The 57671-nt window shown below is 51.0% G+C and carries 56 protein-coding genes (2 of these 56 cut by a window edge); 27 read left to right on the forward strand and 29 right to left on the reverse strand.

What is annotated here, in order from left to right; genetic code table 11:
- Positions 1-81, reverse strand: the 5' portion of a protein-coding gene (locus tag SYK_RS09270; protein ID WP_281759977.1) for a Spy/CpxP family protein refolding chaperone. The gene continues 417 nt to the left of window position 1, outside the view; the window shows 81 of its 498 coding nt (coding positions 1-81); its start codon is at positions 79-81; the stop codon falls past the left edge of the window.
- 281 nt (positions 82-362) lie between these two features.
- Here SYK_RS09270 and SYK_RS09275 point away from each other — a divergent pair, with 281 nt between their 5' ends.
- The 9 genes from SYK_RS09275 to SYK_RS09315 all read left to right on the forward strand — a co-directional run bounded on the left by SYK_RS09275 (position 363) and on the right by SYK_RS09315 (position 6739).
- Positions 363-566 carry an FmdB family zinc ribbon protein gene (locus tag SYK_RS09275; RefSeq protein ID WP_281759978.1) on the forward strand — a complete coding sequence of 68 codons (204 nt, stop codon included), beginning with the start codon at positions 363-365 and terminating at the stop codon, positions 564-566.
- Positions 567-744: 178 nt separating this feature from the next.
- Positions 745-1203, forward strand: a complete 459-nt coding sequence (locus tag SYK_RS09280) for a deoxycytidylate deaminase (protein ID WP_281759979.1) — start codon at positions 745-747, stop codon at positions 1201-1203.
- A complete protein-coding gene (gene ribD, locus SYK_RS09285; RefSeq protein ID WP_281759980.1) occupies positions 1175-2311 on the forward strand; it encodes a bifunctional diaminohydroxyphosphoribosylaminopyrimidine deaminase/5-amino-6-(5-phosphoribosylamino)uracil reductase RibD in 1137 nt (378 codons plus the stop codon). The genes SYK_RS09280 and ribD overlap by 29 nt, the downstream gene beginning before the upstream one ends.
- A gap of 101 nt (positions 2312-2412) precedes the next feature.
- A complete protein-coding gene (locus SYK_RS09290) occupies positions 2413-2982 on the forward strand; it encodes an SAM-dependent methyltransferase (protein WP_281759981.1) in 570 nt (189 codons plus the stop codon).
- A 41-nt stretch (positions 2983-3023) separates the two neighbouring features.
- A complete protein-coding gene (locus tag SYK_RS09295; RefSeq protein ID WP_281759982.1) occupies positions 3024-3677 on the forward strand; it encodes a TetR/AcrR family transcriptional regulator in 654 nt (217 codons plus the stop codon).
- 48 nt (positions 3678-3725) lie between these two features.
- Positions 3726-4487, forward strand: a complete 762-nt coding sequence (locus SYK_RS09300; RefSeq protein WP_281759983.1) for a substrate-binding periplasmic protein — start codon at positions 3726-3728, stop codon at positions 4485-4487.
- A 62-nt stretch (positions 4488-4549) separates the two neighbouring features.
- The gene (locus SYK_RS09305) at positions 4550-5209 is read left to right on the forward strand and encodes a riboflavin synthase (protein ID WP_281759984.1); all 660 of its coding nucleotides are present in this window, start codon (positions 4550-4552) and stop codon (positions 5207-5209) included.
- Between the two features lie 70 nt (positions 5210-5279).
- Positions 5280-5819 carry a cysteine hydrolase family protein gene (locus SYK_RS09310; protein WP_281759985.1) on the forward strand — a complete coding sequence of 180 codons (540 nt, stop codon included), beginning with the start codon at positions 5280-5282 and terminating at the stop codon, positions 5817-5819.
- A 599-nt stretch (positions 5820-6418) separates the two neighbouring features.
- Positions 6419-6739: a DUF5684 domain-containing protein gene (locus SYK_RS09315; protein WP_281759986.1), complete on the forward strand. Its 321-nt coding sequence runs from the start codon at positions 6419-6421 to the stop codon at positions 6737-6739.
- Positions 6740-6816: 77 nt separating this feature from the next.
- Here SYK_RS09315 and leuS read toward each other — a convergent pair whose 3' ends face one another.
- The 6 genes from leuS to SYK_RS09345 all read right to left on the reverse strand — a co-directional run bounded on the left by leuS (position 6817) and on the right by SYK_RS09345 (position 13435).
- Positions 6817-9318: a leucine--tRNA ligase gene (leuS, locus tag SYK_RS09320; protein ID WP_281759987.1), complete on the reverse strand. Its 2502-nt coding sequence runs from the start codon at positions 9316-9318 to the stop codon at positions 6817-6819.
- A gap of 27 nt (positions 9319-9345) precedes the next feature.
- A complete protein-coding gene (gene nusB / locus SYK_RS09325) occupies positions 9346-9792 on the reverse strand; it encodes a transcription antitermination factor NusB (protein WP_281759988.1) in 447 nt (148 codons plus the stop codon).
- 3 nt (positions 9793-9795) lie between these two features.
- Complete coding sequence (gene ribH / locus SYK_RS09330; protein WP_281759989.1) at positions 9796-10263, reverse strand: 6,7-dimethyl-8-ribityllumazine synthase; 468 nt, start codon at positions 10261-10263, stop codon at positions 9796-9798.
- A gap of 77 nt (positions 10264-10340) precedes the next feature.
- The gene (locus SYK_RS09335; RefSeq protein ID WP_281759990.1) at positions 10341-11561 is read right to left on the reverse strand and encodes a bifunctional 3,4-dihydroxy-2-butanone-4-phosphate synthase/GTP cyclohydrolase II; all 1221 of its coding nucleotides are present in this window, start codon (positions 11559-11561) and stop codon (positions 10341-10343) included.
- Between the two features lie 235 nt (positions 11562-11796).
- Positions 11797-12570, reverse strand: a complete 774-nt coding sequence (locus SYK_RS09340) for a GGDEF domain-containing protein (protein ID WP_281759991.1) — start codon at positions 12568-12570, stop codon at positions 11797-11799.
- A 133-nt stretch (positions 12571-12703) separates the two neighbouring features.
- Entirely contained in the window at positions 12704-13435 is a 732-nt protein-coding gene (locus SYK_RS09345) for a glycosyltransferase (RefSeq protein ID WP_281759992.1), read from the reverse strand.
- 526 nt (positions 13436-13961) lie between these two features.
- On the opposite strand from SYK_RS09345, the gene lptE reads away from it, so the two are divergent.
- The 5 genes from lptE (at position 13962) to lon (ending at position 19051) form a co-directional block, all read left to right on the forward strand.
- Positions 13962-14459 carry an LPS assembly lipoprotein LptE gene (lptE, locus tag SYK_RS09350; RefSeq protein ID WP_281759993.1) on the forward strand — a complete coding sequence of 166 codons (498 nt, stop codon included), beginning with the start codon at positions 13962-13964 and terminating at the stop codon, positions 14457-14459.
- A gap of 7 nt (positions 14460-14466) precedes the next feature.
- Positions 14467-15462 carry a DNA polymerase III subunit delta gene (locus tag SYK_RS09355; protein WP_281759994.1) on the forward strand — a complete coding sequence of 332 codons (996 nt, stop codon included), beginning with the start codon at positions 14467-14469 and terminating at the stop codon, positions 15460-15462.
- Positions 15459-16142 carry a RadC family protein gene (gene radC / locus SYK_RS09360; protein WP_281759995.1) on the forward strand — a complete coding sequence of 228 codons (684 nt, stop codon included), beginning with the start codon at positions 15459-15461 and terminating at the stop codon, positions 16140-16142. Before SYK_RS09355 ends, radC begins: the two co-directional genes overlap by 4 nt.
- Positions 16143-16415 (forward strand): acylphosphatase, encoded by a 273-nt coding sequence (locus tag SYK_RS09365; protein WP_281759996.1) that lies wholly within the window; start codon positions 16143-16145, stop codon positions 16413-16415.
- Between the two features lie 98 nt (positions 16416-16513).
- Positions 16514-19051: an endopeptidase La gene (gene lon / locus SYK_RS09370; protein WP_281759997.1), complete on the forward strand. Its 2538-nt coding sequence runs from the start codon at positions 16514-16516 to the stop codon at positions 19049-19051.
- 88 nt (positions 19052-19139) lie between these two features.
- On the opposite strand, the gene SYK_RS09375 is transcribed toward lon, so the two are convergent.
- Together SYK_RS09375 and SYK_RS09380 are read right to left on the reverse strand one after the other, a co-directional pair.
- Positions 19140-20078, reverse strand: coding sequence for a tetratricopeptide repeat protein (locus SYK_RS09375; protein WP_281759998.1), 939 nt, complete (start codon positions 20076-20078; stop codon positions 19140-19142).
- A 306-nt stretch (positions 20079-20384) separates the two neighbouring features.
- On the reverse strand, positions 20385-21341 hold the full coding sequence (locus SYK_RS09380; RefSeq protein WP_281759999.1) for a tetratricopeptide repeat protein: 957 nt from the start codon (positions 21339-21341) through the stop codon (positions 20385-20387).
- Between the two features lie 237 nt (positions 21342-21578).
- Between SYK_RS09380 and SYK_RS09385 the strand changes: the two genes are divergently transcribed.
- The 3 genes from SYK_RS09385 to SYK_RS09395 all read left to right on the forward strand — a co-directional run bounded on the left by SYK_RS09385 (position 21579) and on the right by SYK_RS09395 (position 23184).
- Positions 21579-21836 (forward strand): FmdB family zinc ribbon protein, encoded by a 258-nt coding sequence (locus tag SYK_RS09385; RefSeq protein WP_281760000.1) that lies wholly within the window; start codon positions 21579-21581, stop codon positions 21834-21836.
- 25 nt (positions 21837-21861) lie between these two features.
- Positions 21862-22791, forward strand: coding sequence for a hydroxymethylbilane synthase (gene hemC / locus SYK_RS09390; RefSeq protein WP_281760001.1), 930 nt, complete (start codon positions 21862-21864; stop codon positions 22789-22791).
- Between the two features lie 195 nt (positions 22792-22986).
- Entirely contained in the window at positions 22987-23184 is a 198-nt protein-coding gene (locus SYK_RS09395) for a hypothetical protein (RefSeq protein ID WP_281760002.1), read from the forward strand.
- Positions 23185-23738: 554 nt separating this feature from the next.
- On the opposite strand, the gene cobT is transcribed toward SYK_RS09395, so the two are convergent.
- Positions 23739-24809: a nicotinate-nucleotide--dimethylbenzimidazole phosphoribosyltransferase gene (gene cobT / locus SYK_RS09400; protein WP_281760003.1), complete on the reverse strand. Its 1071-nt coding sequence runs from the start codon at positions 24807-24809 to the stop codon at positions 23739-23741.
- Positions 24810-24966: 157 nt separating this feature from the next.
- Here cobT and SYK_RS09405 point away from each other — a divergent pair, with 157 nt between their 5' ends.
- Together SYK_RS09405 and SYK_RS09410 are read left to right on the forward strand one after the other, a co-directional pair.
- On the forward strand, positions 24967-25797 hold the full coding sequence (locus tag SYK_RS09405) for a WcbI family polysaccharide biosynthesis putative acetyltransferase (RefSeq protein ID WP_281760004.1): 831 nt from the start codon (positions 24967-24969) through the stop codon (positions 25795-25797).
- A gap of 54 nt (positions 25798-25851) precedes the next feature.
- Complete coding sequence (locus tag SYK_RS09410) at positions 25852-26208, forward strand: hypothetical protein (protein ID WP_281760005.1); 357 nt, start codon at positions 25852-25854, stop codon at positions 26206-26208.
- A 151-nt stretch (positions 26209-26359) separates the two neighbouring features.
- Here the strand turns inward: SYK_RS09410 and SYK_RS09415 are convergent, their stop codons facing one another.
- The 3 genes from SYK_RS09415 to pyrR are packed head-to-tail and all read right to left on the reverse strand — an operon-like array spanning position 26360 to position 28040.
- Positions 26360-26962 (reverse strand): hypothetical protein, encoded by a 603-nt coding sequence (locus tag SYK_RS09415; protein WP_281760006.1) that lies wholly within the window; start codon positions 26960-26962, stop codon positions 26360-26362.
- On the reverse strand, positions 26959-27495 hold the full coding sequence (thrB, locus tag SYK_RS09420) for a homoserine kinase (protein ID WP_281760007.1): 537 nt from the start codon (positions 27493-27495) through the stop codon (positions 26959-26961). Before thrB ends, SYK_RS09415 begins: the two co-directional genes overlap by 4 nt.
- 2 nt (positions 27496-27497) lie before the next feature.
- Complete coding sequence (gene pyrR / locus SYK_RS09425; RefSeq protein ID WP_281760008.1) at positions 27498-28040, reverse strand: bifunctional pyr operon transcriptional regulator/uracil phosphoribosyltransferase PyrR; 543 nt, start codon at positions 28038-28040, stop codon at positions 27498-27500.
- 169 nt (positions 28041-28209) lie between these two features.
- On the opposite strand from pyrR, the gene SYK_RS09430 reads away from it, so the two are divergent.
- The 3 genes from SYK_RS09430 to SYK_RS09440 all read left to right on the forward strand — a co-directional run bounded on the left by SYK_RS09430 (position 28210) and on the right by SYK_RS09440 (position 30773).
- Positions 28210-28557 (forward strand): IscA/HesB family protein, encoded by a 348-nt coding sequence (locus SYK_RS09430; protein WP_281760009.1) that lies wholly within the window; start codon positions 28210-28212, stop codon positions 28555-28557.
- Between the two features lie 257 nt (positions 28558-28814).
- Positions 28815-30266 (forward strand): catalase, encoded by a 1452-nt coding sequence (locus SYK_RS09435; RefSeq protein WP_281760010.1) that lies wholly within the window; start codon positions 28815-28817, stop codon positions 30264-30266.
- A gap of 195 nt (positions 30267-30461) precedes the next feature.
- On the forward strand, positions 30462-30773 hold the full coding sequence (locus SYK_RS09440; protein ID WP_281760011.1) for an IscA/HesB family protein: 312 nt from the start codon (positions 30462-30464) through the stop codon (positions 30771-30773).
- Positions 30774-31209: 436 nt separating this feature from the next.
- On the opposite strand, the gene SYK_RS09445 is transcribed toward SYK_RS09440, so the two are convergent.
- The 14 genes from SYK_RS09445 to SYK_RS09510 form a co-directional block, all read right to left on the reverse strand.
- Positions 31210-32448 (reverse strand): phenylacetate--CoA ligase family protein, encoded by a 1239-nt coding sequence (locus SYK_RS09445; protein WP_281760012.1) that lies wholly within the window; start codon positions 32446-32448, stop codon positions 31210-31212.
- Positions 32449-32840: 392 nt separating this feature from the next.
- A complete protein-coding gene (locus tag SYK_RS09450) occupies positions 32841-33641 on the reverse strand; it encodes an ABC transporter ATP-binding protein (protein WP_281760013.1) in 801 nt (266 codons plus the stop codon).
- A gap of 186 nt (positions 33642-33827) precedes the next feature.
- Positions 33828-35042: an ABC transporter substrate-binding protein gene (locus tag SYK_RS09455; RefSeq protein ID WP_281760014.1), complete on the reverse strand. Its 1215-nt coding sequence runs from the start codon at positions 35040-35042 to the stop codon at positions 33828-33830.
- A gap of 92 nt (positions 35043-35134) precedes the next feature.
- Complete coding sequence (locus SYK_RS09460) at positions 35135-36181, reverse strand: branched-chain amino acid ABC transporter permease (RefSeq protein ID WP_281760015.1); 1047 nt, start codon at positions 36179-36181, stop codon at positions 35135-35137.
- Between the two features lie 2 nt (positions 36182-36183).
- The gene (locus tag SYK_RS09465) at positions 36184-37071 is read right to left on the reverse strand and encodes a branched-chain amino acid ABC transporter permease (protein ID WP_281760016.1); all 888 of its coding nucleotides are present in this window, start codon (positions 37069-37071) and stop codon (positions 36184-36186) included.
- A gap of 1 nt (position 37072) precedes the next feature.
- Positions 37073-38986: an AMP-binding protein gene (locus SYK_RS09470; protein WP_281760017.1), complete on the reverse strand. Its 1914-nt coding sequence runs from the start codon at positions 38984-38986 to the stop codon at positions 37073-37075.
- Positions 38987-39036: 50 nt separating this feature from the next.
- Complete coding sequence (locus SYK_RS09475) at positions 39037-39834, reverse strand: ABC transporter ATP-binding protein (RefSeq protein ID WP_281760018.1); 798 nt, start codon at positions 39832-39834, stop codon at positions 39037-39039.
- A 113-nt stretch (positions 39835-39947) separates the two neighbouring features.
- A complete protein-coding gene (locus SYK_RS09480; RefSeq protein WP_281760019.1) occupies positions 39948-40604 on the reverse strand; it encodes a CBS domain-containing protein in 657 nt (218 codons plus the stop codon).
- A gap of 299 nt (positions 40605-40903) precedes the next feature.
- On the reverse strand, positions 40904-41617 hold the full coding sequence (locus SYK_RS09485) for a pentapeptide repeat-containing protein (protein WP_281760020.1): 714 nt from the start codon (positions 41615-41617) through the stop codon (positions 40904-40906).
- Between the two features lie 153 nt (positions 41618-41770).
- Positions 41771-44452: a cobyric acid synthase gene (locus tag SYK_RS09490; RefSeq protein WP_281760021.1), complete on the reverse strand. Its 2682-nt coding sequence runs from the start codon at positions 44450-44452 to the stop codon at positions 41771-41773.
- A 156-nt stretch (positions 44453-44608) separates the two neighbouring features.
- On the reverse strand, positions 44609-45574 hold the full coding sequence (locus SYK_RS09495) for an MBL fold metallo-hydrolase (protein ID WP_281760022.1): 966 nt from the start codon (positions 45572-45574) through the stop codon (positions 44609-44611).
- Positions 45575-45752: 178 nt separating this feature from the next.
- Positions 45753-46373: a signal peptidase I gene (gene lepB / locus SYK_RS09500; protein ID WP_281760023.1), complete on the reverse strand. Its 621-nt coding sequence runs from the start codon at positions 46371-46373 to the stop codon at positions 45753-45755.
- Positions 46374-46508: 135 nt separating this feature from the next.
- On the reverse strand, positions 46509-48314 hold the full coding sequence (lepA, locus tag SYK_RS09505; protein WP_281760024.1) for a translation elongation factor 4: 1806 nt from the start codon (positions 48312-48314) through the stop codon (positions 46509-46511).
- A 454-nt stretch (positions 48315-48768) separates the two neighbouring features.
- Positions 48769-50532 (reverse strand): ATP-dependent nuclease, encoded by a 1764-nt coding sequence (locus SYK_RS09510; protein ID WP_281760025.1) that lies wholly within the window; start codon positions 50530-50532, stop codon positions 48769-48771.
- 787 nt (positions 50533-51319) lie between these two features.
- Here SYK_RS09510 and SYK_RS09515 point away from each other — a divergent pair.
- Positions 51320-51625 (forward strand): hypothetical protein, encoded by a 306-nt coding sequence (locus tag SYK_RS09515; protein WP_281760026.1) that lies wholly within the window; start codon positions 51320-51322, stop codon positions 51623-51625.
- A gap of 185 nt (positions 51626-51810) precedes the next feature.
- Here SYK_RS09515 and SYK_RS09520 read toward each other — a convergent pair whose 3' ends face one another.
- Positions 51811-52302, reverse strand: a complete 492-nt coding sequence (locus SYK_RS09520) for a PocR ligand-binding domain-containing protein (protein ID WP_281760027.1) — start codon at positions 52300-52302, stop codon at positions 51811-51813.
- Positions 52303-52462: 160 nt separating this feature from the next.
- Between SYK_RS09520 and SYK_RS09525 the strand changes: the two genes are divergently transcribed.
- From SYK_RS09525 to sppA, 4 genes are all read left to right on the forward strand, one after another.
- Positions 52463-53338 (forward strand): YitT family protein, encoded by an 876-nt coding sequence (locus SYK_RS09525; protein ID WP_281760028.1) that lies wholly within the window; start codon positions 52463-52465, stop codon positions 53336-53338.
- Positions 53339-54163, forward strand: a complete 825-nt coding sequence (locus tag SYK_RS09530; RefSeq protein WP_281760029.1) for an SAM hydrolase/SAM-dependent halogenase family protein — start codon at positions 53339-53341, stop codon at positions 54161-54163.
- Entirely contained in the window at positions 54160-54894 is a 735-nt protein-coding gene (locus SYK_RS09535; RefSeq protein ID WP_281760030.1) for an adenosylcobinamide-GDP ribazoletransferase, read from the forward strand. Before SYK_RS09530 ends, SYK_RS09535 begins: the two co-directional genes overlap by 4 nt.
- A gap of 982 nt (positions 54895-55876) precedes the next feature.
- Positions 55877-56854, forward strand: a complete 978-nt coding sequence (gene sppA / locus SYK_RS09540; RefSeq protein WP_281760031.1) for a signal peptide peptidase SppA — start codon at positions 55877-55879, stop codon at positions 56852-56854.
- Between the two features lie 73 nt (positions 56855-56927).
- Here sppA and SYK_RS09545 read toward each other — a convergent pair whose 3' ends face one another.
- Positions 56928-57671, reverse strand: partial view of an aldehyde ferredoxin oxidoreductase family protein gene (locus tag SYK_RS09545; RefSeq protein WP_281760032.1) — the 3' portion only. Its footprint extends 1227 nt past the window's final position; the window shows 744 of its 1971 coding nt (coding positions 1228-1971); its start codon lies off the right edge, out of view; the stop codon is at positions 56928-56930.

Below are 57671 nucleotides of genomic sequence, written 5' to 3' on the forward strand. Positions count from 1 at the left end.
TTGACCAGCCATTGCCATTGCGGCCATGCTCAGGACCAGGACAGCTGCCAAAGCCGTGATGGTGATGTTCTTTTTGTTCATTGTTCCTCCGAAAATATTAAAATGTTTTTTGCAATCAGGATGAAGAGAGTGTGTGTTATCTTCTGTGACTTATTAAGCACACACCGTGCCAACATTTTAACAGTTCGATTTAAAAGAATAATTCAAAAAGGTCTTCACGCTCAAAGTCTACTTTTGTGCATTTTTATGCACACACATTGCACAAATCACGTGCAATGTGCAAGCGACATTCCTTGACATCATGAACAAAAGTCTCACATTGACAGCAGGACACAACTTGAACGTCAATCCAAGGTAATGCAATGCCCATATACGAATACATCTGCAAAGAATGCGACAATGAGTTCGAAGAACTTGTCTTTTCTCAAGACGCCACTGTGGTCTGTCCAAAATGTGGCTCGGAAAAGACAGAAAAGCTCATGAGCGCCTGCGCCGTAAAGACTGACGGCGGAGGCCTCAACCTCGATGCATTGCAGGACTCCGGCTGCGGCTCCGGCGGCGGCTGAGGCATCTAGATTCCGCACCCCGGTCCGGGGGGCGATCCCTTTTTCACGATGACTGTTGACGCTCACAGTCCACTGTCACGAAGCATGGTGTACAGCCATATGCACCGTTTCCTTTCCTTGTAAGAAATGATAGATAAATCAAACCGGTTTCCACACCTTGACCGTTCGAGGAGCTTCCATGTCGAACAGATTACCTTGGCCTGAATACTTCATGCGCATTGCCCATTTGGTGGCCCAGCGCTCCACCTGCACCCGCCGCGCCGTGGGTGCCATAGCCGTACGCGACAAGCGTATCCTCGCAACCGGTTACAACGGTGTGCCCACCAACATCGCCCATTGTGAAGAGGTCGGATGTCTTCGCGACAAGCTCAACATTCCATCTGGAGAACGCCATGAGCTGTGCCGGGGGCTCCACGCCGAACAAAATGTCATCATCCAGGCAGCCACGCACCAGTTGGACCTCAAGGGATGCGACATCTACTGCACCACCAAGCCGTGTATCCTTTGCACCAAGATGCTCATCAACTGCGAAGTAGAAAATATATACTTTTCCGAAAACTACCCTGACGAGTTATCCGAAGAAATGCTCGCCGAGGCTGGAGTGAACTATGTGTTCATGGAAGGCGAATTCATCTAGAGACGAACAATTTATGGCCGAGGCCATAGACCTGGCCTATCAAGGGCGCGGCACCACTGCGCCCAATCCCTGCGTCGGAGCGGTCCTCGTGGATGGCGACCAAATCGTCGCCCGAGGGTGGCATACTCGATACGGCCAACTTCATGCGGAACGGGAATGTCTGGCCCATGCCAGTAAAAAAGGCGTCGATCCAACAGGGCTGACCATGTTCGTCACCCTTGAACCGTGTAACCACCACGGTAAAACGCCTCCCTGCACCGAAGCCATCATTGAAGCAGGCATCACCAAAGTCGTTATCGGCACTCGTGACCCCAACCCCGTTGCCGCTGGCGGCGTGGAAAAACTACAAAGCCACGGTATCGAAATCGTGGTGGGCGTCCTTGAGCAGCAATGCAAAGACCTCATTGCCGACTTTTTGCTCTGGCAGGACTCGCATTCCCCATTCAACATCATTAAAATGGCTGCGACGCTGGACGGGAAAATCGCATCCAGCGCAAAAAAACCTGAACCGGTTTCCAGCCCGGAGTCTTTTGCTCGTGTCCACGATCTGCGTGGCATGGTCGGAGCCGTTGTCGTCGGCGGCACCACTTTCTACGCCGACAACCCAAGCCTGAACTGTCGCATGGAACAGCTGCCACCAGACTTTATCCAACCTTTTGGCGTGGTCGTCACATCACGGCTCCCAGAAGATCCGGCGGCACACACCCTGCTTAGAAAACGCCCGGAACGAACTATTTTCATGACCACTGAAATAGCGGCTCACAGTGAAGCCGCTGACCGTTTGCGAAGCCGAGGCACCTCGGTCTGGCCTTTGCCGGGACATCCCGGTGGCCTGACTCTCTCCTGTGGGTTCGAACGACTCCGCTATGAAAAAGGATGTCATTACACCTTGTGCGAAGGTGGCGGAAGATTCTCCATGGCCCTCATCCAGCAGGGATTGGCCGACGAAATCGTCCACTTCGTGACCCCTCGCATACTCGGCGACAATACCGCTCCAGCGGCTTACTCTGGCCGCAAATCCATCTCCATGGCTGATTCCGTAGACTTCCGCATCATCAAAACGAAAACTACTGGATCAGATATCATGTTGACTTTACGAACAAAATAATCGCTCAACATACAAACATGAACAAAGGTTCATTTTTTATGTTGACAATATGAACCCGACCTCATATTTGTATTTTATGAACAAACGCCAAGGAGGCATTCATGAACTACGCATATAGAGAACAAGGCAACCACGTCATGTCATGGCGCACTCAATGGACCTTGGACAATCCAATACGGGGGCTCGTCCAGCCACCCAAAAAAATGTTCGGCCATATGGTTACCCCGGGCATGACGGTTATTGACACAGGATGCGGGGTCGGCTTTTTCACCATGGCGTTAGCACGCATGGTAGGAGAAACTGGCAAGGTCATTGCTGTGGACCTTCAGGCTGAAGCATTAGCCAAGCTGGAGGAAAAGGTAGAACGAGCAGGCTTACACAGACGAGTGGAAACGTGGAAATGCGATGCAAATGACATCGGAGTGCTCCCAAAAGCGGACTTCGTTCTTTCTGCATACATGGCGCACGAAGTTCCTGATATCGACATCTACTTTCACCGCATGGCGCAATGCATCAAACGCAATGGGCGCATGCTTTTTGTCGAACCGAAGTTTCACGTCTCTCCCAACAACTATCGCGAAGAAGTTGCTGCTGCCATCAAGGCGGGGTTTGAGCTGGATAGCTTGCCTTCCATATTCTTCAGTCACGCCGTCGTCCTCAGAAAGGGTTGATACCGAACCTCTTGCAGGGTACTTTCGCCTCGGAGCAAACAATGACCGAACAAAACACTATCAGGGTTCCTCAGCAGACCCGAAGTATCGAAAAAAAGAAACGGCTTATGGATGCGGCCATGGCAGAATTCGGCGCAAAGGGGTTCCATGGCACAAATGCCAAGGGAATTGCCAAAGGGGCAGGTGTTTCTGTTGGAACTTTTTACGCCTATTTCACTGATAAAAAAGCAATTCTGTTTGAAATAATCAACCAGCATCTGATCGAAATCGACCAGTCCATATTCAAGACGCTCACCCGCAAGATGGATGAGGGGGCTACGGGCAGAGAAGTGATCGGCCACATTGTCAAACTAGGACATGAAGCACACCATCATTCCCCGGAACTTTTACGGGTCATGCTTTCCATGCAATACATTGACGAAGATTTTAAAGAATATGCTGCAACAGAATTCAATGGCACAACCACAAAGCTGAGTAAATTTCTCAAAACCATGAGCGACCGTCTCCGTATCACCGACATGGAGGCGGCAGCTCAAGTAGTCGCCAACGCGTTTGAAGAAACCATGCACTCGGTGGCGACTGGTCAACCTCATGTTGAACAAGACCGCTTATATAATGCTCTGATCGACATGACTTCCATATATCTTTTCAAAGATCCGGATGCACCGCTTTCCCACCCTTCACAAGATAACTAAAAAATATAACCCCCTTGTCACAATCCCGCACACATCGTAAAGAAAGGTATGCTCAACAGACTTCGACATGTGATTGTATTCATCATCCTCGTTTGCCTACAGGTGGTCACGAGCCATGCGCAGTCAACACCTGATCCGGCAACTCGCCTCACATACCTGACTGAAGAATTCAAACCATATAACTATACAGAAAATAATAGTCAGACAGGATTGGCCGTCGACCTCCTGAAAAAAGCGTGGATGGAAATAAACGTCACCCCGCCGCCTCTTCATTTCCTTCCTTGGACTCGAGCCTACGAAATGCTTGAATCCGAAAAAAACATTGTCCTATTTTCCATGCTCAGAACACCAGAACGAGAAAATCTCTTCAAATGGGCCGGACCGATCGCTCTCTCCACAACTTTTTTTTATGCTAAAGCAGACTCTCCTATCAACATACAGTCTTTCACAGACGCTCAAGGACTGTCTGTTGGCATTGTCAAAGGCTATGCTTCGGAAGGGTTACTCGCGAAAAAAAGTCACATAGTTCGCATCAAATCTCTTAAATCCGTTCAGGCCTGCATTAATATGCTTATATCATCAAGAGTCGATCTCATTTCGTTGGAAGCGCGGACTTTCAACAAAGCTATTCGTGAGAGAGGTCTCGACCCAGACAACTTCAAAACCGTGTGGAAAGTTTCTGAAATGCGATCCTATTACGCCTTCAGCAAAGACGTTCCCGACACGCTGGTTGATCGTTTTCAAAAAGCCATTGACCGGGTCCGCAGTTCCTCTGCCTATGAGGACCTTGTCCGTCGTTATCTTCATTGATCCCGGATTTACACCCGCCCCGCACCCTGATACAAAAGCGCCAGACAACAGCGAGGATTATTATGTTCACAGGATTGGTCATGGGTATGGGCCGTATCGAAGTCGCCGAAAATCGGAGCGCTGAAACGCGATTCCGCATCAAGGCATTATTCGATCTCAACGACATCGAACTGGGGGAATCCATTGCGGTCAACGGCGTCTGCCTGACCGTGGAGACTTTCGGCGATGGCTGGTTCACCTGTTACGCCTCAAAAGAAACCACCTCTGTCACCAGCCTTGGTACATTGCGAATGGGTTCCTCCGTCAATCTGGAACGCGCCATGGCCATGGGTGACCGTTTTGGCGGGCATATCGTATCCGGTCATGTGGACTGCATGGCCGAAGTAGCCGAGATTCGTCCTTCCGGTGAATCAAAGATCTACCGCCTCACCTTTGATGCCGCACACGGCAAATACGTCATCCCCAAAGGCTCCATTACATTGGATGGAATCAGTCTCACCGTCAACGACTGCGCTCCTACGTGGCTTGAGATGAACATCATTCCCGAAACCCAAAAGGTGACAACCATCGGAGATTGGTCTCCTGGCACGACGGTTAACATGGAAACCGACATCATCGGCAAGTACGTGGAGCGCATGGTGACTCCATGGGTCGGAGACAAAGGGGCTGGCGACACCAAGCCGGACATCACCATGGATTATCTTCGGGAACACGGATTTTGATAAAGACACAAGGCACGCTGCAAAGCGTGCCTTTTTTCATACGCACAACTTACGATCAGGAGCAGAATTCATGGCCGACCAGACCGTTCTCGTTGTCATAGATGTTCAGAACATCATGTTTGAAACCCCAGACGAAATTCCCTTTGAAGGCGACCGCGTTCTCAAAACCATTGAAAGCCTTATTGCTTCGGCGCGAGAAAGGAATATTCCGGTACATTACATTCAGCACACCACCGAAGAAGCAGGGTCTGAATTTGAAAAGGACTCCCACAACTGGTTGTTCAAGCCTGAAATTGCTCCGCAGAATGGCGACCTCGTTTCCTTTAAATCTTCTTACGACGCATTCTGGGATACTGATTTTGATGCCAACCTCAAAAAGCTCGGAGCCAAAAAACTTGTCTTCTGTGGGCTTCAGACTGAATGTTGTGTGGATACCACTATTCGAAGTGCGTTGGTCCATGGATATGATAATGTTTTGATTGGTGATGCGCATACTTCATACGACAATGGGGTGCTCACGGGGGAGCAAATTGTGGGTCATCATAATCAGACCTTGAACAGGCGATTTTGTCAGGTTGTTATGGCGAGGGATTTTTGCTTCGATGAATAATTAAAGCAGTCGGGGTTTAACCCCCGACGGGAAATAAGAAATAAGGAAGGGCTGCTTTCATGCGGCCTTTTTCTTTGAAGATGCGCCTTCGGCGAGAGTCATTGTTGGGTGTTGAAGCACCCCAAGGCCCTTTATGGATAACGAAGAGCCTCAAATCAAGAATGGACACCTACACCGAGAAACATCTTAAAGCGACGGACAATTGATAGCGAACCTTAGAGCCTGTCTAGCGCGGCGAAGCGTGGCCCGACCGAGTCTGTGTCACAGACAATCCTGTCGGGCAGTAAAGCCGCGTACAGGCTCTTAGGTCCGCTATCAGGCTCACAACGAAGAAGGCGTTTTTTGCCTCCTTTTTTTCGCCTCAAAAAAAGCAGGTCGCCGTAAAGGCGAAACCTTTGAAATAATACTGTTTGCATTTTCACTACGAAAGCACGCAACGCTCACCAAAAAAAACAAGTCCCTTTCCTTCATCTTCGCTACGAAACCTGCTTACCTTTCTCTTCTCTTTTCAAACAAAAACTCCCCCCCCCGTTGACCCAAACCAACTATCCATATATTCAAGTCAGAACATTCAAGACCATATACGAGGAGTTCCCTGAATGATGACTTTGATCAACATCGCAATTATTGTCGCCGTTTGTATCGGTATGTGGAAGACTTTTGAAAAAGCGGGAGAATACGGCTGGGCCTGCCTCATTCCCTTCTATAACCTGTGGGTTCTCAATCGCATGGGTGGCAAGGAATGGTACTGGTTCATCGGCTACTTCATTCCGGTGGTAAACATCATCTTGATGATTCTGCTTTCCATTGCGCTGGCCAAAAAATTCGGACAGCCCGGTGTCTTTGCAGCTGGCCTTTTCCTACTTCCTTTCATCTTCTATCCCATTCTCGGCTTCGGCGAATCCAAATATCAGAAATAAACGCACACCAATCCACACAAAAAAGCCCGGAAGGACAACATCCTTCCGGGCTTCTATTTGATTCAATTAACGTCTTTCTAATTGGCTACAATATTTACCAATTTATTAGGAATAACGATCACCTTACGAACGGTTTTACCTTCGATAAATTTGACCACATTCTCCATTTCGAGAGCGATCTTTTCCGCGTTTTCCTTGGGGGCATTGTTAGGTGCCTGGAACTTGCCACGCATCTTGCCGTTGACCTGAACAACCATGGTCACTTCATCCTTGACCAGAGCCTTCTCATCAAAAGTCGGCCAGGACTGAGAAGTCATGCCAGTCTCATGCCCCATGGAATGCCACAATTCCTCACAGATATGAGGAGTCACCGGGGACAACAGGGTCACAGCTGTTGCAATAGCCGAAGACATGGCCTTAGGATCGGACTCTTTGAGTTCATCCTTGACGTGGTACATCTCATTGACCAATTCCATGACAGCCGCAATGACCGTATTGAATTGGAATTCATTTTCGATGTCCCGCGTAGCGCGACGAATGGTGTCGTGTTCCTTGAACCGAAGTTTCTTGGCGGCTTCGGACTGCGGATCATTAGCAGCCGTAGGAAGAACCGGCTCCAGCACACCTTCCATCTCTTCCACTAAGCGCCAGAGGCGGCTCAGGAAACGGAATGCACCTTCGATACCTTGGTCAGACCACTCAAGTTCCTTGACCGGCGGTGAAGCGAACAGAATGAACAAACGAGTTGCATCTGCGCCGTACTGGTTGATCATGGAATTAGGGTCAACCACGTTGCCCTTGGACTTGGACATCTTGCCGCCGTCCTTAAGCACCATGCCCTGCGTCAACAGGTTGGAAAAAGGCTCGCTTGCCGAGACAAACCCGGTATCACGCAGAGCCTTTGTAAAGAAACGGGAATAGAGCAGATGCAGAATAGCATGCTCAATACCACCTATATACTGATCCACGTTCATCCAGTAATCCAGATGTTCAGCGCCCAGCGCTTCCTCGTCATTGCGCGGGTCACAATAGCGCATGTAGTACCAGGAAGATTCAAAGAATGTATCAAAAGTATCGGTCTCGCGACGGGCAGCCTTGCCACACTTAGGACATTCGCAATTCACGAATTCTTCCATGGTGGGCAGCGGAGACTTGCCGTCCTTGCGAACCTGTGCGTTTTCCGGCAGCAGTATAGGAAGCTGATCCTCGGGGACCGGCACCACACCGCATTCTTCGCAGTAGATAACCGGGATGGGAGCACCCCAGAAACGCTGACGGGAAACGTTCCAGTCACGCAGACGGTAATTGACCGCCATCTTTCCCTTGCCGGACTCGTCCAGATGCTCAACCACGGCCTTCTTGGCAGACTCATTAGCCATACCATCGAACTCACCGGAGTTAATCAGGAATCCGGGGTCAGTGTAGGCGGTGTCCAGATCGGCAGCGTTCAACACTTCACCCTTGTCATGCATTTCCGACGGGTTGATAACCGCCTGCATGGGCAACTCGTATTTGGTGGCGAACTCGAAATCGCGCTGATCGTGAGCAGGAACGGCCATAACTGCGCCGGTCCCATAGCCCATGAGCACGAAGTTGGCCACAAAGATGGGGATATCCTTGCCTGTGACCGGGTTCACGCAGTACTTGCCTGTGAAAATACCTTCTTTTTCCAGATCGTCAGCACCGCGTTTGATGCGGTCCATATTCCGAATATTGTTAACGAACGCCTCGACTTCAGCCTTATTGTCGGCATCAGCGATGAGTGCTTCCACTAACGGATGCTCTGCTGCCACGGACATGAAGGTCGCACCATAGAGGGTGTCAGGGCGGGTAGTGAAGACATCGATGGTCTCTACCATATCCTTGATCTGAAAGGTCAACTCAGCACCGTAGGACTTGCCAATCCAGTTGCGCTGCATGGTCAACACGCGCTCCGGCCAGCCGCCTTCAAGACCTTCAAGGTCTTTCAACAACTCGTCGGCGTAGTCGGTGATGCGCAAGAACCACTGTTCCATGTCCTTTTGCTCGACTTCGGATTCACAACGCCAACACAATCCTTCTTCCACCTGCTCGTTAGCGAGCACGGTGTTACAGGTAGGACACCAGTTCTGGGGAGAATCCTTGCGGTAGGCAAGGCCCTTTTCCAAGAACTTGAGGAAAAACTTTTGTTCCCACTTGTAATATTCAGGACGACAGGTCGCGAGTTCACGACGCCAGTCATAGGAATATCCGAGACGCTGCAATTGCTCACGCATCTCGTCGATGTTCTGATATGTCCACTTGGCCGGATGGGTCTCATTCTTGATGGCCGCATTCTCGGCGGGCAAACCAAACGCATCCCACCCCATGGGGTGCAACACGTTAAAGCCCTGCATGGACTTGAAACGCGCAACCACATCACCGATGGAGTAATTGCGCACATGGCCCATGTGAATTTTGCCGGAAGGATACGGAAACATCTCCAGCACATAGTATTTCGGCTTACCGGGATCGGTTTCGACTTCAAAGCAACCGGACTCTTTCCAAATGTCCTGCCACTTCTTCTCGATAGCTTCCGGGTTATATTTTCCTAAAGCCATGATGGAACCTTTTATGATTTGAAATGCTTATTTATTGAGAGACTTGGCCACGCCGTCCAGAATGCCGTTCACAAAGGAACGGGACTTGCCGTCCCCAAAGGCTTTGGACAGTTCAATGGCCTCGTTGATGGCGGCCTTGACCGGAATATCGGTGAACATCATCTCGTAAAGCGAAAGTCGCAAAATGGACAATTCCACAACGGCGATGCGGGAGATCTTCCAATGCTGAGTGTTTTCATCAATGGTCTTGTCGATTGCTTCACAATTGACGTCCACGCCCATAACCAAATCATGAGCGAAATCACGTGCAGTTTCGGACTCCTGATCCAGCACCGAAGGACAGATGGAAAACAGGGTTTCCATATCCATAGGATTCTTGGTGTCGCGAAAACGCATTGAGTAAAGCACCTGAAAAGCCAGAGTACGTCCCACTCTGCGAATGCCGGGCCGATTGCCCTTTTTCTTGCCAGCCATAAACTAGAGCTGCTCCAAGACACGGATAGTCTCAAGCAGTGCGGAAGCAGCTTCCACGCCCTTGTTACCACCCTTGGAACCGGCTCGTTCAATAGCCTGATCAAGAGAGTCACAGGTCAGCAGACCGAAGCCCATGGGCACACCGGTTTCCATGCTAGCCTGAGCCACGCCCTTGGCGCACTCGTTGCATACGTAGTCAAAATGCGGAGTGGCGCCACGAATGACGGCACCAAGCACGACCACGCCGTCGTAATCGCCGGAGCGAGCCAACTTCTGCGCGGCAATGGGGAGCTCGAAGGCACCGGGTAGTCGAACCAAGGTCAGATCTTCTTCACTTCCGCCGTGACGGACCAAATAGTCCACGGCACCGGAAATGAGGCGATCAACGATAAAATCGTTGAAACGAGCCGCAACGATGGCGAACTTCAGCCCCTGGGCATTCAATTGTCCTTCGACAGTCTTTATAGACATGGTATTTTCTCCCTACACAATAAAATATATGCAATGTATTACGGTAGCAATTCCTGAAAAGTCAAATCTGACAGGGTTTATTCGTCGCCCGTCTCATTAACATGCAGCAGGTGCCCCATCTTGTCTTGTTTGGTCTTGAGATACTTTTCATTCAACTTGCATGCACCGATTTCGATGGGCACACGCTCGGTGACCTCAAGTCCGTAGCCTTCCAAACCAACCATTTTTTTGGGATTGTTGGTCATAAGGCGCATTTTGGACACGCCGAGCGCTACAAGAATCTGAGCACCGGTGCCGTATTCACGCAGATCCGGCGGGAAACCAAGTTTCACGTTGGCTTCAACAGTGTCGTAACCCTGATCCTGCAAATGATACGCCTTGATCTTGTTACCAAGACCGATACCACGTCCTTCCTGTCGCATGTAAACCAGCACACCCTTGCCCTCATTACGAATCATGCACATGGCATCGGCCAACTGAGGACCACAATCGCAACGCAGAGAACCAAACACATCACCAGTCAGGCACTCGGAATGCACACGGACCAGAGTCGGTTCGTCAGGGTGAATATCGCCCATATACAGAGCAATATGGGTCTTACCGTCGGCTTCGGAATTAAAGGCGGCGGATTTGAAGTTACCCCAGCGTGTGGGCAACTTGGCTTCGCCGACCTTGGTCACGGACTGCCCGTCAAACTTCATGCGATAGGCAATAAGGTCAGCCACGGAGCAAATCTTGAGATCATGCTTCTCAGCGTAGACTTCAAGGTCGGGCATCCGAGCCATGGAACCGTCTTCGTTCATGATTTCGCAAATCACGGCAGCGGGCTTGAACCCGGCCAGACGGGCGATGTCAGAACCGCCTTCAGTCTGCCCTGCGCGCACGAGCACGCCGCCATCTTTGGCGCGAAGAGGAAAAATATGTCCGGGGGTCACGATGGATTCCGGGGATGCGCCGTCCTCGACTGCGGCCAGCACGGTGGTGGCACGGTCTGCGGCAGATATGCCGGTGGTGACACCTTCGCGGGCCTCAATGGAGACCGTGAAATTTGTTCCGAAACCGGATTCGTTCTTCTTGGCCATGAGTTCCAAGCCAAGAGCGTCAGCCATTTCATTATTCATGGGCAGACAGATCAAACCACGACCATATGTAGCCATGAAGTTGATCAACTCCGGTGTTACCGCTTCAGCGGCACAAACGAGATCGCCTTCGTTTTCACGATCCTCGTCGTCCACCATGATGACCATTTTGCCCTGGCGGATATCCTCAATGGCTTCTTCAATTTTGCACAGTGCCATGTCTTCGCACCTCAATATTATTTTTTCCCAATTTCCATGCACAGGCTTCGCCTGCCACACTCCCATCGGGGACACATTACTTAACGTAAAAGATCACGGTGGGAAAGGGGAAAAATCTATGTTAAAAATTGTTACATATCAGACTGATGCAAAGTCGATGGATGCAACCAAGCCTTTGCAACGACAGCCTGCGTCACAAAAATAGTCATTTAAAGACCAATGGCAATGGATAAAATCAGACTAAGGGAATCTGTCGATCACTTTTAGGGACAAAGGAAAGAACCTGATTTCTGCCATTTTTCTTCGCCCGATGCATGGTGTTGTCGGCAGCGAGGACAAAGGCGTCTCTCGTACTTCCTTTACAATTTTTAACCGAGCGAAGATCGGCCACGCCGCAACTAATTGTCACTTTGACCTGCGGCCCCTCCAGACTGATGTCATTCACCTCCACGACCATACGGAGTTTCTCGGCCACCAAAACGGCCTGATCCGCCAATGTTTCAGGAAGCAGAACAACAAACTCCTCCCCGCCATATCGCGCCACAATGTCCGAAGTACGAACATTAGCCGAAAGCAGACGAGAAACCTCGGCCAGCGCCATATCACCAAGGGGATGCCCAAAAGAATCGTTGACCCTTTTGAAATGGTCTATATCAATCATGATCATGGACAAGGAATTGCCATACCGAAACGCCCGATCCACCTCTTCATCCAGACGGTCAAAAAACCAACGTCGGTTTGGCAATCCTGTCAGATCATCATGAGCCGAGAGCGTGGAAATCTTGTCGTGCGCCTCTTCAATCAATCGCATGAATCGAGTGGCACAATAAAGGGACAAGCCAAGCACCATGGCCGCAGCCAATAACGGAGTAATCTGCGCATAAGGTTGATCAGGATAAAACAACACAGGAAACACGGAAAGGACCAACAGAGCCATTGAGATGCCTGCATGAAACGTAAAAATACGCCATGCAGTTTTTCTGTTTTCCAATTTATTGATCATTGTCATTTATTGATTCCTCGTGATGGCAAGTATGAGCGCACTGTAAAAAACATCGACGAAAAAAGAAAGACCGCTGTTCTGACACACAAGGGAATCGGAACAGCGGCTGTACTACAAAACTTTTCCCGTCTACGGGACATCATGCCAAAGCAAGCCCCCCGGAAAAAGGACGTTCCAGTTCGCTGATACTGACGTCACGCTCGGCGGCCAGTCGATCAAGCAGCCCCATCTGTCGTCTGGAGAGAGCACTGCAATCAAGACTTCGACCAGCGTCATAAACCCCAACCACTTCTTCAATGACGGTGACACTGTGCGCACGACGGTGCCAATGAAGGATATTGAGATAGTCGGCCTCGTATTTGCCACGATATTTCCAACCACCGCATCTATCCACCACCAACCGACGTGAAAGGCACAGGCACAGCGGATCTATATTGCCAGGACGAATCATGGAGCCGGAGTCGAACACCGGCAGAAACGGCTGGTCAAAGGCGAGCTGTGTGTCGATACGGCCAACGACCATCTCGGCATCGAAATGTTTAATATATTGCCTGAGGGCATATGGCTTGATGACATTGTCGTCATCCAGAAAAAGTATTTTTTCCCCGGAAGCCACCTTGAGCAGCATATCGCGGATGCCGTTCCCCCAGTCATTGTCCCTGGGCAGATTAAAAGCTCTGACCACATAGTCCGCCGTGGGGGTTTTCCCCTTGACGCCGTCAAAGCCTATAAGAATTTCGATCTGCCCTTTCTCCAATCCAGCGAACCGGGCCGCCTCATCCACGGATGAAACCGCTTTTTGCAAAGCCTTGGGCCTGTTGCCGGTGGAGGGAATAATCACCGAAAAAAGTATATCGCCGTCCCTGGCCATATCCAATCTCCCTCCCCGCGTCCTTGCGGGTTTGAAGGGTCTCCCAACCCCTACATTGTCTCCCGAAACACCGAATATAATCCGGCGATTCATAAAACTTATCGGCGAAGTTTAAACAATCTTTAGGGGGGTGTAATATTTTCGTTTCGAACAGTGAACTGAAGGACGAAGAGGGGAGGAAGCTGCGCGCGACGATCAGCTTCTTGCCGCCGATCACCGGGCTGCCAAACTAGAAAAGGACTTTTTTTCGGCCCTTTTTTTGCCCCAACACCCCCCCCCGCCGGGAGGGCATGGAAAACGTTGGGTGCTCCGGCACCCAACAATGACTCTCGCCAAAGGCGCATCTTTCAATAAAAAAGGCCGCATGGAAGCGGCTCTTCCTCACTTCTTCTTTCCCTTCGGGGTTTAAACCCCGACTTCTTCAGGCCCACCGCCCAGTTGCCCCTTCCCAATCATATCAAAGTGGACCTTTACGCAATTTCCCATTACTATTCCTCAATTCAAAAGCCCGACATGGAGACCAAACATGAACTCTCTTCGATATAGCGTTCTTTTTCTCATCCTGATTCTCACCGGATGCGGCGGCTACACCTTCGGCGAAGGCAACTCTTCCGTACTCCCTCCAGAATACCACACCATTGCCGTCCGAGAAGTCACCAATCCGACAACACTCTCATGGCTGGAACCACGCATTCGCAAACTCCTCCGAGATGAACTAAACAACCGTGGCACCTTCACATGGGTCGACAACCAAGACCGAGCAGATTCCGTTATTTCCATCAAAATAACCAAGTACTATCGCCCAACCGCAGTTTCCGGCGGCAGTGATGAAACTCTCCGTTCCGTTGCCAAATTCACCTTCAACGCAGTCATCCGATCCACAACTGACGACTCTGTACTCTGGCAATCAGGTGATATGTATCAGGACTGGCCCTTTTTCACCGGCGACGAAGCCGAGGCTGATGCCGAAGTAACCCGACTCGGTATCAGACGACTGGCTGACCGCATGACCCAGAACTACTAGGCACGCCATGAACCGCCCAAAATATCTTTTTCTGATCTGCCCGGACCCGCAACTCATCAAGACCCAAATTGATGAACGACTCAAAGCGTCTAGCCAAAATGACTGGGAAACCAAAACATTCTGGGGTGATGACGAAGAACCTCTGCCAAACACGTTTTGGACCGACCTGACCATCAAATCACTTTTCCCTCAGCCCAAGGCGTTGGTTGTCCGCCGCGCCCACACCCTCAAGGCTGACCACTGGGACAAACTCGACGCCGGGGTCAAAGGCCTTGGCAGCGACATTTTCCCCATCTTCTGTCTAGAAGGTCAATGGAAAGGAAAAACCCCACCGGTTCCCGTCGCACTGTCCCGTCGCGGCCTTTTCAAAAAGGCAAAAAAAGAAAATTGGATATGGGAATCGAAAGGCCTTGATCAACGCTCCCTGACCGATTTCGTCAAAGCATGGGCAGCGCGAGAAGGATTGACCTTCGAACCCGGCGCTGGACAAGCCTTGGCTTTTGCCCTGCCCATGGACGCTGTAGCCGCACGTCTGGAGCTTGACAAAATCGAATTGGCCACAGGCGATGAACGTACAGTTCGTCGAGAACACGTCGACCTCGTGGCGCAAACCGGTGAAATGCCCTTTTTCGATCTCATGGATGCTTTGGGTCAACCCGGAGCTGAAGTTTCAGTATGGAAACGGGTCCTCGACGACCATGCCAAATCGGCCAAAGATCAGATGCTGTTCAATCTCATCGGATTTCTGGCAAGTCAGGCCCGTATGTACTGGATGCTTGCCAATGGGGAGAACCCCAAGGGCAACCCTTATATGCTGAAAAAGAAAGCCCCAATCGCCCAACGACTGGGCAGAGCCGGTGTCGCCCGCATGATCGACCTGGCCCTTGAGGCTGAACTGTCGCTCAAAACCGGTGAACGCAGATATGAAGAGGCGCTGGATATCCTCATGGCCGGATTAATTGACCTGTTTCAACCCAAACGTCAAACCCGCCGTGCCCGATGACCAAACCTGACACACCGCATTATCTTGGACACCGCCAACGCCTCAAAGCCAAACTCGTGGACAACAGCCGCAGTCTGGCGGACTACGAAATCATGGAGCTTGTGCTAGCACAGGTCCTGCCTCGTCGGGACACCAAACCACTGGCAAAAGAACTGATCGACAGATTCGGCTCGCTCAAAAGTGCAATCACGGCCCGCCCCGATCAGTTAGACACAGTCAAAGGTGTTGGCCCGGCGGTCACGGCCCACTGGATATTATTGCAGGAACTCTACGCCAGACTGGGAGAAGCGCAGGCCCGAAGCGGCATACCGCTTTCCGACCCCAGAGATGTCGCCGAAGCCGCAATGGCAAGGCTCGGAGGCAAAGGCGTCGAAGAATTCTGGACTGCATTTCTCGACTCGAAGAACAGAGTCATCGCATGGGAGAAAGTTGGCAATGGCACAGTCAATGCCGCGCCAGTATTCCCCCGTGAGATCATTGCCATGGCCCTTCGATTGGAAGCCGTCAGCATCATACTCGCGCACAACCATCCCGGCGGCGATCCCACTCCTTCCAAAGAAGACATACTGCTGACCGGTATGATTAAGGAAGCCGCACAGAATCTGGATATAGCCGTACACGATCATATCGTGGTCACAGACACGGACTATTACAGTTTTTATGAGGGAGGATATCTCTAGATGCATCAATTCCACGCCACCATCCACGGGAAAGTACAAGGTGTTTGGTTCAGGGCATGGACCCGTGACACAGCTCGCGAATTGGGCGTGACAGGTTGGGTACGCAACCTGCCAGATGGAAATGTGGAAACACTGGCTCAAGGCAACCCGGAATTACTCAGTAAATTTGAACGCGACCTCTGGGAAGGACCACCCCTGGCGCGAGTTACAAAGATAAACACAACCCAATCTGAAACCGACGAAATCATCCCTTCCTTCTCTATCCGCCGCTAAAAACAGTTTTTTTACAATAATAATATACTTGCAAACAGGAATTAACGACTTATTAGGTGTAACACACTCAGTTTGCACTCAAATGAGAGGTTATTCCCTTGAGCAAGAAAAACAAGAAATCCCCCATCCAACCGACGCGGATAAAACGCAAGAAGTCGGATGTCATCAAAGATAAGGCCCCGACCCGCAAACCTGCCACCCCAAAATCCGAGGCCCCCAAGCCCGGCGAAGAATTGCCCGACATCATCGAGGCACTGACCAATCAGGGCGGAAACGCCGGACTGTTTGGTGACGGCACTGGCATGACCGGGCCCAACCCCTCGGACATTCCCCAGACACTTCCTGTCCTGGCCGTCCGCGACATTGTAGTTTTCAACTACATGATTCTACCACTATTTGTCGGCCGCGAAAAATCGGTTCAAGCGGTTGACGCCGCACTTTCTGGAGATCGCTATATTCTCATCCTGACGCAAAAGGACGAGGCCGTAGAAGATCCGACAGAAGACGAACTATATATGACCGGTACTGTGGGCATGATCATGCGCATGCTGAAAATGCCCGACGGACGACTGAAGGTTCTGGTCCAAGGTCTGGCACGCGCCAAGGTCCAACGGTTCACAACCAACGAGCCTTATCATATCGCCGAACTGGAACCACTCATGGAACCTGAGACCGGCACCCTTACCGCGGAACAGGAAGCACTTGTCCGTTCTTCACGCGAGCAATCTGAAAAAATTCTCACCCTGCGCGGCATCTCTGCACAGGACATCATGTCAGTCCTGAACAATGTGTCCGAACCGGGCAGACTGGCCGATCTGATTGCCTCCAATTTGCGCATGAAAGTGGATGCCGCACAGAAAATTCTCGAATGCCATGATCCCATGGAACGCCTTGAGCTGGTGAATAAACAGCTGCTCAAGGAAGTAGAAGTGGCGAGCATGCAGAACAAGATCCAAACCATGGCCAAAGAGGGCATGGATAAAGCGCAGCGTGATTTTTATCTCCGTGAACAACTCAAAGCGATCAAACGCGAATTGGGTGATGAGGGAGACGAATCTGAAGAAATGGACGGGTTGCGCAAAAGCATTGGCGCCTCAGGCATGCCGAAAGACGTCATGAAAGAAGCATTCAAGCAGCTCCGCCGTCTGGAAGCCATGCATGCCGAATCTTCTGAAGCGACCGTCATCCGCACCTATCTTGACTGGATGACGGAACTGCCGTGGAAAAAGACTTCACGCGACCGTCTGGATATCAAAAAAGCCGAAACAATCCTGAACGACGATCACTACGATCTCGAAAAGGTGAAGGAACGCATTCTTGAATACCTAAGCGTTCGTAAACTCAATCCCAAGATGAAAGGCCCGATATTGTGTTTCGTGGGTCCTCCCGGTGTGGGTAAAACCTCGCTTGGTCGCTCCATCGCACGAAGCTTGGGCCGCAAATTCCACCGTATGTCCCTTGGCGGCATGCGCGACGAAGCGGAAATTCGTGGTCATCGCCGGACCTACATCGGGGCCATGCCCGGACGTATCATCCAGGCCATCAAACAATGCGGCACCCGAAATCCGGTGATCATGCTGGATGAGATCGATAAGCTCGGCTCGGATTTCCGAGGCGACCCGTCATCTGCCCTGCTGGAAGTGCTTGACCCGGAACAGAACTTCACATTCACAGACCACTATCTGAACGTGGCCTTTGATCTGTCCAAGGTCATGTTCATCTGCACGGCCAACATGCTCGATTCCATTCCCGGTCCGCTTCTGGACCGCATGGAAGTCATCCGCATTCCCGGTTACACTGAACAGGAAAAGACCGTCATCACCCGCCGGTACATCCTTCCTCGCCAGATTGGTGAAAACGGTCTCAAGGAAAAGGAATTGACGATCAGCGACAAGTTGATCAGCAAGGTGGTACGCGAATACACCCGTGAAGCCGGACTGCGTAACGTGGAACGCGAAATCGGCACCTTGTGCCGCAAGATGGCCCGCAAAAAAGCCGAAGGCGAAAAAGGACCATTCAAGGTCACGGCCAAGAATCTGTATACATTGCTCGGACCACCGCGTTTTTTGGACGACGAAAAGGAAACCACCCTGCCTCCGGGCGTTGCGGTCGGTTTGGCTTGGACTCCCTATGGCGGCGAAATCCTGCACATTGAAGTGACAACCATGCCCGGTAAAGGCAAACTCACCTTAACAGGCAAACTCGGTGACGTGATGAAGGAATCGGCTCAGGCCGCTCTGTCCATCGCCCGCACCATGGCCGATACCTACGGCATTGATCCAGGCTTCTCGGACAAACTTGATATTCACGTCCACGTCCCGGCAGGAGCAACGCCCAAGGACGGCCCTTCTGCTGGTGTTACACTGGTGACCGCGCTCATCTCCGCCCTGACCAATACTCCGGTCTGCCCGGACTTGGCCATGACCGGCGAAATCAGCCTGCGCGGACGAGTCCTGCCAGTCGGCGGCGTCAAAGAAAAAATCCTTGCAGCCGTATCTCGCGGTATGACAAAGGTGCTCATTCCAGCTCAAAACAAAAAGGATTTGAGTGAAATTCCAGACGAACTACGCAAACGGATTAAGATCGTACCCATCGAAAAAGTAGATCAAGTCTGGCCACAAGCAAAAAAATGCTAAACAAATCCTCTCAAGATTAATTAAAAGCCCCGGCGCACATGCACCGGGGCTTTTTTCCATCAAAAACGGTTTCCTATCCTAATTCCTTTTACATCCCGACAATATCCCTTCCGGGAAGCCACAGGTCTTCCTTCGCTTTATCTTCTTTACGCACACTCAACTCTCGAGCTGTTTCCTGCGCGGTCTCATCATGAATGAAAGCCGCCTCACCCAACACTTCTGCCCGTCGGGCCACACCATCCGGCACCGGAGGCTTACCATATCGCATCCTGAGCCGAGCACTGTCGGCCAACGCCATAACCAATACCACCAGATCACGGGCCACTGGCAGCACCGGATTCAAATCAAAGCATGACACCAGCGCGTTCATGCAGTCCCACCACTGGCCCTGTTCATAATAGGCCCGAGCCAGATTGTAATAGAGATGGTCATCGACCTGCGTAAAAACCAAACCACGCCTATAACAAAGGACTGCGCCTTCGTAATGCCGGACCTTGCGAAGGCGAATACCGAAATCATTGAACAGAAACTGATCCCTGCCAGCATACTCAGTTGTCAACCTGAGCAATTCGCGAATAAAGACACGCGCCCGTGAAAGTTTGCGGGCCTTGATATACTTGAGGGCAATGCCAAATAGACCGCGCACATTGGCTTGATCTATGCGCAAAATGGACCGGCGATCACCGATCATCTGAAAGTCATGTTCTTTGGCCGCAGTCAACAACCGCTCCTCGAAAACCGCGACCTCTGGCGAATAATACGTCAGCAACTCACTGAGAGGGATGATTGCTTCGGTTCCGAAAGGCAAAAAATCGCCGTCCGCACCACGCACACCAAAAGAGACTTCGTCCATCTGGCGAACAAGCCAATAATGCTTTTGTCCCTGACCGCGCAACGTTGTCGCCCGGCTGAGCAAATGTGTTCTCTGAGTAGAGAAAATACAACAAACATAATCGAAACCGTCATGTCGCTGCTTGGTATATAACTGTCCCCTGCCATCTAGGGAGACATACGAATCCTGCCTCATGGGAATCCCTTACAAGGCTGCGACGTGCCCGACCTATCACCCCACCGAGCATCTTCCCCTGATGCAAAGCGAGTCTTCATGATGTGGCCGAACACGGTGCTACCAGCCTTGTGCATTGAGCATTGGGCTCCCGCGACACCAACCGCGTTCATTAATTAGAGAGAGATAGTTCCGGCAATTGCCAAAAAACACTCCATCCCTCAACCTTCTTTCTTATCGGAGGAGAATAAAACCGGCTTTAGGGGTCTGAAATAAGAAATCGAACGAGTTTCAATAACGCACTTGAAACACAGAAATTCTCATCAACTATTTGTCACTGCCATGCTTTTTCAATTCCACGACGCCGACAGCACCTGACCGAGCTCTTCCGGGTTCAATACCCATGACTACCGGTTCTTCATCAAGCTTCAACTTACCGGAATCGACGGTCAATATCTGCCGCGCCCGCGATGCAATATGCGGCGGTACAATAGGCTTGCCATACCGACCGAGCAGTGAATGATCCTGATCCAATCCCACAATCATCTCAAGAAGGCTGCGCGTCATCTCCAGCTCCGGGTTGAGCCTATGTGAGAGAACAAGATATTCCAGACACCCGTCCCAATCATTGTTCTCGTAATGAACGCGAGCCAAATTGTAATAGAGATTTTCATCGTCACCAACAAATTCCAGAGCCCGACGAAAATAAACCATGGCATCCGGATACATGCCGCTTTTCCGCAGGGCTATACCGAGGTCGTTAAAAAGGAACTGATCCTTGCCGTCAAAATCAGCCTTGACCCGCACAAGTTGATCAAGCAATTCTCTGGCCCTGTCAGGTTCATGGCGAGAGAGATAAATCAAACTCAGCCCAAACAGAGACAAGAAACCACTGGCGTCAACACCTTTCACCTCGTCCGGGCTAACATTGGCCGCAACAGCCATGGCCGGAAGGACCAATTCCTCAAAATAGGACAACTCCGGCGTATAGTTGCTGACCAGATCCTGCATTGTGATGGACTCAGGGTCGCCGATTGGCACGTGAATATCATTAATCATTCGACCAGAAAATTCTTCTCGGTCCACTTGTTCAACATACCAGAAATTCTGACTGGCATGTGTTCGTTGGCTGGCTCCCATGCCCATCTTCACAGGGCGAGTGGTCGAGAATGCGCACCGAAGCATACCGCCGCGAGACATATACTTCCAACCGGAAGGAGGCTTGGGGGCACCTTCATCATCAAGGGTACTGGCAAGATCAAGAGCAAAAAAGTCGTCGTTCATGATACTCACTAAATACTCCGACAAAATTCATGGAACAACACCCCAAAGGGGACCTCTACTATTTTATATTCTCCCATTAGACGTGCTGGCTGTAAAGGATTGTTTTTAGCTCTCGAGACTAGACATAACAGCATCACGACTTACCATTCCCTCTGCACATTGCCAGTCAAGCCCTTTTCGGATATGGAATCCCTCTGTCGGGCGAACTCGGCAAAAAACACCATTTCGGAGCATGTCATGCCCATATTTGAATACAAATGCAGTGATTGCGGCCACGAATTCGAAGAACTCGTCTTTGATCGGGATGAATGTCCTCCCTGCCCCAAATGCCAATCAGAAAAAACCGGCAAACTCATGAGTGCGGTCCGCTCCAAGATCGCTGGCGGCGCTTCCGCCCCTGAATCCGGCGGCGGCGATACAGACGCTGGTTCCAGTTTTTCATCTTCGTCTCCCTGTTCAGGCTGCTCCGGCGGCGACTGCTCCAATTGCGGTTAACTTTTTTCTCACCAGAAGGTTTCCAATGAAAACATTGACTATCGCCACCAGAGGGAGCGAACTCGCTCTTTGGCAGGCCGACCACATCAAGGATCGACTTGAAGCCCAATACCCCGACTTGACTGTCGAACTGCTCAAAATCAAAACCAAGGGCGACAAGATTCTCGACGTACCGCTGGCTAAAGTCGGCGGCAAAGGACTCTTTGTCAAAGAGATCGAAGAAGCCATGCTTGATGGCCGCGCCCAACTTGCAGTCCACTCAATGAAAGATGTTCCCACCAAGCTGCCTGAAGGCCTTGAAGTAGATATCATCACCGAACGCGGAGCATCCACCGACACCCTGCTGTCTGTCAAATACGACGGTCTCAAAGGGCTGCCCGAAGGTGCCGTCGTCGGCACATCAAGCCTGCGCCGCCAATCTCAGCTTGCCGCTCTGCGTTCCGATCTCAAAATCGAATCCCTACGCGGTAACCTCAATACTCGTATCCAAAAATTGCTGGATGGTAATTTCGACGCCATCGTCGTCGCCACAGCAGGTCTTGAACGACTGGGAATCTCCGCACCCAAAAGAGAAGAACTCGGACCGCCTGAATTTCTACCCGCCGTGGCACAGGGCGCACTCGGCATCGAGTATCGCACCGACAACACCGAGTTGATCGAAATGCTCCAATTCCTCGACCACGCTCCCACCAAGATGCAGGTCATGGCCGAACGCGGCTTCCTGACCGGTCTTGACGGCGGTTGTCAGGTTCCCATCGCAGCATGGTCCGTTTTGGATGGCGACTCTATCCATCTGACCGGCTTCGTGGCTGACGTGGACGGCTCCCGCCCCATCCGCATGGAGATCGAAGGCAAAGCCAAAGACGCATGGGACATGGGCATGGAATTAGCCGATCAGGTCAGCAAAGCCGGTGGCAAAGAAATCCTCGATGAAGTTTATAATCGCGTATCCTAGCACTGAAACGGCCGCTTTTAGCGGCCTTTTCATAAAAACATTTCACACTATAAGCCTATGAAAAAACTTACAGGAGTCCGTCTCCCGGGGGAACGTAAGCTCCGTGACCCGACAAATCCCCTAAAGGTTTCCTTCGGAAAGCCGATAAAGAAAGCATATAACATATTCAACACCCCTCTCAAGGAGGTACGAATCATGGAAGTTGCTGGATTTGAAACACAGGGCGCGAATTTGACGGATCAGGTTAAGAATATCCGCAAGGTCAGGCTCCAACGTGAGGTTCTGGAAAACCCGGAAATGGCTCGTCAGCTCGTCAAGGTTGAAGCCACCGGCACCTACAACGCCAAGGGAGACGTCATACAGGCTGTCACCGGAGATCTCGGCGATGCATAGGTTTGTGAACGATTCTCCAAAAAAATAGGCTGGACGCTTTGTCCAGCCTATTTTTTTGGAGAATCGTTCAGACACGGCTTCCGATAGCGGCCCATCTCCGTCGTTGGAAGGCGCGAGTCAATCCTCACCGTAGCCAGGCTACGCCTCCGGTTGCCTCGAGCCTTCCGCCTAGGAGCTGAACCACTCTCGAAAGCCTCACTTCACCGGGGGGAAGAGCCGTTGTTGGGATGCTTTGCATCCCAAAGCACTCCATTTCAAAAAGAAAGAAGGCACGGCGCTTTGCTGGTGCCTTTTAAGAAAAGAGATGAATTCGGTGGTAAAAATGAATTGTACAAAAAAACGACAGCAAAATCATATCTAACCAACAAACCTTGTTGACTCTTCTGTGTGATACAAAAATCATCTTATACTATACACGACCATCAAACGGCATCGCCGAAGGCGCTACAAAAAGTTTGGGAAGAAAGATGGGATGGGGGGCTGGGGGAAGGAAAGAGGGAGAACCCTTCTCAAAGGATTTCCCTCTTTCCTTCCCCCAGACGTTGGAAACAACTCTACACGTCAGATTCAGCGACACCGGCGTCTGCAAAAGTTGCCATATCGTTAAACATATTGGCGGCACTGCGAACGAGAAACATAGCACAGGCCGCGCCGGTTCCTTCGCCGAGTCGAAAACCGAGATCAAGATAGGGCTTCAGCTCCATGGCTTTGACTGCGGCGGCATGGCCGGGTTCTGCGGAAGCATGACTGATAATACTATATTCTCGCACCGTGGGACAAATCTTCCAGGCGGCAAGATAGGCAGCGGTAGAAATAAATCCATCCACGCACACAAGCTGACGGTTCTTTGCTCCACCGAGAATAAGACCAGTCAAAGTCGCGATTTCCAATCCACCAAGTGCGGCTAAAATACCAACGGCATCACCGGACTTAACAATATCGGAATTTGCGGCAAGGCCCTTGTGAACAACGTTTGCCTTAGAAATAACGCCATCTTTGTCAAGGCCAGTTCCGGGACCAGTCATGGATTCAGGCTCAAGCCCAAGATACGCACAATAAAGAGCGGTGGACGGCGTGGTGTTGGAAATACCCATGTCGCCGGTACCAAGAACTTTTATGCCCTCTTCATGGGCACGATCTGCCAACGAAATACCAAGATTAAGCGCCTGCACACACTGCTCATGCGTCATGGCCGGCCCTTCTGCCAAATTGGCCGTCCCCTCTGCCACTTTGGCCTGGATCAGGCTGGGATGCTCATCATATTTCCCCCCGCAACAACCAGCGTCCACGACATACAACTGTGCGCCAACAGTTTCAGCCAGGACATTGATTCCTGCTCCATTATTCAAGAAATTCAGCACCATTTGCCTGGTCACTTCCTGAGGAAACACACTGACACCTTCAGCATTCACACCGTGATCACCGGCCACGGTGTAGATGCGCATGGGGTCAACCGAAAGCTTTTGACCTTCTTGAATAAGATAAAGCTGCAACGCCAATTCTTCCAGACGACCAAGGCTTCCTTGCGGCTTGGTCAAATTATCGAGATGGGCCTGTCCCTGTTTGGCAAGGGCTTGATCAACTGGCTCTATGGCAGCCAAAGCTGCTTTAAAAAACGTATCCATAACACTCTTCCTTATCTATTTTTTCGTGTCCGCGAGGGATACCTTGTCCAAGCCACCCTGTAAACCGCCGAAGGCCTATATTGCTGTAGAATGGGAACCATGATAGCTAAAGCTCAATGCTTTTCACGCACAAATCCAACCCGTTCCAGACACAATTATGAACAAGGAACTTTGCATCGTTCACGCCAATTGTCAGGGCGCCCCACTTATCGAAAGACTTGAGACCTGCCCGGAATTTGCTGACAGGTACGAATGTCGGCTCTTCACCAACTATGTTCGAGAGCCTCTCCCCGACGATATTTGGAAAAACTGCACCCTGTTTTTATATCAATTTCTCGGACCCAATTGGGATGAACTGGCGTCAGAAACACTGCTTACCAAACTTTCAGACAATGCTCGTTCCTTATGCATCCCCAACATGTTCTTCACAGGCTATTGGCCGACATGGTCAAATAAAACCGGATTCGATTACCGTTGTGAACATCTGGATACACTGGTCGCTCTCGGACTTCCGGCAGAGGAAACAGTCATCCTCGCCTTGCACGCAAACATTGCCGCTAAATACGACCTCCCTGCACGCCTTGCACAGACCTTTGTACAAGAAGAAAGCCGGGAAGCGCACACGCCGATCACATACAGTCATATCATCCGAGAAAGTTACAAGGACACCAGACTATTCAACACAATCAACCACCCCGGCCCGATGCTCATGAATCATGTAGCCAAAGGAGTGCTCAAGGAATTGGGTTTCACGCCGCCAAACGATACCATATTAAACTCGCTGGGTGATCCGTTCCCGGAATGTGAGCTACCCATTAACCCCAAGGTAGCCGCTACGCTTGGGTTGTCCTTTGGCGGACCTGAGCAGAAATACGAAATTTACGGAGGGAAAATGGCCTTCGCCCGATGGGTCACACACTACATCAGTGCCCGAAAGGCGAACGTGACTGACTTTATCGGCTATCTCCAAGGCGTTCACAAACCATAAAGCGATCACGCGCACTGTCCGATAGGAATATACAGGCCATCACGGAGGAAGGTCATGTATATAAAATTGGACAACACTCACATTTCAGGCGGGTACTCCTTTGAAATGCACCTCAAGGAAGTGGTGCAGGAGCAGGCAAGCCAAATTCTCGGCGACTTCATCGAGTTGTCGGAAGAGGCCATTGCAGCATTCAAGGAAGCTGCCATCGAACCGATCAAAAACGGCACATTTTCGCTTGAGCACATGGAATCGCGTATTCAAACCGTGCGCTCGGAAATCGCCGATGTCTGGAACTCCGCACTGCCCGACGACGAAAAATATCGTCAGATTTCATCTAAAGAAAACGAGATAGCCCTGTTGCAGGCCGGACAATATACATTCGCCAAAGCAGGATTCTCGAAAAGCGTCTAAACAGCATCGCATACATCAAAAAAAGCGCACCGTGTTTATACACAGTGCGCTTTTCTTAATTCTTTATATCTCTGCTCTCACACATGCCCCGCAGCCGACGCTTCAGTATGTGAAGATGCGGATTGACCGCAGCAACGACGCAATCGGCCGCTTATCGAAGCTTCGGCGGTCCGAGGACGATCATCTCGGCTATGGTGTGATCCACTTTTGGCAGTTGGCGCAAATTCTTGCCCACGAACTGCATCTCAAGCATGACAAGATCCTTGTAAAGCGGAGTGCGATCCACTACGGGCGGAGTGTCCATGCCCTCGGTGAGTTCCTGACAGCGATAACATCCGGGAAAACGAATTTCCTGTCCTGTGGGTTTGACGAGCATATTGGGTACACCGTGCATACGACAAATCATGAGGCGGTGCTTGTACAGTCCACAAATGCCCTGATTCTCGTCGATATTCAACGGGCACATAATGTGCGGACGTTGACCGCGAGCCAGAGTCATCTGCCCCTGTTCCACATATTCCTGCGCCTTGGCTTTGATGGCTTCCAAACGATCTGCGGGGAGCTGGTTCAGCCCTTCCCACATATACGCCCATTCAACATAGGTATGATGCTGAAAAAAGGAGAGACAACAGTTGTCGGTACAGCCGTCACATTTCATATCAATGGTTTCCGCTACATCATTGTAACGATCAACCATCTTGTCATATATGGCGGCGAGCTTCCGAAAAGCCGCCTTGGGAGTCAATTTTTTCATGCGAAATCCACGTGTTCGAGAATAAGATCCACGCTCTCTTCAGGCGTATGCTCAACAGTACCAACCACGATGTCAGCGGCGGCACGGTACAGTGGCTCCCGTTCGTTGTAAAGGTCCTGCATGGTCTTACCGGGAGCGATGGCAAGCCCTCGATTCTCTGCATTTCCCACACGCTCGACAAACGTGGTTTCATCAATGTCGAGCAACACGACAGGTCCAAGCTTTTTAAGCCGTCCCATCGCCTTGGAACCATAGATAACACTGCCACCCGTTGAAATAACCGTCCGGGTCAGGTTCAATTCAGAAACCAGATGCTCTTCGATGCGCAAAAATTCATCCAGACCATACCTGTCGAGGATTGCCTGCAACGGCATGGCATAATAAGATTCGAGATAACGATCCGTATCGAGCTGTCCCCAGCCAAGTCGCTCGGCCAAAAGAGTGCCCAACGTGGACTTTCCCGCCGAGGCCATGCCCACTAATGTGATGCACGGCAACGGAATGGGGTCACGCTCCAAAGGAGTAAAAGCCATGATTAATCGCCCCGCACTAAGCAGACTTTGTCTTCATCGTCGCGCTCAACCACGAGCACGTTGACGTGCTCGTCACCCAGCGTATCGACTCGCTTGCCCACATAGTCCGCCTGAATAGGCAACTCACGGTGACCTCGATCAACCAGCACCAGCAGTTCAACCTGTTTGGGACGCCCATAATCAAGGATGGCTTCCAGCGCGGCTCGAACAGTACGACCGGAATAAAGCACATCGTCAACCAATACGATGGTGCGCCCTTCCACATCGTAGCCAATCTCAGAGCAATTGATGGTCGGAGCCAGTTCCAAATTGGTAGTCCAATCGTCGCGGTACAGGTTTATATCTAGCTTGCCCAACGGGACCTTGCGCCCAAGACGTTCATCCAGCAATTTTTTCAACCGCTCGGCAAGATCGGCTCCACGTCGCTGAATGCCAAGGATGGCCACGGTTTCGTCGTCACCATGCCGTTCATAAATTTCAAAGGCCAGACGCTCAAGCGTCCTGCTCATTTCCCTGTCGGATAATATGGTCCCGCATTCTTTCATTGTGGTGGCCTCGCATACGTTTTTTTGGCTGTTCTCGGAATGGTGGAAATTAGCTCATACCAACGGGGTGGTCAACATCGAGTGCAGATAATCTGCAACTTTCGATTTGACAATTACTCCTATTAACCTTACCTCTTCCTTTCTCGACCACATTTAGGAGGAAATTAACATGTTCGAAGTTACAGAAGCTGCCCAGAAGCAGCTTGAAGGCTACTTCCAGGACAAAGACGCATCTCCCATTCGCGTCTATCTCGCAGCCGGTGGCTGAGCAGGCCCTCGCCTGACTCTGGCTCTGGATGAGCCTAATGATAAAGACGAAGTTTTCGAGGCCGCTGGTTTGACCTTCCTTGTTGACAAGGAATTGAGCAAAGAAACCGGCAATATCAAGATTGACATGACCTACTACGGTTTCGTGGTTGAGTCTGAAAATCCTGTTGGCGGCGGCGAAGGCGCCAGCTGTGGATGCTCTTCCGCTGGTTCCTGCGAGTCTAACGGCTCCGGTGGCTGCGGTTGCTAATGCAGCGATAAGTCGTCTTTACGACATTGCTTTCAAGGCCCGGACCTTTGCGTACAAATAGACGCAATGGTCCGGGCTTTTTTACGCCCTTACAGAGACTCAACAACCCTTCTAATAATTTATCATCCCTTCTTCTTTCAAAGAATAATACTCCCGCCTTTTTTCGGCTGATATGCTCATCCCCTGTCGGTTTCTATTTAAATCCAAACAATTTGGATAATTAAATAAAAGAAATTATTCACTAAAGGAGAAAGCCAATGTCAAAGAAAAAACTAACGAACAATTTCGGCGCTCCAGTCGCCGATAACCAGAATGTGATGACCGCCGGACCACGGGGACCACAACTTCTGCAAGATGTATGGTTTCTTGAAAAACTTGCCCATTTTGACAGAGAAGTAATTCCTGAGCGCAGAATGCACGCCAAAGGATCAGGCGCATACGGCACATTCACCGTGACCAAGGATATCACACAATACACTAAGGCGAGCATTTTCGCGGAAGTAGGAAAGAAAACCGACATGTTTGCTCGTTTCTCCACTGTCGCCGGAGAACGTGGCGCGGCAGATGCGGAACGCGATATTCGTGGCTTTGCTCTGAAATTTTACACGGATGAAGGCAACTGGGATTTGGTAGGAAACAACACGCCTGTTTTTTTCCTGCGTGACCCGCTCAAATTCCCAGACCTCAATCACGCCGTTAAGCGCGACCCGCGCACCAATATGCGAAGCGCAAAAAACAACTGGGACTTCTGGACATCGCTGCCCGAAGCTCTGCATCAGGTCACCATAACGATGAGCGATCGTGGCATCCCACAATCATACCGCCATATGCACGGATTCGGCAGTCACACTTTCAGCTTTATCAACGCTAACAACGAAAGATTCTGGGTCAAATTCCATTTCCGGTCGCATCAGGGCATCAAGAACATGACCGATGAAGAGGCTACCAAAACAGTTGGTATGTGCCGTGAAAGTCATCAACGAGATTTATACGACACTCTTGAACAAGGCGATTTCCCCAAATGGACACTCAGTGTCCAGATCATGCCGGAGAAAGAAGCCGCTACCTACAAGCACAACCCCTTTGATCTAACAAAAGTCTGGTACCACGGGGACTATCCCTTGATTGAAGTCGGTGAAATGGAGCTGAATCGTAACCCTGAGAACTACTTTGCGGAAGTGGAACAAGCCGCTTTCAACCCGGCGAGCATTGTTCCTGGCATTGGCTTCTCCCCCGACAAGATGCTCCAGGGGCGCCTGTTCTCCTATGGAGATGCACAACGCTACCGCCTCGGCGTCAATCATCACCTGATTCCAGTTAACGCTGCCAAATGCCCTGTCCATGGCTACCACCGGGACGGTGCAATGCGTGTGGATGGTAACTATGGTGACACCCTTGGCTATGAGCCGAACAGCTATGGAGAATGGCAGGAGCAACCGGAACACAAAGAACCGCCGCTTGAACTGGATGGCGCGGCATACAACTGGGATCACAGAGAGGACGAAGACTATTACACCCAGCCCGGCAAACTGTTCAGACTGATGTCACCTGATCAACAAAAAGTCCTCTTTCAGAACACGGCCAGTGCAATGGGTGATGCCCCGGAAGAAATCAAACAACGCCATATCGGCAACTGCATGAAAGCTGACCCCAACTATGGGAAAGGCGTGGCAAAAGCCTTGGGACTGACTCCGAAATGCATCGATTAGTCCAATAATCCTTGAATAATAGGGAGTGGCTTTGCACCAAAGCCACTCCCTATTATCTATACAATTTATAGACAAAATCTTTTTGAGAGTCGCAACAAAGCACAATTTTGCATACAAAAAAAAGGCCCTTACCTCTTTACAGAGACTAATTCCTACTTATTTGGTTTCAAACACATCAACTCTCAGGAGAGACCAATGATTAACGTAACCGAATCTGCACAGAAAGAATTGACCACATATTTTGCCGACCGCGAAGTTCAGCCCATCCGTGTCCATCTGGCCGACGGAGGCTGCTCCGGCATGAGACTTTCATTGGCTTTGGACGAAGTTCGTGACGGAGATAAATCCGTCGAGCACGCCGGCTTTACTTTCCTCATCAATGAAGAATTGGCCGAGGCCTCTGGAACCGTCTCCATCGACATGACTGACTACGGTTTCGCCATCGATTCCGAAAATCAGATCGGCGGTGGTGGATGCGGCAGTTGTGGTGGTGGATGCGGCCAATAGACAACACCAAATCAAACAAAAAAGCCCGCACAAGCGGGCTTTTTTTTATATCTTACGCCACACATCTTATCACTCAAAAAATATCCAACCATCAGACCAACACCGTGCCTTCTTCTTCAATCTCAACGGGAGCACTTTGGGATGCAAAGCATCCCAACAGCGGCTCTCCTCCCCGACACAATAAGGGACATGAACAATCCCTCTTCAAAGAAACATCCCCGACACCTCAAGGCTTTCGAGAGTGGTGCAGATGTGCATTTTCTCGGGCCAAATCAACCACAGTCGTAGCCTAGCTACGGCGAGGATTGATTTACGCCCGAAAAATGTGCAGATGCGCCGCTATCAAAAGCCGCCACCCACCCAAAAAAATCAAAGGGGCAGTGCTCGCTTGGCACCGCCCCACTCGATTAGGACCGCAACCCGGCTAAAAGCCGGTTTAATAGAAAGTCCTCTCATCGACGAGCCGGGGCGTGTCTTCCGGGAATGTCCCGGGCGCGCAGGTTTCGACGACTGGTTTTAATTTCATCACCGACTGAAAATCGGCGCAGAACTTTTCTTTATCCAATGGAGTAGCAGTTTCCACTACCACCACAAGGGAGTCCCTGCCTTTATCATTCTTTACCTGAATCTGCCAGCACGAAACATCAGGATACTTCGCGAAAACAGCCATGGCCTGTTCGGGATAAATGAATTGTCCCTTGACCTTGGCCGTATCATCGGCACGCCCCTTCCAGCCCGTGAGTTTCCGGGCCGTCCGCCCGCATTCGCACAGAGAGGAATCGATGGAAGACAGGTCTCCCGTAGCCAGACGCACCAACGGATAATCAGTGAAAAAAGGCGTCACCACGACCTCACCGAGTTCGCCGTCAGGCAAAGGTTCACCAGTTGCCGGGTCGCAAATTTCCACATGCCGGTAATTGGACAGGTGCATCCCTCCCAATTCCATGCACTCATAGGCGATACATCCCACATCCGCCGTACCGTAGCCTTGGCGGACGGTTATACCAAACATGTCCTCGACTTCTGCTCGAAGCATCTCGGACAGTGGTTCGGCGGCGACATAGGCTTTTTCAAGCGAAAAATCTTCACGCAGATCAAACCCTGCTGCCTGCGCTTTCTGGCCTATCACTTTGAGATAACTGGTCATGCCCACAAACGCTGTGACCGGCAATTGCATCAAGAACTCAATCTGCTTGGCTGTATTGCCCGGCCCAGCCGGGACCACGCCGCAACCAATATCCCGAAGCGGCTCCTCAAGCATCAATCCAGCGGGGGTCATATGATAGGAAAATGTCATCTGCGCGAGATCGCCGGGCCTGAATCCGGCAGCAAAAAAGCCCTCACTCCACGCCCAATAATCAGGGTCCATGCCTTCCGGGTCAAAAATGGGGCCGGGGGACTGATAGATACGCGACAACTGACCGGGTTTGCAGTTTAGGAACCAGCCAAGGCCATATTCCTTCTGCCATTGGATGACATCCCGTTTTCTGAGCGGAGGGATTTTTCCATAGTCGTCCCAATTCTTGAAATCACGGGCACACGCACCCATGGTTTCCAGACGCGCCTGAAATTCACCGGACGACTGTTCGGCCTCAAGCAGCACTTCTCGTACGCCCTTCCACTTCCGTTTCATCCGCTTTTCACGCGGCTCAGTCTCATATTCGCTGTAGTACATTTGAAGATGCCTCCGGCGGCCAAGGGGGAAACTCTTTGAAAAGGGTTCTCCCCCTTGGAACCCCCTTCCTAAACTTTTTGTCGCTACGCCGCTGACAGGTCATACCAAAGAGAAAAGAAAATAAAGCGGCGTAAAAATCAGTCTAAAAATACAGTCTTTTCCTTTTACGACAGATCTAAAAATATTTCTAGCAAATCAACAATCTCTCACCAACCAAAGCACCTTGGATGCTCCAGCATCCAACAGCGCCCCCCCCCATCACACCTGAAGGTTGTTCAGAGTGGGGTAGATGTGCATTTTCTCGGACGGAATTTAACCGGAGGCGTAGCCTAGCTACGTTAAGGATTAAATGAAGTCCGAAAAATGTGCAGATACCCCGCTATGGACAGCCGTCACCCAAGCCAACGCTTACGACGGCGATAATGCTTTACATCCCGATAAGATCGTTTGTCGCCGCTCTTTCCCATGCCGAGATAAAATTCCTGCACATCCGGGTTGTTAAGTAGCTCAGCGGCAGTGCCATCCATAACGACCCGACCATTTTCCATAATGTACGCCTGTTGAGCCACGGACAGGGCCGCGCGAGCGTTCTGTTCCACCAACAGGATGGTCACGCCTTCTTCGGCGTTGATCTTCTTGATGATGTCAAATATTTCTTCCACCAGTAGTGGCGCCAAACCGAGGGATGGCTCGTCAAGGAGAAGCAAGTCGGGTTTCGCCATGATGGCGCGACCAATGGCACACATCTGTTGTTCGCCGCCGGACATATAGCCCGCAAGTTGCTTGCACCGTTCCCGAAGCCGAGGGAAATAGTCATACACTTTTTCCATGGACGTGTTGATCTCGGAGCGTGGCCGGGTAAATGCGCCACATTTGAGATTCTCTTCCACGGTCAGATCTTCGAAAATACGGCGCCCTTCCATAACCTGAAAAACACCCTTCCTGACAATCTTCTCGGGGATGGTTCCTTGAATCGGCTCATCCTTGTAGAGGATAGTGCCGTCCGTGACTTCGCCGTCTTCGGTTTCCAGCAGGCCGGAAATGGCCTTCAAGGTAGTCGATTTGCCCGCGCCATTTGCTCCGAGCAAAGCCGTGATTTCTCCCAATGGACAAGCCAGGGACAAGCCTTTCAACACGAGAACGACGTCATTGTAGACGACTTCCAGATTTTCAACCTTCAGTACGTTATTCAAGGGGTACTCCCGCGATATGGCCGAAGGCGATTGAAACCGCCCTCGGTCTTTTTCTATTTCTTCAAAAATTGTTTAAAAACCGGACTAGGTAGGCGCAAAACAAAATCAGGATCGAAGCGTAGTCTTCCTACGTGAGAGTCTGAATTTGCTGAAGCAACGACGCCAGCCCGGTTTTTTCAACAGTTTTTAATGTCCCAGCCAGTCGGCTCGACGGTTCAGGATTTCCTCTTTTACGAAGGTCAACTTGCCATCTTTGATGACGTACAGAAACACAGCCATATTCGGACGGTGATCATCCGGGAAGTAGGAAATCAACGGAGCTAAACCCATAGGATCAAAGTCACGCAGGGTTTCAAGAGCCGTCTTGAGAGACTCGCCTGTCACCGGACCATTAGCATTCGCACGCTTGAGGCCCTCAGCCATGACCAATACGGAGACGAAACCGCGGGTATAGTGTGTCATCTGCGGCTTGTTGTCGGTAATTTCCATAATGGCCTTCATGCCTGGAACATCCTGTCCATAAACAGCGGCGGCCTGATTGGAATATGCGCCGTTGGCATCCTCTCCGGCCAACTTGGGCAGATTTTCATCAGAGCCCCAAATATTGGTGAAGAAGGTCGTATTCATACCAATATTCTTGGCGGACTTAAGAATGACTGATGTGGACGGGGTCGTTCCGCCTATCCAGCAGAAATCGGGAGCCAAGTCCTTGAGGGGTAACAGCTCAGTGGTGGCGTCAATAGCCTTGAGCGAGACATTGGCTTCACCCACGATATCGTAACCGAGTTCTTCGGCGTAGGCCTTGGCTCCAACAATGGGAGCCAAACCGTAAGGATGGTCGGGATAGATAAAGGCAATCTTGGGTGCGCCTTCACCCTTCCAATTTTCATGAAAATACTTGATGGCAGCACGGGCCTGCGTGGAATAATCTGCCGCTATGAAAAAGTTGTAAGGAGCCTTTTTCGGGTCGGTCAAATGCGCGGAATAGGATGCCGAAAGATCAGGGACCTTGTCCTTAGCCAGATTACGGATCAGGGCTTCGGTCACAGCCGATCCATACCCTTGGATGCAGACAACCTTGTCGGTGTTGACCATCTTCTTATACAGGGAAAGTCCTTGCTGAACATTATAGGCAGTATCCTGAAGATTCAGTTCGATCATACGACCATCGATACCACCATTTTCGTTGACGTACTTGACTCCGCCCTTGATGCCTTCTGCATAGGGAGCACCCACGGACGACGTGGGACCGGACAGATCGATGAGGCCACCCACTTTGATGGGGGAAGCGTCGTTGGTTGAAGTTTCAGCCGAGTTCTTGTCTTCGCCTCCGCAGCCAAACAGCATCAGCCCAGCCAAAAGCGTGATGCAGACCGCAGTTATGATTGTACCTACCCTCATAGTCATTCTCCTAAGGGATTAAGGTTGACACGTCCCTCCACTGTGAACGAGACGTCATTTCTATTTTCAACCCGCGTTTCGCGGGATTATGCCTAATGAGCAAACGGATACAACTTCCAATATGCCTTGGCCAAACGCCAACGGTTTGCCAATCCTTCCGGTTCAAAAATCAGGAATAGAATAAGGACCAATCCGAACACACCTTCGCGCAGGGCCACAAGGTGCTGAGCGATGTCAGGGAAATAAGCGCCCACACCGTTCGCCACGATATTGAGAACCTCCGGGAGGAGCACGATGAATATGGCACCGAACACAGAACCTATGACCGACCCCAACCCGCCGATAATGATCATGGCGAGATAGGAAATGGACAGCCCTATGTTAAACTGCTCAGCAGAAATATACCCCGTGTAATGCCCCCACAGCCCACCGGCCACACCCGCTAAGAATGAACTGACGCCGAACGCGATGAGCTTGTACCAAAACAGGTTCACACCCACTATTTCAGCCGACAGATAAAAATCCCTGATGGACACAAAAGCACGTCCATACTTAGACCGCATGATATTTGACACCATGAGCAGGCTGGCAGCAGTAAAGGCGAAAAGCAGATAGTACATCCGGCCCTCGGTATCAAAACTGAAGCCAAACATCTGCGGAGGATCGAGCAACAACCCATTGGACCCGCCGGTTAACACTCCACCGTGCAGAAACACATATTCAAGCACCAACTGGGCCGCCAACGTTGCGATAGCAAGATAAATACCCTTGAGCCTAAGCGATGGGACACCAAACACCATGCCGACCATGGCCGTAATCAGACCTCCGGTCAAAATAGCCAACGGAAATGGAACGCCGTGTAAGGAGCATTGTCCCGCTGCGTAAGCACCCACACCAATGAATGCACCATGACCGAGAGAAATCTGCCCGCATACGCCGGTCAACAAGTTAAGGGACACCGCGCCGATGACCGAGATAAAAATCAAGTTCATGACGGATGTCGTAAAGACATCGAGTACCAATGGGGCAACACACAGGGCCGCAACAAGCAGGCCGATCATGAGTTTTTGGAAACCGGATTGAAAAATCCGAGCTTCGCCGCGATAGGAGGTGAAAAAGAGACCGCATTTGCCTTGCATGACTAAACCCTCTCGATCTCTTTGGTCCCGAACAGACCGTATGGCTTGATCATTAAAATAATGACCAAAATGATGAAGGCCGCAACCTCTCGGAAACCACCCAGACCGAACAACTGCCGCGCCGCTCCATCACACACATTTTCAAGCACACCAATAATCAACCCGCCAAGTGCCGCGCCAAGCAGGGAATCCAGCCCGCCGAGAATCACCGCCGGGAAAACTTTCAGTCCAAGATGACCAATGTGGGAGTTGATACCGTTGATATTGCCAAGAATGACACCGCCCACAGAAGACACGACGCAGGCGATGCACCAACTCATGGCAAAGATATTTTTGATACCAATCCCCATAGATTGCGCGGCTTGTTGGTCAAATGCCGTGGCACGCATGGCAATCCCTGTCCGTGAGTATTTAAAGAAAACCGAGAATATGGCGAACAGGACTGCAGAGAGCACAAAGGCAGCGATATAGACAGGAGCCACGGGCAAACCTGCGATCACGATCGGTTCACTCGGCAACACCTGCGGATACACCTTGATCTGGGTTCCCCAAAAAAGTTGTACCAATGACTTGAGCACGGAACTCATGCCCACTGTAACCATGATAACCGAGATATGTTCCTCGCCAATGAGTGGCCGCAGGACCATACGTTCGATGGCAAGCCCGAGCAGGACTGAAAATCCCAGAGTGATAAAGAATGCCCAGATAAACGGGATGTTAAACTGTACGGTCAACGCGAAGCACATGTATGCCCCGACCATGACCAGTTCACCCTGTGCGAAGTTCACGACCTTTGTGGCCTTGTAAATAATGACGAACCCCAGGGCGACCAAGGAATAGATCCCGCCGACCACCAATCCATTGACGATGAGTTGCAGATAATATTCCATGTTACGCCTCCATGTCTTCTATGCGGATATCGCCACACATCTCTCGCACCCGGCCATCCTGATACGTAATTTCAGTTTCCAGATTCACTGCGCATGCATCGGTATAAAGTGATTCGATCAACGCACCATACCGCTCGTTGATAGTTGACCGCCGCACTTTGCGGGTTCGGGTCAACTCACCATCGTCAGGGTCCAATTCCTTGTAGAGCAGACAAAAACGCTTGATCTGCGTCTCTCCGGGGAGCGAATCATTAGTCTTCGCAATCTCTGCTTTGATGAGCGCGTAGACTTCTTCCTTGGCTGCCAAATCCTGATACGTGGTATATGTGATCATCTGAGTCTCAGCCCAATGACCCACGATAGCCATATCAATGCACAAAATTGCGGCCACATAGTCACGCCCGCCGCCCAACACAACGGATTCTCGCAAAAACGGAGAGAACTTGACTTTGTTCTCCAAAAATTGCGGCGAGAACTGGGTTCCATCATTGAGGTGCATAACATCCTTCAAACGATCGATGACCACCAGACGCCCGTTGTCGTCGAAGTATCCGGCATCCCCCGAAAGCAACCAGCCATCTCCGTTTACGGTCTCACGAGTGGCTTCCTCGTTCTTGTAATAACCAAGAAAAACCGCTGGAGATCGGGAAACAATCTCACCCTCATCCGTAATCTTCACTTCTGTTTCCGGAATGGGTGCACCCACTGAAGTAAAATCAACTTCGCCTTCCTTGTGGATGCAGGAAATACCTGCGATTTCTGTCTGGCCGTAAATCTGTTTGAGCCTGACACCGAGCGCATGGAAAAAACGGAAAATATCCGGGCCGAGAGCGGCGCCGCCTGTTGTTGCCGAACGCATACGGCTGAAACCAAGACGATCACGCAGGGCGCGAAACAACCCTTGGTCGGCAATAAAATACTTCAGCTTCAACCAAGCAGACGGAGTCTCTCCGGCAAACACGGTATCCACGTATTCATACCCGATGGGCAAAAACAAATTGTAGAGGAACCGCTTGAACTTCGTGGTCTCCATGATGTCGCCCTGCACTTTGGCAGCGATGGACTCATACACTCGAGGTGGAGAAAAGATGAAATGCGGCCCGATCTCGCGGGAGTCATTGGATGCTGTGTCCGGGTTCTCCGGGAAATTGACGCAAAAGCCGAACAGCAGGGCCGAGGCCACAGCCATCATCTGCTCGCCCATCCACGCCAGCGGCAAAAAAGACACGAACTCATCGGTTGCGCTCTTGGGGTCATACTTGCCCAAATTGTGCGCCATTGACAGCAGGTTGGCGTGTGAAAGTACTGCCAACTTGGGACGGCCAGTGGTGCCGGACGTTGTGGCGATCAATGCCGGATCATCCGGTTTGACCGCGCTGACCAGCTCTCTATATCGAGCCACGGCATCCTTGCAGCCTTCACGGCCCAGACGACGGACAGCCTTGAAATCCAACAGTCCGTCCACGTCCGCTTCATAGGCTTTGAGGCCTTTTGGCTCGTGGTAAATAATATGCTTAAGATTGGGCAGGTTTGCGCGGAATGAGAGCATCTTGTCGACCTGCTCCTGATCCTCGGCCACCACCAGTTTGCACTCAGTCAGTGCGAATATATACTCGATTTCTTCTGCGGGGGAGTCCTGATACAGACCCAGCGCAATGCCGCCCAGCCCCTGAATGGCAAGCTCTGCCCAGATCCATTCCGGGCGGTTGTCACCAATGAGAATAACAATGTCGCCCTTGCCCAGCCCGAAATGTTCGAGGCCGCACGCGAACTCCGCCGTCACTTTGAGATTCTTCTGCCAGGACACGGCCTGCCAGACACCCCACTCCTTTTCTCGCAGGGCAGTCTTTTCGCCGCGTTCCTCGGCCTGTTTGCACAGCAGTCGGGGCAACGTTGTCTTATATGGTTTTGCCATGAAATTTCCTTATTTTTTATCTCGGCCAAAGTGGCCGGACCTTCTGTCTTCTATCTCCCGGTAAATGTAGCTTCCTCGGTTCCTAGGTAGGCGGCGATGACATTCTTGTCCGCCTGCACTTCATCCGGCGTACCCTCGGCTAGCTTGGCACCAAAATCGAGAACAACGACCTTATCAGAGATGTCCATGACAACTCCCATGTCGTGTTCAACCAATAGGACGGTGACGCCCCATTCTTCGGCGATATCCAAGATATATCTGGCCATGTCCTCGGTTTCTTCGAGGTTCATGCCAGCCATCGGCTCATCCAGAAGGATAAGCTTGGGTTCGGCGGCTAGTGCACGTCCGAGTTCCACCCTTTTCTGCACACCGTAGGGAAGGCGTCCCGCGTGTTGGTGCCGATAGGGGGATAGGTTAAGAAAATCGATCACATCTTCCACGCGGCGACGATGCCTGTCCTCAGTACGGACGGCTTTGCCCCAGTAGAAAATGGACGATAGCAAACCATAGTTGATCTGACTGTGTCGCCCGACCATAAGGTTGTCCAGCACGGACAATCCCTTGAACAAGGCGATGTTTTGGAATGTCCGCGAGAGCCCCAATTCCGTACGCTTGTGCGCGGGAAGGGACAGCAGACATTCGTCGTCTAATGAAATCTTGCACGGTCCGCTGGCTCCGCCATCGGGAATGTAGCGACCGCTGATGCAGTTGAGCATGGAGGTTTTGCCGGCACCGTTTGGACCAATGAGGGACGCAATGGTCCCTTGTTCCACGGTGAACGACACCCCCATAAGGGCGGCGATGCCCTTGAAGGTGAGTGTTACGTCACTGACGTCGAGGTAAGCCATAATCCTGCAATTATGGTTGAGAGCAAACCCATCAAAACGACGTTTGCACGGCCTGGCGGTGAATTACGTAACACCGCCCAGGTCCATATGCAGCCGAATCGGCGAATAGGCCCTTAGGTCCATTCTCCCTTGAAATCGTCGGGAGCGACCAATTTGTAGCCCCGGTCCTTGAGAGATGCCTCTACTGCGGACGGGTCTTCGGTATCTATGCGGACGACGACAACGCGGCGTCCGTTAAAAAAGAAAGTGCCGGTGGAGATGATGGACATTTTCATGTTGGCGATGACACCGGCGACTTCGTAAAGTACACCGGAACGGTCTTCCACCTCAATAGTGAGGCGGCTGCCGCCCTCGCGGTATCCCATCTCTTCGGCAAGAACGTCGAGCATGACGTTTCGATTAATATACCCGATAAGCTCACCGGCACTGTCGACCACGGCCAGTCCGGCCAGGTTCATTTCGTACATCATGTCGGCAGCACCCTCGATTTCGGTCTCAGGGGCCACGGTCTTGATGTCGGTGCGGTAGATTTTCTCTACGGTCAGCTTACTCATCAGGTAGTTGATCTCGTGTTTCTCCAGGGAGGTCATGATGCTGGGCAGGGCAGCGGAGATATCTTCCTTGCGCACGTAGCCGACCAGCTTGCCGTCCTCGTCCACCACCAGGAGCATCCAAAGCTTGCTTTCTTCAAGCTGCTTCTGGGCGTCCTTGACCAGAGTCTGGGGGGTGACTTTAACGAAGTCGCGAAGCATTTTCAGTCCGACGTACATGTTTTATCCTCCTTGGATAGCCGCTGTGCGGTCTCTGTTAGCCTTAATGGCATCTAATTGTTACGGATGGATACACGTTTTCACTGAGTGGTGCAATTCCATCCATAAACGGTACAGACCGCCAGCGAACCACTTCAAAACCTATTTTTGACTGACAAGTCAAGAGGCAAACAATTGTTTTGTAAAAAAGAAGATCAATTGGCACGTCTTTTTTTCTGGCGTCATTTATTGACCAACTAATTGTACTAAAACAAGAAAATGGCGATCCGAAGACCGCCATTTCTCAAAACGATATTTTTTTATGGTGCCTTCGGAACCATCCCCTTTTGCACACCTTTTGGGGTAACAGGCTCGTAGGTCTTGACCTTTTTATTGAGTTGTACCTTGGACGGATCTACCTGGCGTCCTGACGAGGCCACCCACTGGACCTTGCCGACCGGAATCTGACTGGACAGATACGGTTTGTAGACCTCACTGATCTTGATGGCGTCCAACACGATGGAAGGTTGCTGAAATTTGATATTATCCCAAGTGATACCGGTTCCATCCTCCTGATACCATCGCCCGCCCTTGAGCGTGGCCTTGTCGAATTTGGCCCCGGCAATATCATTTTGATGCATCAGGACATTCTCCACAAACGCTCCGTTAAACCGGGCGTTGCGCAAGGTACATTGCATCATTTGCTGATGACTGAAGCTAACCCCAGAAAAATCCTGGCCGCTCAGGTCACACTCGAGGAACCGCGCACTACGAAACTGGGCATCCCTGAGGTTCGCCCCCCGGAAATCGCAATTTTGAAAAACCCGCCCGATCATAGTGGCATTGCTCAGGTTAGCGCCACTGAAATTCACGCCGTCATAAGGATCAGCAAACAAAGGCGCACCGCTCAAATCTGCGCCCTGCATGTTCTTGTCCCCGGCAGCCAATCGGTCCACGTCAGCCTGGTTAAACGCCAAAGCGGGCGTGGTCAACAATACTGTCAACACACAAATCAATCCGAGTATCCGTTTCATGATTTTCTCCTCTTTCCCGCGCTCATTGTATACAGCCTCGCCCCCCCCCTTGATGCGGCAACAAAACTACACAGCATTACACGCGTAACACATCATGAAAACTATGGCAAAAAACCGAGCTTTTTTTCACCTCGGTAGAAAGACAACAAGGAATCAACCGCCGAGTTTGTAAAACAGACTTGCCTGGGCACAGCAACCACTCAAGCCTAACGACTTATAGATGGAATCCATGCACACGGCCTCACGCACAACACTCGCCAAATTATCAATGGCATCTTCCAGGTCAAATGTGGTTTGAACCTGTTCAAGAGGCGACAGCCCTTTGTCCATGCGCAACTGATCAATAAACCAACGACGAAACTCATCTGCATCGAATAATCCGTGAAGGTACGTGCCGAATATACGCCCATCCGCCCTGCCGTATCCCAACGGCTCGCCGTTATTATTGCGCAAAGCCACACGCAAAATTTCAGACAACGGCGTTGTCTGACCATGATGAATTTCATACCCGTGAACCTTTTGACCGGACGAGGAATGTACCCCCCATGTACGGGTTAGGGTCTTTTCCGGGGCGAGCGAAGTCTGCACAGGCAACAAGCCGAATCCTTCAACACGAGTGGTCTCTGATTCAAGGCCATACGGGTCATCCACAATATCGCCGAGCATCTGAAATCCACCGCATATACCGACAATGCGCGTCTTGTGTCCGTCGCCTGCCAGCTCACGCAACACCGCAGCCATGCCAGTTCCCTTGAGTGCTTTCATATCCGGCACTGTCGACTTGGAACCAGGCAAAATAATGGCATCCGGTGTCCCCACATCGCGGGCATCCGTTACCACACGGACCTTGACGTCCGGCTCGGCAAACAGCGGGTCGATGTCATTGAAATTCGATATGCGCGGCAGGTCCACAACGACGACTTCCACACATTCGTCATCAGGGAATTTTACACTGTCAGGAAGCAGCCCTTCCTTGAAGGAGACGGAATCCTCTTCGGGCAAACCGAGCGAATGGATATACGGAATGGTGCCAAGCACAGGTTTGCCCGTATGCTCAAACATCTGGCCAAAGGCAGGCTCCAGCAAGGTGGCGTCACCCCGGAACCGATTGATGAGAAAGCCTTCCACCAATGACCGTTCCATGGGTGTAAGCAAGCTCATTGTGCCGACCATGGACGCAAACACGCCGCCCCGATCGATATCACCTGCCAACAATACCCGCGCATCCGCGTATTTGGCCATGGCCATATTCACAATATCATGGTGTTTCAAATTCACTTCAGCAGGACTGCCCGCCCCTTCGAGCACCATGATGTCATACTCGTTGGCAAGGGAGTCATAAGCAGTTTTGACAGCTTCCCAAGCGCGAGGCTTGTATTCCACATACTCACGCACAGCCATATTGCCCACAGGCTGCCCCATAACAATCACCTGCGAACCAACATCAGAACCGGGCTTGAGCAATACGGGGTTCATACGCACATCCGGTTTCAATCGACAGGCCATAGCCTGCGTCACCTGTGCACGGCCCATCTCTCCGCCCTGATCCGTGACATAGGAATTCAGCGACATGTTCTGCGCCTTGAAGGGAGCCACATTATAGCCGTCCTGCAAAAAAATCCGACAAAACGCCGCAGCCAACACGGATTTACCCGCATTGGAGCTGGTACCTTGAAGCATCAACGCCGGAGTGCGCTTAATACGTTTGACTACCGGAGGCTTCGCCGTACCACTGACCGCTTCCATGGCCTTGATCAGCTGTTCATTCTCGCCCTGACTCCGAACAGCAACCCGGAACCAACTGTCGTCCAACCCTGTGTAGTTACCGCACAAACGAATACCTATATGATGTTCGGCCAGCAGTTTGTCACGGAGCATGACCGCATCCTGCCCGATACGCTCCACCCGACAAAGCAGGTAGTTGGCTGTCCCCGGCAAGACCTTGATCCCCGGCACGTTTCGCAGTCCCGAGGCAAGCGACTCACGGAGCAACGCCGTCTGTTCACGGGTCTCGGCGGCGTACTGCGTGTCGCAGAGGCACTTGATGCCCACACTCTGGGCCAGCGTGTTCACGGACCATGCTGGCATACGTTGTTTGATCTGCAAGACGATCTCGGGGTCGGCAAAGGCCAACCCAAGCCGAATACCGGGGATGGCGTAAAATTTGGTCAGGGAAAGAACGGTGATGACGTTGGCCGGTCGATTACGGATAAGCTGATCTCGATCTTCAGGCAGAAAATCGCTGAAGGAAGCATCCACCACAAAACGCGATTGCGGGAACATGGCCGCGACCTCACGCAAATCATCCGGCGAAATCATCGTACCCGTGGGATTGTTCGGGCTGCACAAAAAAACCACGGACGGCGTGGTCAGCAGCGATCCCATGGCCGGAAAATCCACCTGAAAATCCTCGGTCATCCCGGCTTCAACTATGGGCAGTCGGTGCGCCTTACATGCCCTCGCATAATCCACATAGGTGGGTGACGGAATAATGGCCTGCCGATGCTGGCCCATACCCGCGATGGCGAACAACAACTCGGACGCACCGTTCCCCGGCAAAACCTGCGTGGGCCAAATCTTGTATTTCTCAGAGGCCGCCATGACCAAGTCATGACATTCCGGATCCGGGTACGAATCTACGTTCTGCAACGCCTGCCCCACCACCTGCCCCAGCCACGGCGGTGGTCCAAGCGGGTTCACATTGGCGGAAAAATCAAGAATATCCTCGGGCGCACACCCGGCAGTCTCGGCCATACGCCGCACATTCCCGCCATGAGCATACTTCTGCTCATCCAACATATCGGGAATCCCCGCAAATAATGTCTGTTTTTCCATGAATCCGCCGCGTGAAAGTTAAAGTCTAGAAAATTTTGAGACTTCGCGATTATTACCCTTAATGGGGTCGAGTGTCCACTTTGAAGCACAAAAAAAAGCCGCCTTACAGACGGCTTATCATTGGTTAGGATTCACAATGTCGAACATTTTACCCCATCAAATAAAATTCAATGTCGTCCCGGACATATTCAAAATAAACTCATCTGGCATGGCCTTTTCAATGGCAAGGGTTGCCGCCCGTCCTGTGCAATGCGCCGGGATCACGTGCTGCGGTGAAAACGATTGAAAAGCCGCTATGGTCGGCTCGACAGCATGGACAAAATCAGGCCCGGTCAAATGGAAACCACCCATGATCGCATGGACCTTGTCTACTCCCGTAACCTCTCGCGCATAGTTGACCGTATTGACTATACCGGCATGCGCACAACCCGAAAGGATAACTAACCCTTTCCCCTTCAAATGGAAGACCATGGATGAATCGTCCTCTATGGTATCGAAAGATTCTTCCCCGCCGTTTTTTTGAAACGCGTTGGGCATCCCCCGTTCAAAATCACAATTTCTAGGAATCTCCCCCAAGAACAAAGCGTTCCCGTCCAACATCTGACGAGGAACTTCGGATTCAACTACGGACACACCTAAATCCTCCACATCCGCTCTCGCAAGCGTTGGGAAAATAAGCTGATACCCCGTGGGAGTCTTCACGAAACGACTCTCCTTGAACACCCCGGGATGCGTGACGAGTTCCAAATCCGACCGGCCCGTCCGCTCAACCAATTGCTTCATACCCCCGAAATGATCCAAATGACCATGTGAAAGCGCCAACGCCTCGACACGTGTCATGTCCTCATTCAATAAGTCTGCGTTAAATGCCGCGCCATGAGGTGAGCACCCAAAATCAAAAAGCATACGTCGTTCCTGCCCGTCCGCCTCCACGGTGATGCATGTCGAAAATCCATGTTCCGCAGCGGGGCTCAACGACAATGTCGCTCCGGTCTTTGTAGGATTTTTTACAAGAAATGGCCGTTCGATTGTATCGTTTCCATCCATGGCCAGTACATCGATATAGTTATCTTGAAGCGTAAGAATCGAGACCCTGTCTACTTTTCTGAGAAGATCACTCATATTTGTCTCCATGTTCTTAAAGAGTTTAGCAGGTATACAGTATAGCAGGTATACACTATGTTCTTTTGAAAAGAAAGCGTTCTCATCATCAGAACACAGAACGGCTTTTTGCGATTCTCGGCCACAAAAAAAGCCGCCCTTGCAGGCGGCTTATTCATTTATTTTTTCTACAACCGATCTAGTTGAACATGGTTCCGATACGGTTAAATCTGATATCTGTCAGGGAGCCCCAGGACCAGTAGATGACGAGGGCCTTGCCCACGATTTTCTGACGCTTGACCGGTCCCCACCAGCGGGAATCATAGGAGCCTTCACGGTTATCGCCCATGACGAAGAACTCGTCCTGCGGCACGGTGAACGGCCCGAAGTCGTCACGGATGGGATTACGAGTAAATTTGGTATGCTGGGTATACGGCTCGTCGATAGGCTGGCCGTCGATGTAGACTACTTTATTACGAATCTCGATGGTCTCACCGGGCAGACCGATAACGCGCTTGATAAAATCCTTGGACTCGTCTTCCGGGAACTTGAACACGACGATATCGCCACGTTCAGGGTCGCCGGTCTTGGCAAGGACTTTGCCGTCTGTGGTGTCGAGCCAAATATTGGACGGCAGGCGCACGTCATACGCGAACTTGGTGACCAGCAAATGATCGCCGATCTGCAAGGTCTCCAACATGGAACCGGACGGGATTTTAAAAGCTTGAACAATAAAGGCGCGGATAACAAAGGCGAGCAGCAGGGCGACGACAATGGCCTCGATGGAGTCGCGAAAGGATTTCAGAGAGCTTTGGGTCATAATATCTAGTCCAATGTTAATTCTTGTAAGAAGACTCGAATGCACGGCGTATCACAACGCGAGCCGATGTGCACGGATGTGCAAAACGTTTCCACTTGAAGAAAACGTCGTCGTCGGAGCATTTGGGTCGGTCTATTAATCTTCGTCAGATTTAAGTACTGAGAGAAAGGCTTCCTGAGGTATCTCCACGTTGCCCATGCGGCGCATACGCTTCTTACCTTCTTTCTGTTTTTCCAACAATTTACGTTTACGAGTGATATCGCCGCCGTAACATTTGGCGGTGACGTCTTTACGGAACGGCGCATTGCGTTCCTTGGCAACGATCTTGTTGCCGATGGCGGCCTGAATGACCACTTCGAACATCTGGCGCGGGATCGAGCGTTTCAACTTGAGAGCCAGTGACCGGCCGATACGGGCCGCGTTCTCGCGGTGCACAATGCAGGAGAATGCGTCCACGGGGTCGCCGTTGATCAGGATATCGAGACGCACAAGGTCGGCCTCGCGGTAATCGATAATCTCGTAATCCAAACTCGCATATCCTTTGGTAGAGGATTTGAGCTTATCGAAGAAGTCGTACATGACCTCGGCGAACGGAATCTCGTAGGTAATCACCACGCGCTTCTCGGTCAGGTAGGCCATGTTTTTCTGGATGCCGCGTTTCTCCTCGCACAGAGCCAGCACCGCGCCCACAAATTCGTTGGGCACATGCACCTCAAGACGCACGAACGGCTCGCGGATGCTGCCTATATTCGACGGATCAGGCAACTTGGACGGGTTATCGATGGTCATGATCTCATCATGGATATCCGACACCTCATAGATGACTGACGGAGCCGTGGTGATGAGCTTGGCCTCGAACTCGCGTTCCAGCCGTTCCTGAATGATCTCGATGTGCAGCAAACCGAGGAATCCGCAGCGGAAGCCGAAGCCCAGAGCCTGCGAAGTTTCCGGTTCGTAACTGAACGCCGCATCATTGAGCTGGAGTTTTTCCAGTGCGGCCTTAAGCGTTTCATACTCTGCCGGTTCAATGGGATACAGGCCGGAGAATACCATGGGCTTGACCGGCTTGAAGCCGGGATACGGCTCGACTACCGGATTCTCAGCCGAGGTGATGGTGTCACCGACAGGTGCGTCGCCGAGTTCTTTCATAGATGCGCACATGAACCCGACTTCGCCCGGTCCCATGGCCTTGATGTCCGCGGCTTCGGGCATGAACGCGCCAACTCGTGTGACGTCGAACTCCTTGCCCGTGGAGAAAATTTTGATCTTGTCGCCCTTCTTGAGCTTGCCGTCGAGGATGCGGAACAGCACGACAACGCCTTGATACGAATCATACCATGAGTCGAAAATAAGCGCCTTGAGCGGTGCTTCCGGGTCACCTTTGGGCGGAGGCAGCAGGTTGATGACCGCGTCGATGACTTCCTGCACGTTCAAGCCGGTTTTGGCCGAAACCATAATCGGGTTGGAGCAGTCCAGACCGATCACGTCTTCGATCTCGTGGCTGATTGCCTCGGGGTCTGCACTCGGCAGGTCGATCTTATTGAGCACCGGGATAACTTCGAGGTCGTTGTCCATGGCGAGGTACACGTTGGCGAGGGTCTGGGCCTCAACGCCCTGCGTAGAGTCGACCACGAGCAGTGCGCCTTCGCAGGCCGACAGCGAACGCGAGACTTCATAGCTGAAATCAACGTGGCCGGGCGTGTCGATGAGGTTCAGGATATATTTTTCGCCGTCCGTATCGGTGTACGGAATTCGCACGGTTTGCGCCTTGATGGTGATGCCGCGTTCGCGTTCCAGTTCCATTTTATCAAGGTACTGGTCTTTTTTCTCGCGGTCGCCGACCATGCCGGTGAGTTCGAGAATGCGGTCGGCCAAGGTCGACTTGCCATGGTCGATATGGGCGATGATGCTGAAATTACGTATATTTTCTATTTTGCTCATAATGCCTTTTGGGGGAGCGCATTTTTTGCCGGACACACGGAAAGACCCGTGGGAGACGGCGTTTCGGAACAGTCTTGTAAAGGATTTGGGTGTGGTTGTCTAATATATATGGTCGCTGGTCGCGGACTGAAGCAGTCGGGGGTAAAACCCCGACGGGGAGAAAAGAGGAGATAATGATGCCGCTTTCTGCGGCGGTGCTTTGGGAGGGGACGCTTGCAGCGGCTTGAAGAGGAGAGCCGTCACTGCCGTTCCTCCCAGTTTTTTTCTTGCCCTTCCGGCGGAGTCCATTTCTTTTGCTGCGCCAAAAGAAATAGACGAAAGAAAAGGCGCTTGCACTAGCTTGGCCGCCAGCACTCCCAAGCCAAGAATCTGATCGATTTCGCCTCCGCTCCACGAAATAGTCGCCGAAGCGGCTCCAAATTTCGAAGAGCCGCTCCGGCAAAATCATCAGCTTCTAAGGCTTGAGAGATGGAATGGCTGAGGAAGAATCAACAAATGACGATGCTACTAACTCCCTTAACTCTTCAAGCCTAGCTTTTTTTACTGTCCCTTCAAAAAGAGCTTGCATTAAATTTAATGGTTTAAGATCTTTTCTAGCAGGCAGGTCAATCTCCAAAAAAGTCTCTAAATCTTGAGGAAAAGTAAGAATATTTTTTGTAAATATATTTCTATTTTCTTTTATAAAATCATTAACAACACGATGATAACTATTCCCACCATCCAGATCAAATAAAACAGCATGGTCAATGCCAATTTTTGAAAATAAATTCATATATCTATGTATATTAAATTTCCCCATCGCATCCAAAACATAAACATTCTTTTCTTTTAAATCTCCCCAATCAGTACTCAACAAATAATCGAATAGAGCCTTTTCAGTCGCTCCTTCACAAATCAACACAGTCTTTGCAAAGAACATCGATGATCGCTCTGTATCTATCCACAAAAGATATTTAAGAGACTCTTCTTCTAGTTTGGCATTTATATCAAATGAATCAGCCCCTAGCCCCTTGTTCTTAAGACATCTCCTCAAATCATCATCTGTGGCTTTGTCTGCCATCAAATTGCAACAATGGTAAAAAAGCCCACCATTCTCAGCAAAAAGATCTTCAAGCTCATTTCCTTTTATTTGATAAGCATTCGATATTGCATTAGATTTATTTATTTTTATCAAGGAATGCAAAAAGACTATATTACGACAAACAAATGCTGGTGAATGAGATGTTATTAATACTTGTTGATTTCCACGCCCCATCTTTTTTAAATTCCGATTGAGTAATTCCTGTTGACAAGGGTGCAAAAAAGCTTCCGGTTCTTCGAAAAGAATCAACACGTAATCAGGATCAAAAACACCATCTTTTGATGAAGAATTTAAATCATTATATTTCGATGCAAGGCGTATTAATGTAAAAATGATATGCCGCTGCATCCCTTGCCCGTAGGAATCCAGTCTAACCTTTGCGTTACCTAGCGAGACATCCTCAATATAATGAGAGACAAGACTTTTAACAATTGTATCAATATCAACTGGATTAATATTTACACCAAACAATACTCCCCAGCTTTCAATAGACTTGTTAATGTCATTAATAACATTTTGTATTGAAAAATCACTTGTGTTGCATTCATCTGAAAAAGACAAATTAAACTCAAGAAATGAATCCTGCAAAGTTTGATAGGCGTTACTGTTAGAAATAACTTTCTTAAATGCTAAATTTAATAAATCTCTAAAAGGTGAAGGCCCCGTAAGCTTCATCGCATCATTCATTTTACTAACTTCTGGGATATAAATAACCTTACCAAGCTTTGCTTGTGATATATTTTTAGCCCCATAAAATAATTTGTCAGACAACACCCCATTCTCATAACAATAAATATTACTCTGACTCGTTTTACATATTTCTTTATTCCTAGAAAACAAAATTTTACGAACTCTTAACAGGTTATCTGAGGACTGATATGACTCTTTTAGACATTCCTGTTCGTCGTCTTTAAGTACATATTCAATTTCGATCCAACTTTCTTCATCCGTCTCAAATTTCGGAAAATCAGTTTCATAGTTAAACTTTATCCCATCCTCATAAAAGACTCGAATGGCATTCATAAGATTTGACTTTCCCGCGTTGTTCTCTCCAATCAATAGAGAATATCCATCCATCTTAAAAGTCACGTCTTTAAAACTTCTAAAATTATGGACTTTAACACTTATCATCTGCATATGGTTCTCCATTTTATTTTAAAGCCAACTCACTTTGTTTAAAAATCTATATCGCGTACAAAAAGACAAAGCTAGCCTACACACCCGCACCTTAGAAGCTCCCCGAACAGCGGAGCGGCTCTTCGAAACCCGGAGCCGCTTCGGCGATTGTTTCGGGAGCGCAGCCGGTCGGTGGAGATTCTTAGGTGCGGGAGTGCAGGCGGCCAAGCTAGAAAGGGGCTTTTTTTCGGCCCTTTTTTTGCCCCAACAAAAAAACGGCCCCCGCCGGGAGGGCAACAAAAAACTTGGAGGAACGCCAGTGACGGCTCTCCTCTTAAACCGCCTATCCACAAGCAAAGAGTCTTCCAAATCATTCCCACCCCCAGCATCAAACCCGAACCTTAGAAGCTCCCCGAATGGCGGAGCGACTCTTCGAAACCCGAAGCCGCTTCGGCGACTGTTTCGGGAGCGCAACCGGTCGGTGGAGATTCTTAGGTACGGGTGTGCAGGCGGCCAAGCTAGAAAGGGGCTTTTTTTCGGCCCTTTTTTTGCCCCAACAAAAAAACGGCCCCCGCCGAGCCCGAAGGGCATCCCGGTTCGCACGAAGTGCACCTGCCCGTCTGGGCAGGATGCGGCCTTTGCCGCATAACTGCGGAGGAGGGCAACAAAAAACTTGGAGGAACGCCAGTGACGGCTTTCTTCTTCAAAAACAAACAAATCAACACAATCTATTAATAAAAATAAATAGAACAGGGTGCGAAATTTGCTTTAAAATTCAAAACAACTGAATTGGAGGGCATACTACAACATGGAAAATCCAAACGCCGAACAGGCAATCCAAATCATCGACGACCTCGTCAACAAAACCCTTAATACACAAAACGCTTTCGAACGAGCGATTGGAAAACTTCTTGAAGAGGCCATGCGCATAAGAGAAAGCGCTGAAGATATCTCCACGCCCCTTTCCAGTCATCAGATAAAACAAATACTACAAAACGTGGGCTACATTATTCGAGAACTCGGGATGGTTGAAAAAGGGTTCGGAAAAATCCCTACGGAAGCCCCACACCACCAGATGACGTATGAAGTCGAGGCTGAAGCCATAAAACAATAAGAAATGATCTCAGTCGCTCGGACAATTGAACCGTAAAATCACGGTAAAGCATGAAAAAAATCTTGGAGGAACGCCAGTGACGGCTCACCTCTTCAACCGCACCACTCAGCTACATGCTCAATAAAAAAAGGCCACCCCTAATGGGGCGGCCTTCCTGCATTCTTCATCTTTAACTAAAAGCGGAATCAATCAATAAGATCTTGAATCCGCTTTGCGATATATTCCTGAATTTCCTTAACCTTGGCTTCGGAAACAACCGTTACGGTCTTGGCCTTCTCTTCAACGACAGCTTCATCCAAATCACTCATCATTCCGATGGTGAAGGCATCCACTTCGTCGTCGTCAGAGGCAAGCCCACACCCGCCAACAGCACCGATATACTCACCGTCATGAATGACCGGCACTCCCGCCCGCATCATGCCGCCGTCGCAAAACTCGGCAATAGGCTCCTTGGTAGTGCTGAGCATATGGTGAAACATCTGCCCGGCCGGAGCACAAATGGCACCGAAGCCCTTGGCATCATCACGAATAAGAGGACACAGCTCGTTGCCCCAGGTATGGCCGACAACTTTCTTGCCCTCGGCGTCCATTATATCGACGTTAAAACTGAACGTGTCGTGCAGTTCGTTCTGCAAGGCAATCAGGTCGTCTTTTCCAATAAGGTCTGTCAGTTTCATACAGGTCATCCTTGATGTGAAATATATTCCGCACGCGGCGGACAGACCGCAGTACCCTCATTCCTTGCGACGCGCAAGCCCATGATCGACACCCGTCCGCCACACGATTTTGGTTTTCAGAGACCGGAAAACCGGCTAGAACCATGGGCGGAGACACTATATGGATTACAAATACAAAAACAAATTGCGCGCCATGACCTTTGGCGTCCCATGGAACCTCGCCCTGCTGACATTCGGCTCGTTTCTTGTCGCTTTTTCAGTCAAGGCCATCGCCATCCCGCACGGGCTGCTGACTGGAGGCATGTCCGGCATTGCCCTGCTCTGCTATTACGCCTTTGGAGGACTCTCCACAGGCCAATGGTATTTTCTGCTCAACCTGCCGGTATTCGTGCTCGGCTGGGTGTTCGTCAGCAAACGATTCTTTTTTTACTCGCTTTACGGCATGGTCATTTCGTCGGTGTTCATCGACATCATCCCGTGGACACTGCACATGGACGACATCTGGCTGGCCATCATCACGGGCGGTGGCATCATGGGCGCGGGCGTGGGCGTGGCATTGCGCTCACTCGGCTCCACAGGCGGATCCGATATTCTGGCCGTGATCTGCAAGGAAAAGTTCAATATGTCCATGGGCTCGTTTGAGTTCTGGTTCAACATGATCGGCTTCACAGGCGGTTTCCTGTTCCTTGCCATGGACATCGTGCTTTATTCCATCGTCATGACCTTTGTCATCGCGTTCGGCATCGAATACGTGCTCGGCATGTTCTCGGAACGCAAAATGATCATGATTGTTTCGGATCACGTAGCGGCCATCAACGCGGCCATCCTCGGCGATCTAGACCGGGGCGTGACCATCCTCGACGGCACAGGCGGCTATACCGGCGACCCCAAAAAAGTTATCCTGACCATGATTGCCTCCATCCAGCTCAAGGAACTGGAGGAACTGGTCTACACCATTGACCCGGATGCGTTCTTCATCATGGGCTCGGGCTTCCACGTCCAAGGCCAGGGGTTCTCGTCAAGAAAGGTGTATTAAATGATATTCTCCCCCCGCACCGAGGAAACAGAACATCGCTGCATCGGCCTGATAACGGACTTCGGCCTGACCGACCCGTATGTAGGCCAACTCAAGGGCGTGCTTGCCAAAAAAGCTCCTCATTGCCGGGTGGTGGATATTTCACATGATGTGGCCCCGTTCAACGTGGCGCAGGCCGGATTTTTCCTCGCCGCAAGTTATGAACATTTCCCCAAGGACGCAGTCATACTGGCCGTGGTCGACCCCGGTGTGGGCACGGACCGACGCATTGCCTGCCTCCAGATCGGCGACAGGCTCATGGTCGCCCCGGATAACGGACTGCTCTCGCTGGCCATGAAACACACATGGGAAGACGTGCGCGTTTTTGACCTTTCCCGCGCCATGGATGCCCCGAAAAAAGTCTCGCACACCTTCCACGGCCGAGACATTTTCGCCCCGTTGGTGGCCTGGCTCGCACTGGGTGGCAGCCTCAAGGGATTGGGCGAAGAAATAGACCCCGCCGAACTGGTCACTCAATCATGGAGCAATCCGTTCATCACTATAGGGCAGGCGCGTGGTCATGTGCTGCACATCGATCGATTCGGCAACTGCGTGCTCAATTTTGAAGCAGGCAGTCTCGGCAAACCAGAGGTCATTCACATGGTCTCACCGTCCGGGGGCGAACTGGCCTATGTCACCACATACGCCGACATGCCCGAAGGCGCACCCGGTCTGCTGGAAGGCAGTCAGGGATTCCTTGAAATCGCGGTCAACCAACGATCCGCAGCCAAACGATTCGGCCTGTCCATGGGCGACGCAATAGAACTTTCCTGGGAGGACTCATGATATTCCGCACTTTTCTCGACACTCTCGGTTTCCTGACCCGACTCGCCCCAGCGCGCGTCATCCCGGAAGCGGCCATGAACCAATGTATGAAATACATGGTGCCCGTCGGCCTTCTGCTCGGCGCGGTCGTTGTCATGCCCTTCGGACTGGGACTATTCGATAACGCCCCATGGATTCAAGCATGGCTCATGGTGCTGCTTAGTATTTTCATCACTCGCGGCCTGCATTTCGACGGGCTGTCGGATGTGTGCGACGCAGTCACCACGCACACCAACCCCGTGAGGTTCTGGGAAGTCATCAAAGACAGCCGGTCCGGCGCATTCGGTATTATCGGACTAATAATGGTCATTGTCGGACAGGTTATCCTGTTCCACGAAATGGCAACGGTCGAAGCATACGGCGCAATACTCTGGACCTTTGTACTCGGTCGGGCCGCCTCGGTCTGGCTCGGCTACCATGTCCGCCATCTGACCCGCCCGGGCCTCGGCAAACTGTACATTGACGGAGCAACGCTCGGCACGGCCCTTCTGTCTGCCGGAATAGCCTTCATCGCCGGAGTATTTCTAGCGGGAATCGCCGCGACTGTGGCAGGCACAATTATCGTCTCGCTGATGCTGATCCCGATCTATCGACTGGCCGTAAAAGTAGGTGGAGCCAATGGAGATTTTCTCGGCTGCGCCGTCATGGTTGGAGAGGTCGCCGCCGGCCTGGGGTTTGTGTTGGTCATGTAATCCCCTGCGGGGGGCTATTTCTTTCTTTTTAAATTGGAGGGCGTCCTTTCGCAGTGAGAATAGGAAGTGGAAGAAAGGACTTCTTTTTTGGTGGGCGTTGCGTGCTTTGCAATGAAAATGCAAACGGCATTATTTCAAAGGTTTCGCCTTTACGGCGACCTGCTTTTTTTGAGGCGAAAAAAAGGAGGCAAAAAACGCCTTCTTCATTGTGCGCCTGATAGCGGACCCAAGAGCCTGTACGCGGCTCCACTGCCCGACAGAATTGTCTATTGTATAGGCTCGGTCGGGCTACGTTACGCCGCGCGGGACAGGCTCTAAGGCCCGCTATCAATTGCCCGTCGTTGTAAGAGATTTTTGGGTGTAGGTGTTCATCTTTGATTCTAAGATCTTCGATATCACACATGTTTTTTGAATCTTCATGTCATCGTGACCAGTTTTTTCCATCATAAGTATTCGCTTTTTATTCCAAGCTCTTCGTTATCCATAAAGGGCCTTGGGGTGCTCAAGCACCCCAACACCGTTCTCCCTCCGAAGACTATTTATTCCCCGCCCAATCAGACGAAAACGGAACCCAGCCTTTGATTGGCGGCTTAGAAACTGACCAATCGAAGGAGGCGGCTTTCGTCAGGAGATCAAGTAATTTGTCTTAAACTGAAGGATGACGGGAGAGGCAGGGCTTATACTTTTGATAGGGTGGAGCCGACTCGATTGGATCAGATTCTCGCCGCCAATCATGGAGGCGGCAAAACTAGCGCAAGCGACCTTTTTTGCTCCTTTTTTGGGCGCTGCCAAAAAAGAAGGCCCGCCCGGCAGGGCATGGAAAGCCTTGGGTGCTTCAGCACCCAACAATGACTCTCGCCAAAGGCGCATCCTCCATTCTTCATCGCTGCGAAACGCAGCCTTCCTTTCTCTTCAATCCTACTTGGCAAGAACCTATCAAATAGCTAGTATATTCAAATCAAAAAGTAATTCTGGAGGCCCCATGAGATCTCGTATTATCCTTACACTCTTAATAACCCTAATGACCCTTCCGGCGTGTGCGCCAAAAATAAAAATCTTCGCATCCCCAGCCACAGAACCTCTCAAAGAATTCGTAGTGGAAGGTGAAGGCACAGGCAAAATAGCCCTGATCCATTTACGCGGATTCCTGTCATCCCAACCAAAACAGGGAATGCTGGCCGCCAAACCAAGCCAAGTACAGGAACTCGTTAGCGCATTAAAACTCGCTGAAATGGACGACGAAGTGAAAAGCGTAGTCCTTGCCATCGACTCCCCCGGAGGAACGACCACCGGCTCGGACGTACTTTATCATGAGATCATCGGCTTCAAAAAACGCACCGGTAAAAAAGTCGTTGTCGCCATGTTCGATGTGGCGGCATCAGGAGGTTACTACGCGGCCCTGCCTGCTGACTGGATTATGGCCCATCCTACCACTATCACCGGTTCAGTCGGCGTAATCTTCATGCGACCCAAACTGGTCGGCCTCATGGACAAAGTCGGCGTAAACGTTGAAGTCTCCAAATCTGGTAGGGATAAGGACATGGGTTCCCCCTTCCGTCCAACAACCAAAGAAGAAGACGCCCTGTTCCAGGCTATCATTGATGATTTCGCGGCGCGATTCCACATGCTGGTCGCCAAACACCGCAAACTTTCCGACGCTGATATGGAAACCGTAAAGACTGCGCGTGTGTTCACGGCCAATCAGGCAAAAAAAATCGGCCTTATCGATCAGGTGGGATACATTCAGGATGCATTCGCCAAAGCTCGAAGCTTGTCCGGCTTGCCGAAAGACTGCCAAATCGTCAGCTACCGCCGCGATACCTACCCCAACGACAATCCATACAACACGCTGGACTCGGTTGATCCAGCCAAGATAAACCTGCTCGGCCTGGATGCCAGCTTCATCATGCCGCCCAAAGCAGGATTTTATTATGTCTGGCCTCAAGGGCTGACACAGTAAATAATCACCAAACAATATTCTAAAGCGAAAAGGGCGAACCATGTGGTTCGCCCTTTTCTGTTCGGTTGGTTAACTATGCGGAGAGTGCTTTATTCATTTTTTTGGCCACGAAATCGAGGCCGAGCTTCTTCAGATGTTTTGTCTCGGGAATGCCGTCCATATCCCAGCCGCGCTGCTTGTAGTAGGCGTCCAGAATCTTGTTGTACTTTACGCCGTCAATGGGAGGCAACGGGATCGGGCCGACCGGATGTTCACCCGGACATTCCTTGTTCAGACACTTCCAGTTGGGCTGGTCATCTTCACGACGGATGCCGCGCATGACGATAGTGGCACGCTCGATCTGATTGGACCGCTCGAATATCTCAAACAATTCCTCTGTCGTGTATTTGATGCCGGAGGCATAGTAGATGGACTGACAAATCAGGTCGTACATGTGATCAAGGTCCTCGACCTTATCATGCCAGTAGCCAAGATGGCCGAAGTTGAACTTGCAGATACCGAGGCTGTCGGACAGGAAGAACATGTTCTCGTAATATTGTACCAGACGGGCCTTGGCTTCGGGATGGTAAGAACGAACGTCGCCACCTTCCTTGAAACCAGACACCTTGACGGCAACGGGCGGGATGTTGACCCACTCTGCCGTAGGCAGACCATTCAGATGGTGCGAGCCGCGCGGGGAAACCGCGAACTGAAGCATAGAACCGATGGTGGAACGAGTCTCAACACCCGTGGCACACATACCTTTCTGATGATAAACAGACTGTAATGCTTTCTCGCCCAAAGCCTTGGCAACACGATACGGGCCATTGGCCAAATT

Origin of the sequence: Pseudodesulfovibrio nedwellii (assembly GCF_027923765.1) — a bacterium.
Lineage (GTDB): Bacteria > Desulfobacterota > Desulfovibrionia > Desulfovibrionales > Desulfovibrionaceae > Pseudodesulfovibrio > Pseudodesulfovibrio nedwellii.

Excerpts from the sequence above, each read along its gene's own strand:
- SYK_RS09275 (WP_281759978.1), top strand. The coding sequence starts at position 363 with ATGCCCATATACGAATACATCTGCAAAGAATGCGACAATGAGTTCGAA.
- SYK_RS09280 (WP_281759979.1), top strand. The coding sequence starts at position 745 with ATGTCGAACAGATTACCTTGGCCTGAATACTTCATGCGCATTGCCCAT.
- ribD (WP_281759980.1), top strand. The coding sequence starts at position 1,175 with ATGTGTTCATGGAAGGCGAATTCATCTAGAGACGAACAATTTATGGCC.
- SYK_RS09290 (WP_281759981.1), top strand. The coding sequence starts at position 2,413 with ATGAACTACGCATATAGAGAACAAGGCAACCACGTCATGTCATGGCGC.
- SYK_RS09295 (WP_281759982.1), top strand. The coding sequence starts at position 3,024 with ATGACCGAACAAAACACTATCAGGGTTCCTCAGCAGACCCGAAGTATC.
- SYK_RS09300 (WP_281759983.1), top strand. The coding sequence starts at position 3,726 with ATGCTCAACAGACTTCGACATGTGATTGTATTCATCATCCTCGTTTGC.
- SYK_RS09305 (WP_281759984.1), top strand. The coding sequence starts at position 4,550 with ATGTTCACAGGATTGGTCATGGGTATGGGCCGTATCGAAGTCGCCGAA.
- SYK_RS09310 (WP_281759985.1), top strand. The coding sequence starts at position 5,280 with ATGGCCGACCAGACCGTTCTCGTTGTCATAGATGTTCAGAACATCATG.
- SYK_RS09315 (WP_281759986.1), top strand. The coding sequence starts at position 6,419 with ATGATGACTTTGATCAACATCGCAATTATTGTCGCCGTTTGTATCGGT.
- leuS (WP_281759987.1), bottom strand. The coding sequence starts at position 9,318 with ATGGCTTTAGGAAAATATAACCCGGAAGCTATCGAGAAGAAGTGGCAG.
- nusB (WP_281759988.1), bottom strand. The coding sequence starts at position 9,792 with ATGGCTGGCAAGAAAAAGGGCAATCGGCCCGGCATTCGCAGAGTGGGA.
- ribH (WP_281759989.1), bottom strand. The coding sequence starts at position 10,263 with ATGTCTATAAAGACTGTCGAAGGACAATTGAATGCCCAGGGGCTGAAG.
- SYK_RS09335 (WP_281759990.1), bottom strand. The coding sequence starts at position 11,561 with ATGGCACTGTGCAAAATTGAAGAAGCCATTGAGGATATCCGCCAGGGC.
- SYK_RS09340 (WP_281759991.1), bottom strand. The coding sequence starts at position 12,570 with ATGACAATGATCAATAAATTGGAAAACAGAAAAACTGCATGGCGTATT.
- SYK_RS09345 (WP_281759992.1), bottom strand. The coding sequence starts at position 13,435 with ATGGCCAGGGACGGCGATATACTTTTTTCGGTGATTATTCCCTCCACC.
- lptE (WP_281759993.1), top strand. The coding sequence starts at position 13,962 with ATGAACTCTCTTCGATATAGCGTTCTTTTTCTCATCCTGATTCTCACC.
- SYK_RS09355 (WP_281759994.1), top strand. The coding sequence starts at position 14,467 with ATGAACCGCCCAAAATATCTTTTTCTGATCTGCCCGGACCCGCAACTC.
- radC (WP_281759995.1), top strand. The coding sequence starts at position 15,459 with ATGACCAAACCTGACACACCGCATTATCTTGGACACCGCCAACGCCTC.
- SYK_RS09365 (WP_281759996.1), top strand. The coding sequence starts at position 16,143 with ATGCATCAATTCCACGCCACCATCCACGGGAAAGTACAAGGTGTTTGG.
- SYK_RS09375 (WP_281759998.1), bottom strand. The coding sequence starts at position 20,078 with ATGAGGCAGGATTCGTATGTCTCCCTAGATGGCAGGGGACAGTTATAT.
- SYK_RS09380 (WP_281759999.1), bottom strand. The coding sequence starts at position 21,341 with ATGAACGACGACTTTTTTGCTCTTGATCTTGCCAGTACCCTTGATGAT.
- SYK_RS09385 (WP_281760000.1), top strand. The coding sequence starts at position 21,579 with ATGCCCATATTTGAATACAAATGCAGTGATTGCGGCCACGAATTCGAA.
- hemC (WP_281760001.1), top strand. The coding sequence starts at position 21,862 with ATGAAAACATTGACTATCGCCACCAGAGGGAGCGAACTCGCTCTTTGG.
- SYK_RS09395 (WP_281760002.1), top strand. The coding sequence starts at position 22,987 with ATGGAAGTTGCTGGATTTGAAACACAGGGCGCGAATTTGACGGATCAG.
- cobT (WP_281760003.1), bottom strand. The coding sequence starts at position 24,809 with ATGGATACGTTTTTTAAAGCAGCTTTGGCTGCCATAGAGCCAGTTGAT.
- SYK_RS09405 (WP_281760004.1), top strand. The coding sequence starts at position 24,967 with ATGAACAAGGAACTTTGCATCGTTCACGCCAATTGTCAGGGCGCCCCA.
- SYK_RS09410 (WP_281760005.1), top strand. The coding sequence starts at position 25,852 with ATGTATATAAAATTGGACAACACTCACATTTCAGGCGGGTACTCCTTT.
- SYK_RS09415 (WP_281760006.1), bottom strand. The coding sequence starts at position 26,962 with ATGAAAAAATTGACTCCCAAGGCGGCTTTTCGGAAGCTCGCCGCCATA.
- thrB (WP_281760007.1), bottom strand. The coding sequence starts at position 27,495 with ATGGCTTTTACTCCTTTGGAGCGTGACCCCATTCCGTTGCCGTGCATC.
- pyrR (WP_281760008.1), bottom strand. The coding sequence starts at position 28,040 with ATGAAAGAATGCGGGACCATATTATCCGACAGGGAAATGAGCAGGACG.
- SYK_RS09435 (WP_281760010.1), top strand. The coding sequence starts at position 28,815 with ATGTCAAAGAAAAAACTAACGAACAATTTCGGCGCTCCAGTCGCCGAT.
- SYK_RS09440 (WP_281760011.1), top strand. The coding sequence starts at position 30,462 with ATGATTAACGTAACCGAATCTGCACAGAAAGAATTGACCACATATTTT.
- SYK_RS09445 (WP_281760012.1), bottom strand. The coding sequence starts at position 32,448 with ATGTACTACAGCGAATATGAGACTGAGCCGCGTGAAAAGCGGATGAAA.
- SYK_RS09455 (WP_281760014.1), bottom strand. The coding sequence starts at position 35,042 with ATGAGGGTAGGTACAATCATAACTGCGGTCTGCATCACGCTTTTGGCT.
- SYK_RS09460 (WP_281760015.1), bottom strand. The coding sequence starts at position 36,181 with ATGCAAGGCAAATGCGGTCTCTTTTTCACCTCCTATCGCGGCGAAGCT.
- SYK_RS09465 (WP_281760016.1), bottom strand. The coding sequence starts at position 37,071 with ATGGAATATTATCTGCAACTCATCGTCAATGGATTGGTGGTCGGCGGG.
- SYK_RS09470 (WP_281760017.1), bottom strand. The coding sequence starts at position 38,986 with ATGGCAAAACCATATAAGACAACGTTGCCCCGACTGCTGTGCAAACAG.
- SYK_RS09475 (WP_281760018.1), bottom strand. The coding sequence starts at position 39,834 with ATGGCTTACCTCGACGTCAGTGACGTAACACTCACCTTCAAGGGCATC.
- SYK_RS09480 (WP_281760019.1), bottom strand. The coding sequence starts at position 40,604 with ATGTACGTCGGACTGAAAATGCTTCGCGACTTCGTTAAAGTCACCCCC.
- SYK_RS09485 (WP_281760020.1), bottom strand. The coding sequence starts at position 41,617 with ATGAAACGGATACTCGGATTGATTTGTGTGTTGACAGTATTGTTGACC.
- SYK_RS09490 (WP_281760021.1), bottom strand. The coding sequence starts at position 44,452 with ATGGAAAAACAGACATTATTTGCGGGGATTCCCGATATGTTGGATGAG.
- SYK_RS09495 (WP_281760022.1), bottom strand. The coding sequence starts at position 45,574 with ATGAGTGATCTTCTCAGAAAAGTAGACAGGGTCTCGATTCTTACGCTT.
- lepB (WP_281760023.1), bottom strand. The coding sequence starts at position 46,373 with ATGACCCAAAGCTCTCTGAAATCCTTTCGCGACTCCATCGAGGCCATT.
- lepA (WP_281760024.1), bottom strand. The coding sequence starts at position 48,314 with ATGAGCAAAATAGAAAATATACGTAATTTCAGCATCATCGCCCATATC.
- SYK_RS09510 (WP_281760025.1), bottom strand. The coding sequence starts at position 50,532 with ATGCAGATGATAAGTGTTAAAGTCCATAATTTTAGAAGTTTTAAAGAC.
- SYK_RS09515 (WP_281760026.1), top strand. The coding sequence starts at position 51,320 with ATGGAAAATCCAAACGCCGAACAGGCAATCCAAATCATCGACGACCTC.
- SYK_RS09520 (WP_281760027.1), bottom strand. The coding sequence starts at position 52,302 with ATGAAACTGACAGACCTTATTGGAAAAGACGACCTGATTGCCTTGCAG.
- SYK_RS09525 (WP_281760028.1), top strand. The coding sequence starts at position 52,463 with ATGGATTACAAATACAAAAACAAATTGCGCGCCATGACCTTTGGCGTC.
- SYK_RS09530 (WP_281760029.1), top strand. The coding sequence starts at position 53,339 with ATGATATTCTCCCCCCGCACCGAGGAAACAGAACATCGCTGCATCGGC.
- SYK_RS09535 (WP_281760030.1), top strand. The coding sequence starts at position 54,160 with ATGATATTCCGCACTTTTCTCGACACTCTCGGTTTCCTGACCCGACTC.
- sppA (WP_281760031.1), top strand. The coding sequence starts at position 55,877 with ATGAGATCTCGTATTATCCTTACACTCTTAATAACCCTAATGACCCTT.